General features: G+C 56.5%; 43 protein-coding genes and 4 pseudogenes. 26 read left to right on the top strand and 21 right to left on the bottom strand.

Features of this window, described 5'->3' with window-relative positions; genetic code table 11:
• A partial coding sequence (locus A3OI_RS0108910; RefSeq protein WP_018403942.1) for an IS66 family transposase occupies nt 1-226 on the top strand: 226 nt, incomplete at its 5' end.
• 40 nt (nt 227-266) lie between these two features.
• Here the strand turns inward: A3OI_RS0108910 and A3OI_RS0108905 are convergent.
• The 4 genes and pseudogenes from A3OI_RS0108905 to dauA all read right to left on the bottom strand — a co-directional run.
• A pseudogene (locus A3OI_RS0108905) lies at nt 267-425 on the bottom strand (hypothetical protein); the annotation flags it as partial.
• A 200-nt stretch (nt 426-625) separates the two neighbouring features.
• Nucleotides 626-2,218, bottom strand: coding sequence for an isocitrate lyase (locus A3OI_RS0108900; protein ID WP_018403940.1), 1,593 nt, complete (start codon nt 2,216-2,218; stop codon nt 626-628).
• Nucleotides 2,219-2,338: 120 nt separating this feature from the next.
• The gene (locus A3OI_RS23800; RefSeq protein ID WP_018403939.1) at nt 2,339-2,881 is read right to left on the bottom strand and encodes a hypothetical protein; all 543 of its coding nucleotides are present in this window, start codon (nt 2,879-2,881) and stop codon (nt 2,339-2,341) included.
• 587 nt (nt 2,882-3,468) lie between these two features.
• The gene (dauA, locus tag A3OI_RS0108890) at nt 3,469-5,190 is read right to left on the bottom strand and encodes a C4-dicarboxylic acid transporter DauA (protein ID WP_026224097.1); all 1,722 of its coding nucleotides are present in this window, start codon (nt 5,188-5,190) and stop codon (nt 3,469-3,471) included.
• A 111-nt stretch (nt 5,191-5,301) separates the two neighbouring features.
• Between dauA and A3OI_RS0108885 the strand changes: the two genes are divergently transcribed.
• Nucleotides 5,302-6,321 carry a ChaN family lipoprotein gene (locus tag A3OI_RS0108885; protein WP_018403937.1) on the top strand — a complete coding sequence of 340 codons (1,020 nt, stop codon included), beginning with the start codon at nt 5,302-5,304 and terminating at the stop codon, nt 6,319-6,321.
• Between the two features lie 8 nt (nt 6,322-6,329).
• On the opposite strand, the gene A3OI_RS0108880 is transcribed toward A3OI_RS0108885, so the two are convergent.
• Nucleotides 6,330-7,397: a beta-N-acetylglucosaminidase domain-containing protein gene (locus tag A3OI_RS0108880; RefSeq protein WP_018403936.1), complete on the bottom strand. Its 1,068-nt coding sequence runs from the start codon at nt 7,395-7,397 to the stop codon at nt 6,330-6,332.
• A gap of 153 nt (nt 7,398-7,550) precedes the next feature.
• On the opposite strand from A3OI_RS0108880, the gene A3OI_RS22695 reads away from it, so the two are divergent.
• The 4 genes from A3OI_RS22695 (at nt 7,551) to A3OI_RS0108860 (ending at nt 10,821) form a co-directional block, all read left to right on the top strand.
• Nucleotides 7,551-7,718, top strand: coding sequence for a hypothetical protein (locus A3OI_RS22695; protein ID WP_018403935.1), 168 nt, complete (start codon nt 7,551-7,553; stop codon nt 7,716-7,718).
• An 87-nt stretch (nt 7,719-7,805) separates the two neighbouring features.
• Nucleotides 7,806-8,882, top strand: coding sequence for a TRAP transporter substrate-binding protein (locus A3OI_RS0108870; RefSeq protein WP_018403934.1), 1,077 nt, complete (start codon nt 7,806-7,808; stop codon nt 8,880-8,882).
• Between the two features lie 101 nt (nt 8,883-8,983).
• Nucleotides 8,984-9,529 carry a TRAP transporter small permease subunit gene (locus A3OI_RS0108865; protein WP_018403933.1) on the top strand — a complete coding sequence of 182 codons (546 nt, stop codon included), beginning with the start codon at nt 8,984-8,986 and terminating at the stop codon, nt 9,527-9,529.
• Nucleotides 9,526-10,821, top strand: a complete 1,296-nt coding sequence (locus A3OI_RS0108860) for a TRAP transporter large permease (protein ID WP_018403932.1) — start codon at nt 9,526-9,528, stop codon at nt 10,819-10,821. The genes A3OI_RS0108865 and A3OI_RS0108860 overlap by 4 nt, the downstream gene beginning before the upstream one ends.
• A 52-nt stretch (nt 10,822-10,873) precedes the next feature.
• On the opposite strand, the pseudogene A3OI_RS19685 reads toward A3OI_RS0108860, so the two are convergent.
• Nucleotides 10,874-11,348, bottom strand: a pseudogene (locus tag A3OI_RS19685) (Dps family protein).
• 84 nt (nt 11,349-11,432) lie between these two features.
• Nucleotides 11,433-12,875 (bottom strand): dihydrolipoyl dehydrogenase, encoded by a 1,443-nt coding sequence (locus tag A3OI_RS0108850; RefSeq protein WP_018403930.1) that lies wholly within the window; start codon nt 12,873-12,875, stop codon nt 11,433-11,435.
• Between the two features lie 120 nt (nt 12,876-12,995).
• Here A3OI_RS0108850 and A3OI_RS0108845 point away from each other — a divergent pair, with 120 nt between their 5' ends.
• Nucleotides 12,996-13,667, top strand: a complete 672-nt coding sequence (locus A3OI_RS0108845) for a LysE family translocator (RefSeq protein ID WP_018403929.1) — start codon at nt 12,996-12,998, stop codon at nt 13,665-13,667.
• Here A3OI_RS0108845 and A3OI_RS0108840 read toward each other — a convergent pair.
• On the bottom strand, nt 13,612-14,694 hold the full coding sequence (locus A3OI_RS0108840; RefSeq protein ID WP_018403928.1) for a 3-deoxy-7-phosphoheptulonate synthase: 1,083 nt from the start codon (nt 14,692-14,694) through the stop codon (nt 13,612-13,614). The genes A3OI_RS0108845 and A3OI_RS0108840 overlap by 56 nt on opposite strands.
• A 370-nt stretch (nt 14,695-15,064) precedes the next feature.
• Between A3OI_RS0108840 and A3OI_RS0108835 the strand changes: the two genes are divergently transcribed.
• Nucleotides 15,065-15,556, top strand: coding sequence for a hypothetical protein (locus A3OI_RS0108835; RefSeq protein WP_026224096.1), 492 nt, complete (start codon nt 15,065-15,067; stop codon nt 15,554-15,556).
• A gap of 3 nt (nt 15,557-15,559) precedes the next feature.
• Here A3OI_RS0108835 and A3OI_RS0108830 read toward each other — a convergent pair whose 3' ends face one another.
• Nucleotides 15,560-16,099 carry a J domain-containing protein gene (locus tag A3OI_RS0108830; protein WP_018403926.1) on the bottom strand — a complete coding sequence of 180 codons (540 nt, stop codon included), beginning with the start codon at nt 16,097-16,099 and terminating at the stop codon, nt 15,560-15,562.
• A 255-nt stretch (nt 16,100-16,354) separates the two neighbouring features.
• Between A3OI_RS0108830 and A3OI_RS0108825 the strand changes: the two genes are divergently transcribed.
• The 4 genes from A3OI_RS0108825 (at nt 16,355) to A3OI_RS0108810 (ending at nt 21,848) form a co-directional block, all read left to right on the top strand.
• Nucleotides 16,355-17,482: an efflux RND transporter periplasmic adaptor subunit gene (locus A3OI_RS0108825; protein ID WP_018403925.1), complete on the top strand. Its 1,128-nt coding sequence runs from the start codon at nt 16,355-16,357 to the stop codon at nt 17,480-17,482.
• Complete coding sequence (locus A3OI_RS0108820) at nt 17,482-20,583, top strand: efflux RND transporter permease subunit (protein WP_018403924.1); 3,102 nt, start codon at nt 17,482-17,484, stop codon at nt 20,581-20,583. Before A3OI_RS0108825 ends, A3OI_RS0108820 begins: the two co-directional genes overlap by 1 nt.
• Nucleotides 20,584-20,589: 6 nt before the next feature.
• Nucleotides 20,590-20,901, top strand: coding sequence for a DUF3301 domain-containing protein (locus A3OI_RS0108815; protein WP_018403923.1), 312 nt, complete (start codon nt 20,590-20,592; stop codon nt 20,899-20,901).
• Between the two features lie 110 nt (nt 20,902-21,011).
• The gene (locus tag A3OI_RS0108810; RefSeq protein ID WP_018403922.1) at nt 21,012-21,848 is read left to right on the top strand and encodes an inositol monophosphatase family protein; all 837 of its coding nucleotides are present in this window, start codon (nt 21,012-21,014) and stop codon (nt 21,846-21,848) included.
• Nucleotides 21,849-21,851: 3 nt separating this feature from the next.
• Here A3OI_RS0108810 and thiS read toward each other — a convergent pair whose 3' ends face one another.
• Genes thiS through A3OI_RS0108775 form a run of 7 tightly spaced genes read right to left on the bottom strand, consistent with a single transcriptional unit; the run spans nt 21,852 to nt 28,994 of the window.
• On the bottom strand, nt 21,852-22,052 hold the full coding sequence (gene thiS, locus A3OI_RS0108805; protein ID WP_018403921.1) for a sulfur carrier protein ThiS: 201 nt from the start codon (nt 22,050-22,052) through the stop codon (nt 21,852-21,854).
• Nucleotides 22,053-22,062: 10 nt separating this feature from the next.
• Complete coding sequence (locus A3OI_RS0108800; protein ID WP_018403920.1) at nt 22,063-22,527, bottom strand: DUF423 domain-containing protein; 465 nt, start codon at nt 22,525-22,527, stop codon at nt 22,063-22,065.
• Entirely contained in the window at nt 22,517-23,317 is an 801-nt protein-coding gene (locus tag A3OI_RS0108795; RefSeq protein ID WP_018403919.1) for a symmetrical bis(5'-nucleosyl)-tetraphosphatase, read from the bottom strand. The genes A3OI_RS0108800 and A3OI_RS0108795 overlap by 11 nt, the downstream gene beginning before the upstream one ends.
• A gap of 20 nt (nt 23,318-23,337) precedes the next feature.
• Nucleotides 23,338-24,174, bottom strand: coding sequence for a 16S rRNA (adenine(1518)-N(6)/adenine(1519)-N(6))-dimethyltransferase RsmA (gene rsmA / locus A3OI_RS0108790; RefSeq protein ID WP_018403918.1), 837 nt, complete (start codon nt 24,172-24,174; stop codon nt 23,338-23,340).
• Nucleotides 24,171-25,184, bottom strand: coding sequence for a 4-hydroxythreonine-4-phosphate dehydrogenase PdxA (pdxA, locus tag A3OI_RS0108785; RefSeq protein ID WP_018403917.1), 1,014 nt, complete (start codon nt 25,182-25,184; stop codon nt 24,171-24,173). Before pdxA ends, rsmA begins: the two co-directional genes overlap by 4 nt.
• Nucleotides 25,181-26,539, bottom strand: a complete 1,359-nt coding sequence (locus A3OI_RS0108780) for a peptidylprolyl isomerase (RefSeq protein WP_040474989.1) — start codon at nt 26,537-26,539, stop codon at nt 25,181-25,183. The genes pdxA and A3OI_RS0108780 overlap by 4 nt, the downstream gene beginning before the upstream one ends.
• A gap of 52 nt (nt 26,540-26,591) precedes the next feature.
• The gene (locus A3OI_RS0108775) at nt 26,592-28,994 is read right to left on the bottom strand and encodes an LPS-assembly protein LptD (RefSeq protein ID WP_018403915.1); all 2,403 of its coding nucleotides are present in this window, start codon (nt 28,992-28,994) and stop codon (nt 26,592-26,594) included.
• 220 nt (nt 28,995-29,214) lie between these two features.
• Between A3OI_RS0108775 and A3OI_RS0108770 the strand changes: the two genes are divergently transcribed.
• The 10 genes from A3OI_RS0108770 (at nt 29,215) to A3OI_RS22690 (ending at nt 37,707) form a co-directional block, all read left to right on the top strand.
• Nucleotides 29,215-30,291 (top strand): aminoglycoside phosphotransferase family protein, encoded by a 1,077-nt coding sequence (locus tag A3OI_RS0108770; RefSeq protein WP_018403914.1) that lies wholly within the window; start codon nt 29,215-29,217, stop codon nt 30,289-30,291.
• Entirely contained in the window at nt 30,288-30,986 is a 699-nt protein-coding gene (gene murU, locus A3OI_RS0108765) for an N-acetylmuramate alpha-1-phosphate uridylyltransferase MurU (protein ID WP_018403913.1), read from the top strand. Before A3OI_RS0108770 ends, murU begins: the two co-directional genes overlap by 4 nt.
• A complete protein-coding gene (locus tag A3OI_RS0108760) occupies nt 30,980-31,729 on the top strand; it encodes a co-chaperone DjlA (RefSeq protein WP_018403912.1) in 750 nt (249 codons plus the stop codon). Before murU ends, A3OI_RS0108760 begins: the two co-directional genes overlap by 7 nt.
• A 194-nt stretch (nt 31,730-31,923) precedes the next feature.
• Nucleotides 31,924-32,610, top strand: a complete 687-nt coding sequence (rpe, locus tag A3OI_RS0108755) for a ribulose-phosphate 3-epimerase (protein WP_018403911.1) — start codon at nt 31,924-31,926, stop codon at nt 32,608-32,610.
• 12 nt (nt 32,611-32,622) lie between these two features.
• Nucleotides 32,623-33,312: a phosphoglycolate phosphatase gene (locus A3OI_RS0108750; RefSeq protein ID WP_018403910.1), complete on the top strand. Its 690-nt coding sequence runs from the start codon at nt 32,623-32,625 to the stop codon at nt 33,310-33,312.
• Between the two features lie 26 nt (nt 33,313-33,338).
• A complete protein-coding gene (gene trpE, locus A3OI_RS0108745) occupies nt 33,339-34,826 on the top strand; it encodes an anthranilate synthase component I (protein WP_018403909.1) in 1,488 nt (495 codons plus the stop codon).
• Nucleotides 34,827-34,841: 15 nt separating this feature from the next.
• A complete protein-coding gene (locus A3OI_RS0108740) occupies nt 34,842-35,432 on the top strand; it encodes an anthranilate synthase component II (RefSeq protein WP_018403908.1) in 591 nt (196 codons plus the stop codon).
• Nucleotides 35,433-35,436: 4 nt separating this feature from the next.
• Nucleotides 35,437-36,465, top strand: coding sequence for an anthranilate phosphoribosyltransferase (gene trpD, locus A3OI_RS0108735; RefSeq protein ID WP_018403907.1), 1,029 nt, complete (start codon nt 35,437-35,439; stop codon nt 36,463-36,465).
• A 43-nt stretch (nt 36,466-36,508) separates the two neighbouring features.
• Nucleotides 36,509-37,318 carry an indole-3-glycerol phosphate synthase TrpC gene (trpC, locus tag A3OI_RS0108730; protein WP_018403906.1) on the top strand — a complete coding sequence of 270 codons (810 nt, stop codon included), beginning with the start codon at nt 36,509-36,511 and terminating at the stop codon, nt 37,316-37,318.
• Between the two features lie 233 nt (nt 37,319-37,551).
• Nucleotides 37,552-37,707 (top strand): hypothetical protein, encoded by a 156-nt coding sequence (locus A3OI_RS22690; RefSeq protein ID WP_018403905.1) that lies wholly within the window; start codon nt 37,552-37,554, stop codon nt 37,705-37,707.
• A 55-nt stretch (nt 37,708-37,762) separates the two neighbouring features.
• On the opposite strand, the gene A3OI_RS0108720 is transcribed toward A3OI_RS22690, so the two are convergent.
• Nucleotides 37,763-38,383 carry a glutathione S-transferase family protein gene (locus A3OI_RS0108720; protein ID WP_018403904.1) on the bottom strand — a complete coding sequence of 207 codons (621 nt, stop codon included), beginning with the start codon at nt 38,381-38,383 and terminating at the stop codon, nt 37,763-37,765.
• Between the two features lie 49 nt (nt 38,384-38,432).
• Between A3OI_RS0108720 and modA the strand changes: the two genes are divergently transcribed.
• The 3 genes from modA to modC are packed head-to-tail and all read left to right on the top strand — an operon-like array spanning nt 38,433 to nt 41,191.
• Nucleotides 38,433-39,410 carry a molybdate ABC transporter substrate-binding protein gene (gene modA, locus A3OI_RS0108715; protein ID WP_018403903.1) on the top strand — a complete coding sequence of 326 codons (978 nt, stop codon included), beginning with the start codon at nt 38,433-38,435 and terminating at the stop codon, nt 39,408-39,410.
• 21 nt (nt 39,411-39,431) lie between these two features.
• Entirely contained in the window at nt 39,432-40,112 is a 681-nt protein-coding gene (gene modB / locus A3OI_RS0108710; protein WP_018403902.1) for a molybdate ABC transporter permease subunit, read from the top strand.
• Complete coding sequence (gene modC / locus A3OI_RS0108705; RefSeq protein WP_018403901.1) at nt 40,109-41,191, top strand: molybdenum ABC transporter ATP-binding protein; 1,083 nt, start codon at nt 40,109-40,111, stop codon at nt 41,189-41,191. The genes modB and modC overlap by 4 nt, the downstream gene beginning before the upstream one ends.
• Before the next feature lies 1 nt (nt 41,192).
• Here modC and A3OI_RS23795 read toward each other — a convergent pair.
• Nucleotides 41,193-41,279, bottom strand: a pseudogene (locus A3OI_RS23795) (transcriptional regulator Crp); the annotation flags it as partial.
• 300 nt (nt 41,280-41,579) lie between these two features.
• Between A3OI_RS23795 and A3OI_RS0108700 the strand changes: the two are divergent.
• Nucleotides 41,580-42,002, top strand: a complete 423-nt coding sequence (locus A3OI_RS0108700) for an OsmC family protein (protein ID WP_018403900.1) — start codon at nt 41,580-41,582, stop codon at nt 42,000-42,002.
• 20 nt (nt 42,003-42,022) lie between these two features.
• Here A3OI_RS0108700 and A3OI_RS0108695 read toward each other — a convergent pair whose 3' ends face one another.
• From A3OI_RS0108695 to A3OI_RS24655, 3 genes and pseudogenes are all read right to left on the bottom strand, one after another.
• Nucleotides 42,023-42,889 (bottom strand): phosphoribulokinase, encoded by an 867-nt coding sequence (locus A3OI_RS0108695; protein WP_018403899.1) that lies wholly within the window; start codon nt 42,887-42,889, stop codon nt 42,023-42,025.
• Nucleotides 42,890-43,028: 139 nt separating this feature from the next.
• A pseudogene (locus A3OI_RS21805) lies at nt 43,029-43,579 on the bottom strand (DUF1631 family protein); the annotation flags it as partial.
• Nucleotides 43,536-43,685 carry a hypothetical protein gene (locus A3OI_RS24655; RefSeq protein WP_407635519.1) on the bottom strand — a complete coding sequence of 50 codons (150 nt, stop codon included), beginning with the start codon at nt 43,683-43,685 and terminating at the stop codon, nt 43,536-43,538. The gene A3OI_RS24655 and the pseudogene A3OI_RS21805, both read right to left, overlap by 44 nt.
• Nucleotides 43,686-43,746 lie beyond the last annotated feature (61 nt).

Below are 43,746 nucleotides of genomic sequence, written 5' to 3'. Positions count from 1 at the left end.
CCGAAAAGCATGGCTTTTTGCAGATACCTCCCAGGGCGCCCGTGCCAGTGCCACGTGTTATTCCCTAGTCGAAACCGCTAAAGCGAACAAACTGGAACCGTCGGTTTATATCCAGCATGTTCTGGAGCGCATTGCCGACGCTGACACGTTGGAGAAGCTGGAAGCACTGCTGCCATGGAACGTCAAACTAGAGCGGGTCTCAAAAAAAGTGCCGCAGTTCGACTGAGGGCAAGTGGGTCGGTTTAAGGGCGCTTACAAATCACCACTTCCATCAACTGCAAGTCGCCTTCGGGACGATAGGAAGAAATGATAATGTTCGGCGGAGTGCCAATCAGGGTGACGGTACCCCCCAACAAGGAGCCAAACGCCAGCATCGACACCACATCAAACCGCAGTCGATTCCAGATAAACAGCGCCAGCGTCATACCCAATACCGCAAACACAATGCCTTGATCCAAATTCAATCGCCCTGCTCCTGCCTGAACACGCTGTTTCTATTAGCATAGACCAAGGCCTCAACCTTGAGCCGGCGCCACAAAAAAACCCGCACCTGGCGAACCAGCGTGCGGGCTTTTAAATCCCGAAAGAGGGCGTTGCGGCATCCGTGCCGCGTCAGGTCAGCCTGTTAGCCAAACTGATTCATGGTGTTGTCTTTACCACCGGCTTTCAGCGCGGCGTCGCCGGCGAAGAATTCCTTGTGGTCGTCACCAATGTTGGAGCCGGCCATGTCCTGGTGCTTAACAGTGGCGATACCTTGGCGCATTTCCTTGCGCTGTACGCCGGCCACGTAGGCCAGCATGCCTTCGGCACCAAAGTAGCCTTTGGCCAGGTTATCGGTAGACAAGGCCGCCGTGTGGTAAGTCGGCAGCGTGATCAGGTGGTGGAACACACCGGCTTCACGGGCGGCATCGCGCTGGAAGTCCGCCGTCCACTGATCAGCCAGCTTGCCCAGGTCGGTGCTGTCGTATTCTTCGCTCATCAGCGCAGCACGCTCGTAGGCCGATACGTCTTTGCCTTCTTCTTTCCAGGAATCGAACACCTGCTGGCGGAAGCTCAGGGTCCAGTTGAACGACGGGCTGTTGTTGTAAACCAGCTTGGCGTTAGGAACCGCTTCCTTGATGCGGTTAACCATGGCGGCGATCTGGCCAACGTGGGGCTTCTCGGTTTCGATCCACAACATGTCAGCGCCGTTCTGCAGGCTGGTGATGCAATCCAGAATAACCCGGTCTTCACCGCTACCGGCCTTGAACTGGAACAAACCAGACGCCAGACGCTTGGGCTTGACTAGCTGACCGTTCTGCTTGATCACCACGTCGCCGTTGTTGATGTCTTCGGCTTTGGCAATCACGTCACCGTCGATAAAGCTGTTGTACTGGTCGCCCAGATCACCCGGCTCTTCGGTTACGGCAATCTTCTGAGTCAGGCCAGCACCCAAAGAGTCAGTACGCGCAACAATCACGCCGTCATCCACACCCAGTTCCAGGAAGGCCAAACGCACAGCGTTTATCTTGGCCAGGAAGTCGGCGTGGGGAACGGTTACTTTGCCGTCCTGGTGGCCGCACTGCTTCTCGTCAGATACCTGGTTTTCAATCTGAATACAGCAGGCACCGGCTTCAATCATCTGCTTGGCCAGCAGGTAAGTGGCTTCTGCGTTACCAAAACCGGCGTCGATGTCGGCAATGATCGGCACAATGTGGGTCTGATGGTTATCAATCTGGCTTATCAGCTGCTCGGCCTTGGCGTTGTCGCCGGCGTTCTGAGCTTCTTCCAGATCACGGAACAGGTGGTTCAGTTCCCAGGAATCGGCTTGGCGCAGAAAGGTGTACAACTCGCCAATCAGGCCGGATACGGCGGTTTTCTCGTGCATGGACTGGTCTGGCAGCGGGCCGAACTCTGAACGCAGGGCGGCAACCATCCAACCGGACAGGTACAGGTAGCGGCGTGAGGTGTCGCCGAAGTGCTTCTTAATGGAAATCATCTTCTGCTGGCCGATAAAACCGTGCCAGCAACCCAGAGACTGGGTGTACTGAGAGGTGTCGTTATCGTAGTTCGCCATGTCTTCGCGCATAATCTTGGCGGTGTACTTGGCGATATCCAGACCGGTCTGGAATTTGTTCTGGGCGCGCATGCGGGCCGCGTGTTCAGGCTTGATGGCGTTCCAGGTAGGATTCTGTTTCAACAGGGTGGTTAGGGCGTCAACGTCTTTTGAGTAGGGCATGGCTCATTCCTTTGTACGTCAGTTTTTTCAAGGGCGTCGAATTTAAATCCAATTCTCCCTGGACATTGGCGACTACTTTAATGCCTCTCACCGCATAACTGAAATTTATATAATCTATATTTAGAATTTTTTTCGTGAATGGTTCAGGGCATCAAAACCGGATACCTGGCCTGTTAAACACAAAATCACAAACCGGTCCCCAGGCTTAACATCAAGATAATCCCGCCTCGGCGGGTTTAGCATCAGACGCCGACCCTTGGCGTCCGGCTGGTTTCGATAGATGCCAAGCGCTATTTCGCCCTCTTTGGCCAACGTTCGTTCCAGCAACTGAAAATCAACGCTGGCCGGAAGCGTGTAGTCGCCCGGGTCCCGAAACTGAACCTCTGCACCGCCAACTGTAAAGAGTTCATCCAACACCACTCGCAACTCTCGCCTCAGGGCCACCTGAGCCAGAACATGGCTGAGTATCATCGGGCTGATGAGCATTTCGCTGCTGTGGTTGTACAGCAAATGGCTGTTGTCCGGATCGCTCAGTTCCATGATCAACTGCGGACGCCGTGATTGATCCGCCAGTACATCTTCCAGTTGTAAATAACCCACCATGGTGCGGGCGTCGGCTTCTTCGCCGGATGCCAGGCGATCGCTGCTCAGCAGCGCCGACAACCGAAATCACATCCACCTGAAACGGCCGATAGTGGGCTCCATACGTAATTCGTGCACCTGCTCCGCACTGGCATGCTCTGAGAGCACGACCAGATTGAGCCGGCCGGCATCGTGTTTCTCCAGAAACCGGCGTCAGGCCCCGCTCCAACTCTTCCATTTTGGCAATCAGCCAGCGGGTGAGGATGGCCACCAGGGTGCCCATAAACACCACATAACCGCTGACGGTAAGCAGGGTAGATACAAAACGCTGCCAAGCACCTATGTCGTCACCCAGATAGCCAGGATCTGTCAGGCGCAAAAACGCCCACCAAACGGCCGCCCCCACACTGTCAAATTTTTGCCCGACCGCCAATACCGCCAGCCCGCCAGCAATCGAAATCAGCGCAATAAAGGCGGCAACCACCCATAGCTGGAAACCCGCACCTTTCACCAACTGGCGCTCAACAACGAACTTAACGCGATCCACAATTCGGAATGGCAGCATGCAAGACCCTTTTTACTGTTAGCTGGGGCACTTTATCAGAGCACGGTTTATCAGAGCTCCATTTGTTAGGGCTCGATTTTGTAGCAGGTGATGTTAACAGCGATCAGTGCTCGCCGGCTTGCACCAGAGCATCAGCCAGTGTGGGTGTAAATTGGCTAACACCGTTTAAAGGCGCCACCCCTGCACGAGCCAGAGCTCGCAGCGGCTGGTACTGCAAATCGGCAATAATGATACGGGTGCCCTCGCGCTTGCAGGCGGCCAGGAGCTTATTCAATGCAGACAGCCCACCCGCGTCCAGCAAGGTCACGCCGTCCATATACAGTATAAAACCACGGGCGTTTTTGGACAGTTCCGCCAGCTCGCCAAAGATGCGCTCGGCGGCGGCAAAGAACAGCGGCCCGTTGATCTTGAACACCTGCCAGCCGGCGGGCAAGTTAGCCTGCGTCACCCGCTGATTGCTGGATATGTCGGTCACCCGTGTCATCTGCGCCATTTCGCGCATGAACAGCACCGCTGCCAGCAGTACGCCAGTGGTAATGGCAATCACCATATCCAGCGCCACCGTCAGGCTGAAGCAAGTCAGGAACACCACAAGGTCACCGCGGGGCGCTGTTTTAAGCAAGTGCACGGCTTTTGGCGCTTCGCTCATATTCCACGCCACTATCAGTAGCAACGCCGCCATCGCCGGCATTGGCAAGTAAGACAGCACCCCTGCCAGCGCTACCAGCGCCAGAACCACCACCAGCGAGTGCACAATCGCAGACACCGGCGATTCGGCGCCAGCGCGATAGTTGGCGGCCGAGCGGGCAAGCGCCGCGGTGGCTGTAATACCACCAAAGAAGGGCGCAATTATGTTGGCCAGACCCTGCCCCAGCAATTCACTGTTGGCGCTGTGGCGCTTACCGGTCATGCCATCCAGCACCACCGCACACAGTAAGGATTCAATCGCGCCCAACATGGCAATGGCAAACGCTGCCGGAATCAGAGCCTGAATCAGGTTCCAGGACACCACCAGGGGGCTGCCATCGGCACCGGCCCGCTGCCAGGGCAAGATAAACTCGGGCAAAAATGGAGGAATGCCACTGCCACTGGTTCCATCGGGTAGTAAATAACTGAAACGCGAGCCGATGGTATCAATGGAGGCACCCTGGCTGTTCAGCCACAGCGCCAACAAACTACCCACAATGACGGCGGGTAAGTGCGGCGGCACCGCTGTTTTCAACCGCGGCCACAACAGCATGATCGCCAATGTGACCCCGGCCACCAGAGTACTCATGGCATCCAGCGAGGGCGCAGCTTGAACCAGCGCAGCCAGCTTTCCCCAGTAATGCTCGGGCATGGCCGCAACCGGCAAACCGAACAGGTCTTTCACCTGTAACGTGGCGATGACCACCGCAATACCCCCGGTAAATCCCAGGGTCACCGGCTCCGGTATGTACTCAATAAAGCGCCCAAGGCGCATGACCGCCATAACCAGCAGCAACATCCCGGACATCACCGTGGCTAGCAGCAAACCGCCCAACCCATATTCTTGGGCAATGGGGTATAGAACCACCACAAAAGCGGCGGTAGGGCCGGAAATGCTGTAACGGCTGCCGCCCGTGAGCGCAATCACCACGCCGGCAATAATGGCCGTATACAAACCGTATTGGGGAGCCACACCGCTGGCAATAGCCAGTGCCATGGCCAGCGGAATAGCAATAATTCCCACGGTAATACCGGCCATCACATCTTTTGCAAAACGCCGGGAACTGTAAGGCTCCTGCACGCAGGCTTCGCGGATCGCGTGGCCTGGGCGCAGGGAAAACAAATGGCTGCGGGACATAAACAACTTGCCTGTACGAAGGGCTTCGCCGGGCATTATACTCGCTATACAGCCAGATCGTATTCGGAAAATTTATTAGTCGTGTGCTTACCGCAACGGAACTTCGCGCTTATGCCCACAAGCCTTTACAACATTCGTTACCTGATTGGCGCTTTAGTGTTGGCAATAACAGCCGGCTGCGCGACCTCCCCGGCTTCATACAACACCCTGAAAGCACCGCAAAATCAGTACCAGGCGCACATAGTTGACCCGCAGTCTGACACCCTGAACACCTTAACCCCGGAGCAGCTGGCAAAGCGTTTAGCCAACGCCAATGTGGTGGTGATTGGCGAATATCACGGTCATCACGCCAGTCATCTGCTTCAAGCCCAGCTCCAGCTGGCGCTTTTTCAGCAGCAACCCCAACAGATACTGAGTATGGAGCAATTTGAAACCGATCAGCAGAATGCCCTGAACCAGTATCTGGCGGGCAGCAGCGGCGAAAGCGAAATGATTGAAGACACCGGCGCCTGGGACAATTACCGCGCGTCTTACCGGCCTATCGTCGAATTCGCCCTTAGCCATCAATTACCCGTGATCGCTGCCAATGCGCCGGGCGCTATCGTGCGTTGTGTGGGCCGCGAAGGACCGCACATTATTGACGATTTATCTCAGGCACAGCGCCAAACCATTGCCCAACAACCGTTTATGGACACCCCGGCCTACCGGCAACGCTTTGATGATGCCATTGGCGCGAGTCATGGCGGCGATGACGACGCGATGAAGCAGCGCCTGGACAACAGCTACAAAGCACAGTTATTGCGCGACAACACCATGGCCGAACGCATTTTGCAGGCCCGCCGGAATTACCCGGGCCATCAGATTCTGCACGTAAACGGCAATTTCCACAGCGAACAGCGTCAGGGCACGGTAGCACTGCTGCACAAGCGCGCGCCGGCGTTGAACATTGCGGTGATCAGCCCGGTTTTCTGGCCCGAAGATGAAGCCATGCCAGAGCTGTCCGAACATCGTACCAAAGGCGATTTCCTCTACTTTCTGCAGCCACTGCCAGACGCTTACAAAAGCGACGACCGTCGCAACCGCGCCATGCGCGAGCGTTTCAGCCAAGCCGGACAGCAACCCTGCAACTGACTAACAGATTATTGGGTGGCTACAACTTCGTTGGTAACGGCGTAGTCGCCGGCCAGCCAGCGCAGTATTTCGTCGGCTGCCGGGTGGTCAAAACCGCCATAGGTATGCACCAAAGCCTGCTTCCGTTCGGCGGACAGGCGCTCCAGACCGGCGTCTTGCAACACCAACAAGTCTGCTTGCAAGCAATCCGCTAACTCGGCCCCAAGAACTTCCTGCGCGGCGCGATAAAACGCCTTACCGTATTCGTAATCCGGCCCCAGCTGATAACTCTGCGCCAGGGTAATGGCCGGAATGCAGGTCAGCGTTGGCTGTAGCGCCGGATTAATGGCGTGGCCGGCGATGTAAGCAGCGTTAGCCGCCGGGCGGCCCGTAAATCCACGCAGGTGCAAGTGGCGAGACATACGATCGCCATCATTAACCGGGTAGTTGTCCCACAACAAAGGTTTGCGACCCAGTAGCTGCCCCACCCGCTTTAAATGGCCAGGTGAAATCTCCCGCGAACACACTTCCTCGCCGGTCCAGAATATCTGTATGGAGGGATCCAGCGCCTGTCCCAGAGTGTGTAGATAGTCCACCGGGCGCGGGCCAAAAACTCGATCCAACACCGGGTCATCCGAGTAGTAGGTCGGGCACACACTGATACGCCGAACCGCGGAGTGTTCGGCAACCCAGTGCACAATATCGGCCTGTGCCTGCGCCGTGTGCGGCCCGCTGCCGTGCATGTCGTCAAACAGGATCGCCAGTTCATCCAGCCCCAGCTGGTCAAAAAACGCCAGCTTGCGCGCCAGTGACTGCTGGCCGGCTTCATCAAAATTGTTAAACAGTTCAAACGGGCTCAGGCCCACACCAAAACGCACCCCGGCGGCTTTACAGAAGCTGGCGAAGGCAGCCATTTCCGCGGCAGCCTGGGGCGGAAATGGCTCCCGCCAGCGCCGCCTTAAAAACGCATCGGCCTTGGGCGCATAAAGATAAAAACTGTAACCGTGAGGCGCCAGCCTGTGCACCAATTGCCGGCGCTGCTCCCAACTCCACAGTGGGCCATAGAAGCCCTCAATAATCCCCAGCTCTGCTGCCATGACCAATCTCCCTGCGGCTGCCTGCGTTGAACCCGACGGTTTTACGGAATGATGAACACATCGTATAGCGCGGACAAGGTAACCGTATAGCTGGGCCGTATTGCCGAAACGCAAAGCAGGCTACTATAAGCCGAATCCGTGACGAGACCGCCCATGGCCAGCCCTTCTTCCAGTTCCTCTTCCGGTTCCAGATTAGGCAGCCTGGACGCCCTGCACGGCCTTGCGGCCCTGGGCGTGGCGCACGCGCGCGAACACTGCCCGGGCCGTTACAGCACCTACGACCTATATCTAATGCCTTATGTTTTTCGTTCCATCGATTAAAAATAACTGATAATGTAAGTCAGTTTTATCGCGTTTGTAACAGAACGCAGACTCAGCGCAAAACAATTATAAAAGGAAGCAAAAACAATGATGATTCGTTCCATTTTCTCCGCGGCGATACTCGCGGTGGCAGCGACCTTCGCCCCTACACACGCACTGGCTCAGGACACATTTACCCTCACGCTGGCAGAAACCTGGGGGCCTAACTTCCCGATTTTTGGTGACACTACGAAAAACATGGCTGCCATGGCCGAGAAAATGTCCGATGGCCGCCTGAAAATCCGGATTGATTCCGCTAACAAGCACAAGGCCCCGCTGGGCGTATTTGATATGGTAAGGGCCGGACAGTATGACATGGGTCATTCCGCCTCCTACTACTGGAAAGGCAAAGTACCCAACACCCTGTTTTTCACCAGCATGCCCTTCGGCATGACGGCTCTTGAGCAGTACGCCTGGTTCTACTACGGCGACGGTATGGAGCTGATGCAGGAAGTGTATGAGCCCTACGGACTGAAGTCCTTCCCGGGCGGCAATACCGGCGTCCAGATGGGCGGCTGGTTCCGAAAGGAAATCAAATCTGTTGAGGACCTGCAAGGTCTGAAGATGCGGATTCCCGGTTTCGCCGGTGAGGTATTTGCCGAGGTAGGCGTAAGCCCGACCAACATCGCTCCGGGCGAGCTTTACACTGCGCTAGAGCGGAACACCATCGATGCTGTTGAGTGGGTTGGTCCGGCGTTGGACCTGCGTCTGGGGTTCCAGCAGATTGCTGACTACTACTACACTGGCTGGCACGAGCCTGCGACCGAGCTACAGTTCCTGGTCAATGAGAAAGTCTGGGACAAGCTGCCGGCAGATCTTCAGGAAATCCTGCGGATCTCCATGCGCACCGCAGCCTATGACATGCTGATCCAGTCGCAGCATGAGAACGCCAAGGCCTGGGCAAGCATCAAGAACGAGTACCCGAACGTTCAGATCAAGAATTTCCCGGACGATGTGTTCCAAGCCATGTACAAGGCTAACAACAAGCTGCTGAAAGAGGCGGCGACCGGTGACGAGCTCGCGGCGAAGATTATTAAGTCCCAGGAAGACTATCTGAAGGATTCACGCGCTTACACAGACATTTCCGAGCGCGCATACCTAAACACCATGGGCACAGTCGAGTAAGATACAGGCTGTAATGGAGCCGGGATCGCTCTAAAGGCGACCCCGGTTTTTTTGTTTATAGCGATAGCAGGATCGCCAGCCCTTCTGGCGGAGGATTATGAATGCAGTGGATCATAAAGGTCGATGAGGGCCTGGCGCGCTTGTCCAATTTCTGCGGCTGGGTTGCCTGTGTCGCAATGCTGCTGATGGCCGGTAACGTTTTTTACGACGTTGTTGCACGTTACGCGTTCAACGAAGTGTCTATCGGGATGCAAGAGATGGAATGGCACCTCTACTCGGTGGTCTTCCTGTTTGGTATTCCCTATGCACTGCGCACTGACGGCCATGTGCGTGTTGACGTGCTTTATACACTCTGGAGCAACAAAACCAAGGCATGGGTGAACCTGACCGGCGCCCTGCTCTTTGTGGTGCCATTCGCCTATCTGATCGGCCTTTACGGCTACGATTTCGCGCTAGACTCCTACAGTCTGGGTGAGGGCAGCGGTGATCCGGGTGGTCTGCCCTATCGCTGGATTATCAAAGCCGTGATTCCAGTCTCAGCGTTTTTTATCGCCATCGCGGGCCTCAACATGGCCACCTTCGCCCTTCGCGTTATGTCTGGCGAAAAACAGTATGAAGGCGAGAACAGTGCGGGAGGACTCGCATGATTGGCATGATTATGTTCGCTGTCGCCCTCTTCATGCTGATGCTGGGCTTCCCTGTCGCTTTCACCTTTGGCGGTCTTGCTTTGTTCTTTGGTGTGTTTGCAGAAGGCATGGATCTGTTTGCCTTTATGCCTTATCGCATCATGAGCGTCATGCAGAATACGGTTCTGATGGCTGTGCCCCTGTTCATCTTCATGGGCGTCGTCCTGCAGCGTACACGCCTGGCCGAACAGTTGCTTACCTCCATGGGTCGTCTGTTTGGCGGCCTGCCCGGTGGCCTGGCTATCTCTACCATTCTAGTGGGCGCCCTGCTCGCAGCCTCCACCGGCGTTGTGGGCGCCAGTGTGGTGGCGATGGGCCTGATTTCCCTGCCGGTCATGCTGGCTCACAACTACGACAAGCGCCTGGCAGCCGGCACCATCTGTGCGGCGGGTACGCTGGGCCAGATCGTTCCACCGTCGATCATTCTGATTATTCTGGGCGATGTGCTCGGGCTGCCAGTCGGCGATCTGTTCAAGGCCGCCGTCGGACCGGGCATGGTTCTTATCGGGCTCTATATTGTCTATATCCTGATCATGACCCGCTTCAAGCCCGAAACGGCTCCGCCCATGCCTGAGGACAGCAGCATTTCCCGTAAAAAGGAAATCATGAACGCGCTGCTGGCGATCATTCCGCCGTTAGCACTGATTGTCATTGTGCTTGGCTCGATCTTTACCGGCATTGCGACACCCACAGAATCCTCAGCACTGGGTGGTGTTGGCGCTATTGTTCTCGCCATAATCTACCGGCAATTCTCATTCCAGATGGTTTGGGATGCTTCGAAAGACACGGTCAAAGTGACGGCCATGGTGTTCGCCATCCTGGTCGGTGCAACTGCCTTCTCTATGGTCTTCAGCTACACCGGCGGCGATTACCTGCTGGAAGAGTGGATGCTGGCGCTGCCGGGCGAGAAATGGGGCTTTATCATCCTTGCCATGCTGGTGATTATGGTGCTGGGCTTCTTCATCGATTTTGTCGAAATTTCCTTCATCATCGTGCCCATTCTGGCACCGGTGGCCGAAGCCTTGGGCATCAACATGCTCTGGTTTGCCATTCTTATCGCCATGAACCTGCAAACCAGCTTCCTGACCCCACCTTTCGGGTTCTCTCTGTTCTACCTGAGGGGGGTCGCACCACCGGAAGTGCGAACGATCGACATCTACAAGGGGGTGCTTCCATTCATCGTCCTGCAGGTGTTTGTGCTGGCGCTGATTGTGATTTTCCCCGAGTGGTTCGGCATGAGCTCCTCGTACTAGCAGTTAAAAAAATGGCGGCCATGTGGCCGCCATTTTTAGCACTAACCGGAGCTTACTGACCCAGATAGCTGCGGTACATCCACAAGGTTTTTTCCTGTTCGGCAATGTAATCACTCATCAGCGACGCGGTGCCTTCATCGTCAGCGTCGTTGGCCAAACTCAGCAGTTCGCGCTGCTTGCCAATCAATTTTACAAAGCTTTCTGCTATGTTCTGCACGGCGTCTTTGCCGTTAGACACGTCTTTACGCTCGGGGATGTCAGACCGCTCCATGTAGGTGCTGTAAGCGTGGGCGGGGTGGTGGCCCAGAGTCAAAACACGCTCGGCAATTTCATCAATCTTCAGCAGCAACGCGTCGTACTGTTCTTCAAATTTAACGTGCAACTCAAAGAAGTTATCGCCCTTGATGTTCCAGTGATAACCACGCACGTTCATGTAAAATATTTGATAGTTACGACAGCAAGTCATTCAGCGAATCCGCCAGCTTTTGAGTTTTCGCAGTATCCAAACCAAGAAAGTTCTTACTCATATTCGTCTCCTTGACGTTCAATGACATTAACACCAGTGTGGCGCCCAAGCTCCATAACAAACGTTAATCCAGACCGGCTAAATGTCATACGCCCGGACCGCAGTCCATGCAATTGCTGTCAGCAGCAGGGCCCATACTGAGTTTACGGCTCAGGTCCTGTAAGGCACTGCGCAGACCTTCTTCAATCACCGGGTGATAGAACGGCATGTCGAGCATTTCAGTCACCGTCATTCGGCGCTGAGCCGACCAGGCCAGCAAATGGGCAATGTGCTCGGCGGCAGGGCCAAACATCTCGGCGCCCATAAACAAACCGCTACCGTGTTCGCCGTACACCCGCAACAGCCCGCGATTTTTACCAATCACCCGGCTGCGGCCCTGATTTTCGAAACTGACTTCACCCACTACGTAATGGCCGCGGCAACGCTCGCCCACCTGCTGGATCGTCAGCCCCACCGAAGCAATCTGTGGGTCGGTAAACACCACCGCCAGCGGCACTTTGCGCAAACCTGCGCGAACATCCGGGTAGCGGCCGGCGTTGTTGCCGGCAATACGGCCTTCATCAGCGGCTTCGTGCAGCAAAGGCGCTTCGTTGTTAACATCGCCAGCAATGAATATGTGGCTGTCGCCACAGCGCAGAGTATAACCATCGAACACCGGTACGCCGTGTTCGTCCAGCTGCAGATCGGCGTTTTGTATGTCCAGCCCGTCAATATTCGGGCGCCGACCGGTTGCTGCCAGCAGGTAGTCGAATTCTTCGGTCACGATCTTACTGTCGGCGTTTTTAAAGCTTATCAAGACACCTTCGGCACTGCGCGCAACCGCCGTGACATCGGCGTCGGGGTCCAGCGGGAACTCGCGGTTAAAGGTTTTTAGCGCGTAGTCCCGCAACTGCGGATCTTGCAACGACCCCAGGCTTCCACCCACGCCAAACATGCGAATGCGCACGCCCAGCCGAGCCAGCGCCTGGCCCAGCTCCAGACCAATCACTCCGGGACCAAACACCGCCACCGAGGCCGGCAAATCATGCCAGTCGAACAGGTCGTCATTAACCACCAGGCGATCTCCGGCTTCTTTCAAAAACCCGGGAATATTGGGACGCGAGCCGGTCGCGATGACGATGCGCTCAGCCGTCACCTCGGTATGATCGCCCACCATTAAGCAGTGCGGCGATGCAAAACGCACATTGCCAAACAACCGACCTTGCTCAGGATAGCTTTCTGCTGACGTCACCACCGATGCAACAAACCGATCACGCTCCGATCGCACCCGAGCCATCACCGCCTTACCATCAACCGCAACTGTGGGGCAGGTTATTCCGAAAAGGCCTGTGCTGCGGGCTGCATGGGCCGCATCAGCGGCGGCGATCAACAGTTTGCTGGGCATACATCCTACCCGGGCGCAGGTTGTTCCGTATCGGTTACCTTCAATCAACAGCACACTATCGGTGTGTTTACGCGCCCGCTGGTAGGCAACCATGCCGGCGGTGCCGGCACCTATAATGGCGACCTTAACCTTTCGCTGTTTCATAACTGCCTCCTTGTGAACGTATCGTGAACAATCACTATAGCAGCCGTTTGTACTTGGCATATCAATGCGTTGTGTTTCACAATACTGACCCCTTACAGACCCACACAAGGAGCACGTGGCATGAACACGTTCTGGCCAGAATTTCTGATCGTCGTTCTAGTGCATTTTCTGGCGGTCGCCAGCCCTGGGCCCGACTTCGCGGTTATGTTGCGCCAGGCACTGTGCCAAACCCGCTCAAACTCGCTGTTAACGGCCGCAGGCATAGGCGCGGGAATTTTAGTGCATGTGGCTTATTCACTGTTGGGCATAGGGCTGCTTATTCAGCAATCGGTGCTGCTGTTCAGCATTTTGAAAGTAATTGGTGCTCTGTATCTGACATGGATTGCGGTGCAATGCCTGCGTGCCAAGGCCGGAGGGGTTTACGTGGAGGCTGCAAAAGCACCGCACCAAAGTCGCCTGGCGGCGCTGCGCCTGGGCTTTCTGACGAACGCGCTCAACCCCAAAGCCACGCTCTTTTTTGTCTCGCTGTTTTCGGTGATTATCAGCCCCGGCACACCGGTTCTTGTACAAGCCGGCTATGGCCTGTACATGGCTTTGGCCACTTTTTTGTGGTTCAGCCTGGTGACTGTGTTCTTTAGCCAGCCGAGGGTACGCAAAGGTTTTAACCGTTTCGGTCACTGGCTGGACCGGCTGATGGGCGGCGTGCTGCTGCTTTTGGCCGGTCAGTTATTGCTGTCTACAGTGAGCGGATCAGAGCCCCTGTCTGCTCCCATCCCAGGCACGGATCGGTAATCGAGCAGCCGTATTGAAGGTCAGCGCCGTCGTTTTGGCGGCCCGGCTGTAAAAAGCTTTCCAACATTAGCCCACAAATGTGGCGATTACCGGCGCGCCGTTGGGCGACAACATCGCGGGCTATCTCTTGCTGGCGCTCGTGTTGCTTGCAGGCGTTATCGTGGCTGCAGTCCACCATCACCGCCGGATTCAGGCCTGCCTGCTGCAGCGCATGGGTCGCGCGGGCAATGCTGTGGCTGTCGTAATTGGTGATACCGCGACCCCCACGCAAAACCAGATGGGTGTCAGCGTTGCCCTCTGTAGAAATCATGACCGGGGTGCCTCTGGCAGACAGCCCTGGATGATGGTGGCCGTGGGCCGCGGACTGCATGGCATTGGTGGCCACCGCGATGCCGCCGTCGGTGCCATTTTTAAAACCCACCGGCATTGGCAAGCCGCTGGCCATTTCGCGATGCAGCTGCGACTCCGTGGTGCGGGCACCAATAGCCGTCCAGCTCACCAGGTCTCCCAGATAATCCATAGCAAACGGGCTCAGCGCTTCAGTGGCTAGCGGCAGGCCGGTGGCCGCCAGATTCAGCAACAATTGCCGCGAGCGTACCAAGCCCTGATGCAAATCGCCCTGCCCGCTGCGCTCAGGATCGTATAACAGGCCTTTCCAGCCAACTGTGGTGCGGGGTTTCTCTAAGTAGGCGCGCATCACAATCAACATACGGTCACTTACATCCGCCGCAAGCTGTTTCAGCCTTTGCGCGTATTCCAGGGCGGCCACTTCGTCGTGAATGGAACATGGCCCGATCACGACCAGCAGGCGGTCGTCCGCTCCGTTGAGGATATTACGAATCGCCTGGCGCTGGTGTTCAACCTGCGCCTCAAGCTCCGCCACCAGCGGAAAATCCCCGCGCAACTGATCAGGCGTGGGCAAAGCTACCTCACGGCGACGGGCTGGGGCAATTTTTACCGCATGTTCTACGGCGCTTTTTACGGCATTCTCCATCGGATTCTCAACAGCACTTAATGGCATATTCATGGCGGTGTGTCCGTTTCCCTGTTCCAAAATCAAAAAACCCCGGCTGGGCTACCAGTCGGGGTTTTTGAGTCCGGTGGCAGCCTGGGTGGTCTGCCGGGCTGCCTTCCTCGTTGTTCGGTGATGAAGATCTAAGGGCGGCCCGGGGTCTGGCTAAAATAAAAGCCAAAGTCGCGCCACCAAAACGAAACAGCCAATGCGGCCGCTGACGGTTCAATACCGAAAGCTTGCTGAACATTTAATTGGCAAATTGCTGGCTGAGTCTTCATGCTTTTTACTATAACCGGCCTGTTTTCAACTTAGCAACCGCTTATGCAAAGTTTTTATCTGGCGGTGTCAATGGCAGGCACCTGCCCAAACCGCGGAGTACTCCATGACTTGTCCCAGTATTTCCCGACTCACAGCGCCAAACGTAATGGTGCTGTTTATTACGTTCCTCCTGTTTTTGGTTTCAGCCAATGCCTTTGCCGCCACCCAGAGCCGGGCTTACAACCTGAACCAACGCCCGGCTGCCGATGTGGCTGCGCAAATTCGTGATCTTTACGAAGAAGTGAATGTCACCGTTGTCGGGCAGAAAATTGTAGCCCGCGGCGAAACCCGCAGCGGCTTTGTGGTTACTCCACGGATGATTTCACCGCAGAATATAGAACTCAGTATTATGTCGTTTGAGCAAGACGCCCCCGCCCTGCCGGGTTATGACACGGAAGCGCTAATGACCATTCGCCAGGTTCAACCCGGGCAGTGGGTGTCTCTGGGTGGCGTTGACCGCAGCGAAAGCCGTGAAAATTCCGGCATTGTGTACCAAGTTAATGGCAGTGAAAATCGAAGCAGCGAGATTCGCGTGCGGGTGGACATTCTGCCCTGAGCCTCAGGTTTTGGCCCCATGCAGCAGGACACGCTTTGCATCGTTAACTTTCGCTGCCAGGTAGTCGTTGCCGCCGCGGTCGGGGTGGATTTTTTGCATCAGCCGGCGATGGGCCATCACGATGTCATCGCGGTTGCACCCAGGCGTAACGCCAAGAATCTCGCAGGCTTCGCGCTCGCTGACCTGCCCGGCCACATCAGCGCCCGTCCGCTGGCGCTCCTGACCGTCAGTGCTACCCTGATTACGGCTGGCTTGACCATTACTAGCTTGACCATTACTAGCTTGACCATTAAGAGTGCGCTGAATAAAGGGCAGGTATCGCAACAGCGCAGGCAGCTTTCTTAACAACGGCAACAAGGCGGCAACAGCGGCTGTCAAAACGTGAATGCGCCCAGTCAACACCATCAGCAGCAACAGACCGCCACCGCCGATAAGAATGGCTTTCCAGGTGGCCGCTTTTTTCTTTTCTGGCGACAAGGTCCCCCATTGCCGCAACACCACAAACAGCCCGGCGGCCAAGGCAATTCCCAAAATCCAGTGCATGCGCTGATCCCCATGGTAACTTCGACCGTAAGTCTGTCATCAAATGCCGGCATAAAGCCATATAAGACGCAGCTTTCAATCTGGTTGCGGAGATGCCGTGCAAGCATCACAAACTCCTAAGCCTATCCATAAAAGCAGATGAAAGTTTCAACGACTTTTATAGGATGCTATGCTTTCTGGCTTAACCTATTCCCCCGGTCATTAGTATGCCCTTGCGTATACGGGGCGTAATCTGAATCATCAGGGTCTGTCATCATGCGTACTGCTTTTCGCTTCGTAATTTTAATTGTATTTCTGGGTGTCGTTTTCGGCGGTATTTTTGGCTATAAATTTTGGCAGGCCGGCCAGATGCAGGAACAGATGTCGCAGCCACAGCCTCCAGCTGAGATCTCTGTAGTGCAGGCACAAAGCGAAAGCTGGACACCCTCTGTGAAAGCTGTAGGCAGTATTGTTGCGGTCAACGGCATTGAAGTGGCCAACGAAGTGCCCGGAGTTATTGAGCAGATCAACTTTGAATCTGGTGACCTTGTCAGCAAGGGCGACGTGCTGATTCGCCTGGACGCTGCCATTGATGAAGCGGCTCTTCGCACCCGCGGCGCCGAGGCCCAACTTACCCGTCAGGAATTCAAACGCATAGCCGATCTGTTGCCGAAGCGCGCGGTATCGCAGTCGCAGTATGACCAAGCCAAAGCCAACTACGATGCCGCCAACGCCCGGGTTAACGAGGCCGAAGCCCAGCTCAGTAAAAAAGTGATTCGTGCGCCTTTTGACGGCACCGTAGGTATCCGTCTGGTGGATCAGGGCCAGTATATTGCCACCGGCACGCCAATCGTTGAAATCAACATGCTGGATCCTATTTACGTTGATTACACCCTGTCGGAGAAGAATTTACCCGACGTAGCCGTGGGCTATTCTGTCGTGACGACCGTTGCTGCGGTGCCAAACACCGAATTCACCGGCACCGTCAGCGCTATTAATACCTCGGTGAGCGCCGACACACGCACCGTGCGCATTCGCGCTTCCTTTGCCAACCGCGACCAACTGCTGCGCCCGGGCATGTTTGCCACGGTGAACACACGTCAACCTGACAACATGACCGTAGTGACCGTGCCACGCACCGCGATTTCCTACAATACCTATGGCGATTTCGCCTTTGTAGTAGAAGACAATGACCAAGGCCAAAAAGTGGTCAATCGTCGCAGTGTTCGCTCGGGCGATGCCCGTGACGACAGGGTTGCGGTTCTTGAGGGCCTGGAAGCGGGCGAAACGGTCGTCTCCAAGGGCCTGCTGCGACTACGCTCGGGCCAGCCCGTGAAGATTCAGGACGACAGTGACAACGCTGAAAAGAACGCCAGCCAGGGTCAACAGGAGGCGTCTGAATAATGCGTTTCACCGACATATTTATCCAGCGCCCGGTGCTGGCAACCGTCGTAAGCCTGCTAATTTTGCTGCTGGGTGTTCGCGCGGCCATGGACCTGGAAATACGCCAGTATCCGCAATTAGAAAGCACCACCGTTACCGTCTCGACTGCTTATCCGGGCGCCAGCTCAGATCTGATTAAAGGCTTTATCACCACGCCACTTCAACAGGCCATCGCTGAATCCAGCGGTATCGACTATCTGATTTCAACCAGTGCCCAAGGCTCTTCAACCATTGAAGCCTACATGGAGCTGAACTACGACGCCAACGCGGCCCTTGCTGAAATCCAGTCGAAAGTGGCAAGCCAACGTAACGTGCTGCCGACTGAAGCCCAAGACCCGGTCATTAGCTCCAGCACCGGCGACTCCACGGCACTGATGTACATCGCGTTTTACAGTGAAGGCGCATTAAGCGTACCGCAAATTACCGACTACTTGACCCGGGTTGTGCAACCCCAATTGCAAGCGCTTAGCGGCGTCGGTAAGGCCCAGTTACTTGGGCGCACATTTGCTGTGCGGGTATGGCTTGACCCGGAACGCCTGGCTGCGGTGAACATGACCCCGGTAGAGGTTGTCGATCAGTTGCGCGCGAATAACTATCAGGCCGCGGTTGGCACCACCAGAGGTAAGTTTACCGAGATAGCGCTGACCAGCAACACCGACATTGCCGACCCTGAAGATTTCAAACAGCTCGTGGTAAAACAGAAAGACGGCACCCAGATCCGCTTGCAGGACATTGCGCGGGTTGAACTGGGCGCACAATCTTACGACCAGCTAGCCATGTACAAAGGCATTCCAGCCACCTTCACCGCCATTGAACTAGCTCCGGGCGCTAACCCGCTAACCGTGGCCAAGCTGGTAAAAGATGAACTGCCGGGTATTCGCAGCCAGATGCCCTCAGGCCTTGAGGTTCAGCTGGCCTACGATGGCTCACAGTTTATTGAGGAATCCATCAGCGAAGTGATTAAAACCCTGGCCGAAGCACTGGTGATTGTCTTGATCGTCGTGTTTTTATGCCTGGGCTCTGTGCGCGCCTCTGTAGTTCCCGCCATTGCGGTTCCACTATCGTTGGTGGGCGGTGCGTTTGTGATGCTGCTGTTCGGCTTTTCGCTGAACCTGCTGACCCTTCTTTCAATGGTACTGGCGATCGGCCTGGTGGTGGATGACGCCATCATCATGGTGGAAAACATTCATCGGCACATTGAGAACGGCGAATCACGATACGATGCCGCCATCCATGGCGCCCGTGAAATGGCCGTGCCCATTATTGCCATGACAACAACCCTGGTTGCGGTGTATGCGCCCATCGGGTTTATGGGGGGCCTTGTAGGCTCACTGTTCACCGAGTTCGCCTTTACTCTGGCTGGCACCGTGGTGATTTCCGGGATTGTAGCCTTGACCCTGTCGCCCATGCTGTCAGGCAAAGTTCTTAAACCCCACGGCGATCCCGGCAAATTCGAACGCATCGTAGAGCGCACCTTCCAGGGCATAGCCAATGGCTATTCCACGGCCCTTGTGTCGCTGATGAAAACCAAGTCGGTGGTGGTGTTTTTTGCCTTGGCGATATTGTGCTCAATCTACTTCATGGTCACCATGAGCCAGAATGAACTGGCGCCGACCGAAGATCAGGGCATTCTGTTCTACCAGGGTCTGGGGCCCCAAACCGCCACCCTCGACTATTTGCTCGAAAACGGTAAAGAAGTTCAAGAGCGACTATCAGAAGTCGACGGCTACTACGAAGACTTTATGGTTCTGGGCTTCACTGCGCCAAACGCAGTGTTTGGCGGATTAAAAATGAAGCCCTCGGCAGAGCGCGACATAACCCAGTTTGAAGTGCAGCCTAAGATGACCGCTGAACTGAGTAAAGTGACCGGTTTGCAAACGGCAGTATTTGCCCGTCCGTCCCTACCCGGTTCTGGCGGCGGCCTGCCGTTTCAGTTTGTAGTGACCACGGGCGGCAGTTACGAGCAATTGAGCAGCATTGCCGACGAACTGGTAGGTACGGCTATGCAAAGTGGCAACTTCATGTTTCTACGCAAGTCCATCAGCTTTGACAAGCCGGTTACCCGCATCGATGTGGATCGTGATCGGGCATCAGATCTGGGCCTGTCGATGAGAGACGTAGGCCAGCAGCTGAGCAGTATGCTCGGCGGCGGTTACGTTAACCGGTTCAGTATGGAAGGCCGCTCTTATAAGGTTATTCCCCAAGTGGATCAAAACTTCCGCACAGACGAACAAGCTCTGAAGGATTACTACATTCGGGCCGACAACGGCGCCCTGGTGCCCTTATCCAGCGTGGTGTCTTTCAGCCGCGATGTAGAACCGTCGAACCGTACCCAGTTCAACCAACAAAATTCGCTGACCCTTGAAGGCGTGGTTTCGCCCGGTGTGGCCGCTGGCACCGCCATGGATTTCATGGAGCAGACGTCGGCGGATATTTTCCCCCAAGGCTTTGGTTTTGACTACAAGGGCGAAACCCGTCAGCAAGCAAAACAGGGCAACGCTTTGATGGTGACCTTCTTCCTGTCGCTATTGGTGATTTACCTGGTGCTGGCGGCGCAGTTTGAAAGCTGGCGCGACCCGTTGATCATTTTGATCTCAGTGCCCATGTCGGTAGCCGGAGCCATGGCGTTTATTGTGCTGGGCTTTGCTACCATGAACATCTACACCCAGGTAGGTCTGATTACCCTGATAGGCGTGGTGTCCAAGAACGGAATATTGATTGTGGAGTTCGCCAACCAGCTGCAGAAAGGCAAAGGGCTGAACAAACTGGATGCAGTGGTGGAAGCCGCGTCTATTCGTTTGCGGCCTATTATCATGACGTCACTGGCGCTGATCTTCGCGATGGTACCGCTGCTGCTGGCATCCGGACCGGGTGCTCAAAGTCGCTTCGCGATCGGCCTCACTATTACGGCCGGGCTGGGCATTGGTACTCTGCTCACTGTGTTTGTACTGCCGGCGTTTTACGTGCTGCTGGCGCGGGACCACAACGCCGCCAGCAAAGACAAGCATGAGGATGACAATGGAGAAAATCGCGATCAGCCCAACCACGCTCCAGCCAGCTAATTCGCATTGACGCTGCTCAATCTGTTTTGGCTGTTTGTTCTTGGCTTCGCCACCTGGTACTGGTGGCGGGCCACGGCTATCAAAGATGGAGTGCTGATTGCGGCCAAGCGCTACTGCAAAACCATGGATGTGATGCTGCTGGACGAAGCTGTGTATCTGCGCGGCGTATGGGTAAAACGCGACAGCGGCGGACAGTTGCGGGTATGGCGACGTTTCATGTTTGACTTCACCAGCACCGGCGAAGAACGCTACAGCGGGCGCATCATTATGTTGGGCCGGCAAATAGTGCACACCGAACTTGATACCCACCGGCTTTGAGCACCGTTTTAGGGTCAGCCTTGGTGTACGCGACGGTACGCGGCGATCCGCTTGCCGCAGGCAACATGCTAAACCGATGCGTTCATCTGTTCCAACGGCCAGGAGGCGCCATGTCTGATTCTGTTTCCCTGCACGAGATCACCGATTTCGCCCAAGCCCTGGCCCTTGAAGCCGGAGAGCTGATTCGTCACGAGCGCGATCACAACACCCTGCGGACCGATTACAAACAGCAAACCGAGCTGGTGACTCACGCCGATGTAATGGCGGACGAGTTCATTACCGGTGCCATCCGCAGACGCTTTCCGGAACATCGCATTCTGTCGGAAGAAACCATGCCCAACCTGGCTCAGGCCGAGCACATCGATACGCCGCTGTGGGTGATTGACCCGATCGATGGCACCGTGAACTACGCCTACGGCCACCCACAAGTTGCGGTTTCCATCGCCTACGCCGAGCGCGGCCAAGTGCAGGCAGGCGTTGTGCACGCACCCTTCGCCGGCCAGAACGGCAAAGGTGAAACCTTCCGCGCTACCCGCGGTGCAGGGGCAACCCTAAACAGCCATGCGATCCGCCACAGCAACGCCAGCGAACTGCGCCAGGCATTGTTTGCCACCGGCTTCCCTTATACAAAAGACGCCTTGGAACCGCTGTTAGAGCGGTTGGATGCGATGATTCACCAATGCCGTGATTTACGCCGAATCGGCTCTGCGGCATTGGATATATGCTGGGTGGCCTGCGGCCGGCTGGATGTGTACTACGAAAATGTCAGCCCCTGGGATTTTGCCGCCGCAAGGCTGATAGCCATAGAGGCCGGCGCCCGCGCCGGACACTTCGGCGAGGTACCCGAAAATCAACCCGCGGACTTATGGGGCAAAGATATCCTGATCAGCGCACCCAAGCTGTGGCAGCCTGTGCGTGAGATTCTGCGCAAAGCGTCTGGTTATTAACGGTCAGCCGCCACCAATGGCGCGCACCACTTCTACCTGATCGCCCTCAGCCAGAGCCGTGTCTGCGTGCTGGCTGCGCGGCACTATGTCTTCGTTCAATTCAATGGCCAGACGCTTACCCACCAGACCCAGATGTTCGATTAAGGCACCAACGGTGGCGCCAGCTGGCAGCGCCATTGGCTCGCCGTTTACTGTCAATTTCATAGCCGTTACCTTATTCAATCCGTTTTGAATGCGCTTTACATGTGAGTGCCGCCACCACAAGCAGCAGCCAGCCGAGCATGAAACATACCCCGCCAATCGGCGTAATCAGGCCAATACCCTTGGTTTGGACCAGCACCAGCGCATACAGACTGCCGCTGAACAAAACCACACCGGCGAGCATGAAAGCCGCCGCCACCGTCAGCAGTTTGCGCGATAAGCCAAAACCGGCCAGTACGGCCACCAGAATCAGCCCCAGGGCGTGGTACATCTGGTAAGTCGCCGCCATCTCAAACACTTCCAGGCCGCGAGCATCAACCACATTGCGCAGGCCGTGGGCGCCAAAGGCACCCGCCATCACCGCGGTCAGTGCCAGCAGAGCACCGGTCACCAAGGCCCAAATCATCAACGCCGGACGAGCTATGGCCTGCCCGTCTGCGTGGCCAGCCAGTCCCGATTCAGAACGCTTAGCAGTCACAGCAGGTGATCTCCTCGCTATCCAGGTCCATCAAGGTCAGTGCTCCGCCCCAAACGCAGCCGGTATCCAGGCCGATAAAGCGTTTGTGCCCGGTGTGGCCTTCTAACGCGGCCCAATGGCCAAACACCACGCGGGTGCTGTCGTCGCGGGCATAGTCAAACCAGGGCGCAAAGCCCGCGGGTGCGGTGTCCACCGATTCTTTGGCCGTCAATTCCAAAGCGCCATCGGCGGAGATAAAGCGCATGCGGGTGAAGTAATTGGTGATCACCCGCCAGCGGTCCATGCCGCTCAGGCCAGGTTGCCAGCCTGCGGGCTGATTGCCATACATGCCGGCAAAATATTCGGCGGCTTGCGGGCCACGGATCACCTGTTCTACTTCGCGCGCGTGGGTGCAGGCCTGCTCCACCGTCCAGATATGAGGAAGCCCGGCGTGGGCCATAAACAGATCACGCTTGGGATCATAAACGCACAGTTTCTGCTGGCGCAGCCAATCCAGAAGCTGATCGCGATCGGGCGCCGTTAAAATGCTGTCGAGAGTGTCTTTACGCTTTGTCTTGTGGTCTGCCATAACCACCGCTAGCAGGTGCAAGTCGTGATTGCCTAAAACCACCTCGGCGCTGGTGCCCAGGTTGGCGATATAGCGCAGTGTTTTCAGCGACTGCGGACCGCGGTTGATTAAATCTCCCGCTACCCAAAGGCGGTCCCGCGACGGCGAGAATCCGACCTTGTCTAAAACCTGCTGCAAAGCGTCGTAGCACCCTTGAATGTCGCCAACGGCATACTCACTCATCGAAGGTCACTCCTTGAAGGTCACTCATCGCTGGCTCCGGGCGCATCGAGGTCAGCACCAGGTGCGCGTGTCACCAGATAGTCAGCGATGGCGACATACTCTGCCAGACCAAGATTTTCCGGGCGCAGGCCATCATTGATCCCTAACTGCTGGAGCTCGGCGGCGGTAACAAAACCGCCCAGGGCCTTGCGCAGGGTTTTACGGCGGGCGTTGAACGCACTGCGCACCACCGCCTGCAGCGTACCCAGGTCTTTAGCCGGGTGCGGTAAGGTGGCGTGCGGCACCAGCCGCACAATGAACGAATCCACTTTTGGCTGCGGGCGGAAAGCGCTTGGCCCAACTTCAAACAGCGGCTGCACTTTGCAGAAATACTGGGTCATGATGCCAAGACGGCCATAATTATTATCGCCCGGAACCGCCGCCATACGCTGCACCACTTCTTTTTGCAGCATGAAGTGCATGTCTTGAACCACACCGCTGTGGGCCAGCAAGTGAAAAATCAACGGTGTTGAAATGTTATAGGGCAGATTGCCAATAATTCGCAGCGGCTGTTCGCCCACCAGCTCGTTAAAATCGAACTTCAGCGCGTCGGCCTGGTGAATGCGGAATTCCGGATAGTTAAAAAACTTGGTGCGCAATATCGGAATCAAGTCACGATCCAACTCCAACACCTGCAGGCGCGGATTCACCGCCAGAATTTCTTCGGTGATGGCGCCCAGGCCAGGGCCGATTTCAACAATGGACTGATCGGGCTTGGGGGCAATAGAGCGGACAATACGCTCGATAACGCCAGGATCGTGCAGGAAGTTCTGGCCAAAGCGTTTGCGGGCCTGATGGCCGGGTGGTTGTCTGCTCACGGCATTTCTCTCTTCATCTGATTGGCGCGCAAACCACGGGCCATTTGTTCACCCACGCGAATGGCTGTTAACAGGCTGCCGCCGTCGGCTTTTCCGGTGCCAGCCAAATCCAGCGCGGTACCATGGTCCACCGAGGTGCGCACAATGGGTAAGCCAAGGGTGATATTCACCGCGCGACCAAAACCCTGAAATTTCAACACTGGCAGGCCTTGATCGTGAAACATCGCCAGTGCGACGTCGGCGTTATCAAGCCAGTGCGGCGTAAATAGAGTGTCTGCTGGTAGCGGACCCGTCAGACCTATACCCTCGGCGCGCAACCGCGCCAGCGTGGGTTCAATCACTTCGATTTCTTCACGCCCCAAGTGCCCGCCTTCACCCGCGTGGGGGTTCAGTCCGGCCACCAGAATGCGCGGCCGGGCAATATTGAAAAAAGTTTTCAGGTCAGCGTCCAGAATCCTCACCACCTGGCTCAGGCGCTCGGGCGTTATAGCAGCAGACACGTCTTTAAGGGGCAAGTGGGTGGTTACCAACGCCACCCGCAATTCTTCGGTGGCCAACATCATGACCACCCGCTCAACACCACACAATTCCTGCAGGAACTCGGTGTGGCCACTAAAGGCGATGCCTGCGTCGTTAATCACCCCCTTATGCACCGGTGCGGTCACCATGCCGTCAAAACTGCCGTTCAGGCAGCCTTCGGCAGCGCAAGTCAGGGTATCCAGCACATATTGGCTGTTGCCGGTATCCAGCTGGCCAGCCTGATGACTATTACAGCCGTTAACGTGCATGACCGACAGCTCGCCGGCGGCAGTGCTGGCGGCCATGCCTGGCTGCCAGGCTATCATTTGAACGCTTAACCCCAGCAAGCGGGCACGGGCTTCCAACAACGGCTGGCTGGCCACCACGACAATGCCTACCTGCCGTTCCTGACCCGCCAGTTGCAGGCACAATTCAGGCCCAATGCCGGCGGGCTCGCCAGCGGTCAGGGCCAGGGTAATCCGCTCACTCATGATGCGTTTTCATCTATGTCGGCGGCGGCCTCAGTGTCACTGCTTTCGGCATAGCCCGGCTTGAACTCGACAAATGCCTCATCACGAATTTCCCGCAGCCAGTTCTGCAGTTCATTTTCAAACTTTCGCTGGTAAAGGGTCTGGCGGGTTTCAGATTCGCGGAATTCGTCGCTCATGTCTTTCTGCCGACGCTCTTGCACCTGCAAAAGATGCCAACCGAACTGGGAACGCACCGGGCCTTCAATCTGCCCCACGGTGGCGTTTTGCATGGCCTGTTCAAATTCTGGCACCATCTGCCCGGGATTTACCCAACCCAGATTACCGCCGTCAGAACCCGACACTGTGTCGTCAGACTCGGCCTTGGCCAGTTCGGCAAAATCAGCGCCGTTTTGCAATTTTTCAAAAAGGTCGCGGACTTTCTCCTCGGCTTCGGCTTCAGTGATCGCGTCAGACGGCTGCACCAGAATATGCCTTACCCGGTTTTGCTGAACCAGTTTCTGCTGTTCGCCACCGCGCTGTTCCATCACCATCACTAAGTGAAAGCCGCTGCTATTCTGTAATACTTCAGACGGCTGGCCCACCACCAGGTCTGGCACCACCGGAGCCACCAACGACGGCAGCTGGCTTTCGGCGCGCCAGCCCATGTCACCGCCCTCAAGGGCGTTGCTGGCATCCGATTCTGCTACCGCAACCGCGCGAAAATCCCGGCCTTCCACAATCTGCTGGCGCAGTGTCTCGGCTTTGCTGCGAGCGGTTTCTACCGACGTATCGCTGCCAGGGTCCTCGGTTTCGATAAAGATGTAAGCCAGGCGATACTCGGCGGTATTGCCACCGCCGGCTTGCTGCGCCTGTTGGTAGTTTTCCACTTCGCGGTCTGTTACCCGAATACGGCTGCCTACCTGGCGCTGCTGAACCCGGCTGGTAAGCAGTTCATTGCGGATCTGCTCGCGGGCGTCACGGTAACTGACGCCTTCGCTAACCAACTGCTGTTCGAACTGCTCAAGGCTCATGCCATTGCGACCGGCAATACTGATCATGGTTTCGTTGAGTTCGTTATCGCTGATGCGCATGCCCATTTTGCCCGCCATCTGCAGCTGCACCGATTTTGTAATCAGCTGCTCAAGCACCCGCTCCTGAAGCAAGCTGCGCGGCGGCAACGTTGTTTCCTGGGCTTGTAGCCTGGTAACAATGGTGTTGATGCGGGCGTCCAGCTCGGTGGCCAGAATTACGTCGTCATCGACAATCGCAACCACCTGGTCCAGCAGCTTGCGCTCGGCCTGAGCCGCCAGCGGCAGCGGCAGCAATGCCAACACCAGCATCAGGGTTGTTACACAGTGGCGAAAGGTCGCCTTCATAGTCACCTCATTGTTAAACAGTGGCATAGCGTTTAAAAGCTCCAAAATTGTGTTACGGCGCACTAAAGCGGCGGCTCTCGCGCTCATCAAAACCATAAATGGCGTCGGCAATGCTGGTAGAGGCGCCGCCGGTGCCCCCCAGGCCTTTAAGCTGGATCTGGAACAGTATACGGCTGTCCAGTTCTTGATCGTCGGTAAAGTAATTCTGGTGTACCAACTGCAGACTCCAGCAACAATTATTGTATTCCACTCCCGCCAGCGAACCCACGGTACGGTCCAGATCGGTGTCGTGCACCCAACGCCCAATCAGGCTCAGGCGGTTGCTGACCGGGAACACCACGCCCACATCGGCCTGTTCCAGCTGGGTCGCCGCGGTAGTGCCTTTGCTGTAGGTGTGGCCCACGCTGGCCAGATAGCGGTAATCGCGAGAATGGAAGGTTAACTGACTGCGGCCTTCCTCGGTTTGGTTAGCGTCTGGGTCCCACAGCAGGGAACTGCGAATTTCCAGAGTATCCAGCGGGTTCAGCACCACTTCAGCCGCTATCGGCGACCGGCTGCGGTCTTCCGCACCCACGCCAAACAAACTGACGTCACGACCTTCAAAATACTGGATCTGGCCCACACTGAAACGGGCACGTTCGGCACCGGTTAGCAGATCGTTAAAACGGCTGGTCAATGCCACCGTTAACTGATTGGTATCGCCTACCCGGTCGCCACCGGTAAAGCGGTTACGCTGAAACAGCTGGTCAAAGCGGAACGACTTCAAATCCGTGTCAAAATCAGGAATGCGGTTCTGGTCAGCATCTGCGTCGGCCCAGGCGTAATACAACCGCGGCTCCAGAGTCTGGTTAAACGGTACGTTGAACAGGCTGCTTTGACGATCAAAATACAAGCCGTTATCCCACTCAGCCACAGGAACCGTGCGGTCAAGGTTACCGCTACCCAGGGTGTAATCTTCTAACCGATAGCGAGTATAGTCTACGCTAACGGAGGGTCGGCTATAGCCCCAAAGCGCGCGCATCGGAAGAGCCAGCTCTGGTATCAGGCGAAAGCGCTGACCATTGGCTCGATCCAGGCCGCTCAGGTTGTCATTGTCGCGCTGGAAATCGGTGTACTGACTTTCGACACCCAACTCCAGGGCGCCGGCATCCGTCAGGCCCGAATACAAAACCTCTGGTAACTGGGCGTAAGGCCGGTTCACGTCAGCGATGCGTTTCGCCACCGTCTGGTAATCGTTCAGATACGCATCGAAGTACTGACTGGCATCCTGATAGCGAACACCGCCGCGGCGCTGAAGGTGAGTGGCCTGGCTGATATCCAGGCTGCGGTTCAGGTCACTCAAGTAATCGTCATCACTGACCGCTGCAAAATCGCCGTATCCCGTCCAGCCTTGGCCCAAGGCCGCTTCGGTGGTGGCACCCAGCGCCCAGCGCTGGCCATTTTCGCCCGGATTTTCATCGCGGAAAAAAGTATCGTTATCAATATAGCCCAGCTGCAATGAGGTTTCGCCATAGCCACTCAGATAGCGGCCTTCCACTTCGGTAAACAGACCGCGGCCGCCAATAAACTGGGGGGTAATGGTGGCGTCGTAGTTGGGCGCCAGATTCAGGTAATAAGGCAGCGCCACAAAGCCACCGTTGCCGGCGTTGGAGGTACCAAATCCCGGGTACAAAAAACCACTCTTGCGACGGTCATCAATGGGAAAACTAACCCAGGGCCAATAAAACACCGGCACGTCTAATACTTCCAGTCGCAAATGTTTGGCGGTGCCAAAACCTTTTGCCTGATCCAAACGGATCTCTTGCGCTACAAGGGCCCAGTCGTTCTGCTGCGGGCCGCAGGTGGTTAACAGCCCTTGGCTGATAACCACTTCGCTATCGCCGATTCGGGCCAGGCTCTCTGCCTGGCCACGCATCTCCGGCCCGTGCAGCAAAAAGGTTGCGGTGTTGATGTCTAAGCGACCGCTTTCGACGTTGTAATTGGCGGAATCACCGGTCAGCAAAAACCCTTGGCCGCGGCTCGTCAAAGGACCGGTGATGGCCACCCGGCCCTCTGCCTGGCGATATCGGGCCTCGGTGCCAGACACCTGGAAGCTTCCCTGACGCAGCCGCACGTCGCCCTGCAAGTACAATTCATTGTCGATTTCATAGCGCGCCGTCAGGCCGCTGGCTTGCAGCGGCTGCCCGGCACCGCTTTGCTGCGACACCATCCCATCGCTGCCTTCAACAGCGCTCCCGCCCGATAAATAACCACCCTCGCAAAAAGACGGCAGGCGCGCCTGGGCGCTGGCAGGCAGTTGCTCGCGCAGCCGCCAGTCTATTTCAGCCGCCGATGGCGCGGGTTGTGCTGCCGCAGCCAAACCGCCACAACCCAAAAGTCCGCCGCTCAGCAGACAGACCAACGAGCGCGGCAAGCGGCCAAGCGAATGCTTCCGTGGGTGATTACGCAATAACACGGTGGCCGTTATCCTGTGGTCAATGGATGAGAGATTCAACAGTTTACACGGCGCCCCCCGGCTTGTTAACGGAAACCCCCGCCGGGCGAGCTTAACTTTCTTTCAGTTGCCGTTGCAGCAGGCTTTACTCCAACCGCGGATCTTCGTAGTTTAGTGCTCCAGAAGCCCGCATCCAAGCTGCGGGTACCGGTTTTGTATCCTTTAAGGAAATCCGCGCGCCATGGATCACCGCCTGCAACTGCTGACCCGCTGGGTCAGTCAATTCCCCGGCTTTGCAAACACCGCCGTGGCGCCTGTAGCCGGCGATGCCAGTTTCCGGCGTTATTTTCGGGTATGGCGCAGCGCTGATTGGCAAGAGGCGCGGGGGGTGGAAAGAGCATCAGGAGCGCAAGCCGATCAGGCGTTTATTGTGATGGACGCACCACCCGAGCACGAAGACTGTCAGCCTTTTGTTATCTTAGCTCAACATTGGCGCAGTCACGGCGTTAAAGTGCCCGCCATTGTGCAGCAAGATCTGGCCCGGGGCCTTCTTCTTATGGAAGATTTTGGTGATCGCCTGCTGCTGGGGCAGCTCAACACGGTTAACGCCGACCAACTTTACCGCAACGCACTGGCGGAATTGCTGCGCATTCAGCAACTATCCGATAACCCTGACTACCCGCTGGCGGCTTATAGCAACGATTTACTGGATAGGGAAATGGCACTGTTCCGCGACTGGCTGCTACAGCGCCAGCTAGGGTTAGAGCTGAACAACAGCGATCTTGCCATGCTAAGCAACACATTTACCCTGTTACGGGAAAGTGCCAGTGCACAGCCAAAGGTGCCAGTGCACCGTGACTACCACTCCCGCAATCTGCTGGTAACGGACGGCGACGAGCGCCCCGGCGTCATCGATTTTCAGGATGCGGTCATGGGGCCTGTCACCTATGACCTGGTGTCGCTGCTGAAGGACTGCTACGTGCAGTGGCCTCACGAGCGTGTTCAGAACTGGCTGGAAAGCTATCGCCAGAGCAGCCTGAACGCCAGCCTGCACAGCGCTGATGCGGCCACCTTCCGCCAATGGTTCGAACTGATGGGCATGCAACGCCACCTGAAAGCCGCGGGTATTTTTGCCCGCCTGGCACTGCGCGATGGCAAGCAGGATTACCTCAATGACATTCCCCGCACCCTTGGATACTTGTGCAGTGCGAGCGCCCGCCAACCGGCTTTACGCTCCTTCCATGACTGGCTGTTGAGCACTGTGGTACCGGCAGTGGAAGCCACCTTGGGCCCCGTGCCCGGCGCGCACCAGCCGTGAAGGCTATGATTCTGGCCGCGGGCAAAGGCGAGCGCATGCGACCGCTGACCCTGCACACACCAAAACCGCTGCTGCAAGCCGGTGGGCAACCGCTGATTCACTACCACCTGCAGCGCCTTGCACACAGCGGCTTTAACGACATTATTATCAACTTGGCCTGGCTTGGCGAGCAGATTGTAAAGGCGCTGGGCAAGGGCGACGCCTTTGGCGTGAAGCTGAGTTATTCCCGCGAAGGCGAACCGCTGGAAACCGCCGGCGGCATTGTGCGCGCGCTGCCCATGCTGACCGACGCCGGCGATGACTGGTTCGTGGTGATTAACGGCGATATCTGGTGCGATTTCGATTTGCGCGAGCTGAAACCACCCGGCAATGCCGACGCGTTGCTGGTACTCACAGACAACCCCGCACACAACCCGCAAGGGGACTTTGCGCTAGAACCCGATGGCCGTATCAGCTGTGATGAAGCTTTGCCCAGGCTGACGTTTACCGGCGTTAGCCTGCTTAACCGCCGGCTGTTTGCAGGATTAACAGACCAGTCCGGAAAACTCGGGCCATTGTTACAGCAAGCCGCCGGGGCAAATCGGGTAAAAGGCGTCTATCATGGCGGTCAATGGCTGGATGTAGGTACACCGGAACGCCTCAGCTGGCTTGACCGGCAGCTGCGCACGCCCAATTCCCGAGATTCCCGATGGTAAAAAGACGCCCGGCATCACGGCGGTTCGATAACGCCCTGCGCTATCTCCTTCCGCGACTGACACACTGCCAGAATCAGGCTGAAGAACTGCTTGAGCAACAGCGGCTGCCGCTTTTCAGTCAACGCTATCTGTTCTTTTTCCTCGGCCATATTGCCAAGGCAGAAGGCACAGTTGGTAAGGCTGACATTCACTACGCCGAAGCGCTGATGGCCGCACTAAGCCTGAATCGGCGCCAGCGTAAACGCGCCGCTCACTGGTTCACCCAAGGCAAAACCACCGGTCAACTTGGGCCGTTGAAGGCTTGGTGGCTAAAAATGGTGACGCCCCTATTGGCAAGGCGAGCTGTCATGTTGGCCATTTGCCTGTGCCACAGCGCACAACTGCATGGCCGACCATCACAGGCGCGACGTTACCGCTGTGAAGACGCCATAGTGCAAAGTGGCTTGCCGGTAGGCGTAAGCGATGACATATTCGACCATTACGCCGCCCAGGTGTGGCCGCAAGCGGCGACACTACCGCCGACACCGAAAAGCTACCAGGACGCCTGCGAGATTCTGGGCATTACCCGCCACGATTCTCTACAAGAGGCCAAACGTATTTGGCGCCGCAAAGTGTCTTCAATACATCCGGACAAACTCGCCCAGCAACAACTGACCCGCGCCGAACTGGAGGCCGCAAAAGAACGCCTGCTGCGCTATCAGCAAGCCTGGGAGTTCATTAAACAACGCCATAAGCCAGTGTAATGGTGATGACGAAGCTCGTTCGGCAGGCTCCTCTTGCGCCTGAATCAAAGGCGAAGCCAACATAACCAGCAACCCATTGCCCTATCCCGCTGCGAAAAACTCTTGTGAGCTGATAGACTAGCAGCCGCAGCCGTGCGCAGCATCAACCATACCGAAATGCCGGAACCTTTCCGGCCGACAGCCAGAGGCGAACCATGAATCCGTACCTGATCGCACCCTCCATCCTTTCTGCCGATTTTGCCCGCCTGGGCGAGGAAGTCGACAACGTATTGGCCGCCGGAGCCGACGTGGTGCATTTTGATGTTATGGACAACCATTACGTGCCCAACCTGACCATCGGCCCCATGGTCTGCGAGGCACTGCGCAAACACGGCGTTACCGCGCCCATTGACGTACACCTGATGGTGTCTCCGGTGGACGACCTGATCCGCAAGTTCATGGACGCCGGCGCCAGCTATATCACCTTCCACCCGGAAGCATCCCAGCACGTAGACCGTTCTTTGCAACTGATCCGCGATGGCGGCTGCAAGGCCGGACTGGTGTTTAACCCTGCCACGTCGCTCCAGTACATGGACTATGTAATGGACAAGCTCGACATGGTTCTTCTGATGTCGGTAAACCCGGGCTTTGGCGGCCAGAGGTTCATCCCCGGCACCCTGGATAAACTGCGCGAAGCGCGCAAGCGTATAGACGCCAGCAATTACAATATCCGCCTGGAAATAGATGGCGGAGTAAAAACCGACAATATTCGCGAAATTGCCGAAGCGGGTGTCGATACCTTTGTTGCTGGTTCAGCCATTTTCAATACCGATGATTACAGGGCCACCATCGACGCCATGCGCGCCGAACTTGAACACGCCAGTAAAACTCTGGGCTTTTGAACGGAACCTGCCATGACTCTGAAAGGTCTTTTTAACACCCGCTGGCCAGCCGCCGCCCTGTTTGATCTGGATGGCACCCTGGTTGATAGCGCGCTGGACTTGGCCGCTGCCGTTGACCAAACCCTGGAACGGCTGGATCGCCCCCCTGCCGGCATTGATCAGGTGCGCCAGTGGGTAGGCCACGGCGCCGCAATATTGATTCGGCGCGCTCTGGCGGGCAAAGCCGACTGGCAACCGCCCAGTGCAGCAGATGAAGCCCTATTTGAAGACGCTATGGCGCTGTTCTTCCAGCACTATGAAACAGCCAACGGCCAGCATGCCAAGGTGTATCCAGGCGTAATCGAATGCCTGAATCGATTACAGCACATGAACTGCCCGATGGCGATCGTCACCAACAAGCCCGAGCAGTTTGTGGCGCCCTTGTTGAAACAGCTGAAACTCGACGGTTATTTTCACCTGATTGTAGGAGGCGACACTCTGGCCAACAAAAAGCCCGACCCGGAACCCCTGCTGTACGCCATGGAAAAACTGAACGGCCAGCCAGCCACTACGGTAATGGTCGGCGACTCGGCCGCCGATGTGCAGGCCGCCAAAGCCGCGGGAATTCCGTGCGTGGCCGTCACCTACGGCTACAATTTTGGCAACCCCGTGCAGGCACTGGGAGCCAATGCCGTGGTTGATTCCCTGAGCGAGCTTTTGTAATCTCGCAGAAACTAGGAACCACAATCATGACCCCCGAACATTTCAGCGAGCTGGCACAAGCCGGCTACAACCGTATTCCCGTGTACCGTGAAGTACTGGCGGATATGGACACCCCGTTAAGCACCTATCTGAAATTGGCCAGCGGGCCCTATTCCTACCTGTTCGAATCGGTTCAGGGTGGAGAAAAATGGGGCCGTTATTCCATCATTGGCCTGCCCAGCCAAGAAGTACTGAAAGTCTTCGATCACCGTATTGAAATCCGCCGCCATGGTGAACTGGTAGAGAGCAGAGAGGTGAAAGACCCACTGGCTTTCATCGCCAGCTACCAGGAACGCTTCCACGCCCCTGATCTGGCTGAGCTGCCGCGCTTCAACGGTGGTTTGGTGGGCTACTTCGGCTACGACACCGTACGCTACATTGAAAAGCGTCTGGCCAACAGCTGCCCGCCAGACCGCATTGGCACCCCGGACATCCTGCTAATGGTGTCTGACGAACTGGTGGTGTTTGACAACCTGCGCGGCAAACTGCACCTGATTGTGCACGTAAACCCGGCAGACGACGGCGCCTTTGAACAGGCCCGGGAGCGCCTGGACCAACTGGAACAGCAGTTACGCCAAAACACCGCCCAAGCACCAAAAACCCCGGCTCATCTGCGCGGCAAAACCGTAGACGAAAGTGAATTTGTGTCCGGCTTCAGCCAGGAAAAATTCGAAGCAGCCGTCGGCATCATCAAAAACTACGTGCTGGATGGCGACGTGATGCAAACCGTCATTTCCCAACGCATGTCCATTCCGTTTGAGGCGCCGCCGCTGAATCTGTACCGCTCGCTGCGAATAATGAATCCCTCGCCGTACATGTACTTTCTGGATCTGAACGACTTCCACATTGTGGGTTCATCACCGGAAATTCTGGCGCGCATGGAAGACCGCGAAGTGACCGTGCGCCCCATCGCTGGCACCCGCAAACGCGGCGCCACCGAAGCGGAAGACCGCGCCCTGGAAGCCGAACTGCTGGCCGACCCGAAAGAAATCGCTGAACACCTGATGCTGATTGATCTGGGCCGCAACGACGCCGGCCGGGTATCAGAAACAGGCACCGTACGGCTAACTGAGAAAATGGCGGTTGAGCGCTACTCCCACGTAATGCACATAGTTTCCAACGTTACCGGTCAGGTAAAGGATGGCATCAGCTGCCTTGATGTATTGAGGGCCACCCTGCCTGCCGGCACCTTAAGCGGCGCGCCAAAAACCCGCGCCATGGAAATTATCGACGAGCTGGAGCCGGTCAAGCGGGGCGTTTATGGCGGCGCCGTGGGCTATTTGTCGTTCAACGGCAATATGGACACCGCCATCGCCATCCGCACCGCGGTGATCAAAGACAACACCCTGCACATACAGGCCGGCGCCGGTATAGTCGCTGATTCGGTGCCGCGCCTGGAATGGAAAGAAACCATGAACAAAGGCCGCGCCATTTTCCGCGCCGTCGCCATGACCTACAACGACTTTGACCACTAAGGCGAGGGACAGATTATGCTTTTAATGATCGACAACTATGACTCCTTCACCTACAACGTAGTGCAGTACCTGGCCGAGCTGGGTGCCGATGTGCAGGTACATCGCAACGACGAAATCACCGTGGAGCAGATTGAAGCGCTAAACCCGGAACGGCTGGTGATTTCCCCCGGCCCCTGTACCCCCAGCGAAGCCGGCATCTCTATGGACGTTATCCGCCATTTCGCCGGCAAAATTCCCATACTGGGCGTCTGCCTTGGCCACCAGGCCATCGGCCAGGTGTTCGGCGGCCAGGTGATTCGGGCCGGCCGAGTCATGCACGGCAAAGTGTCCCCGGTTTACCATCACAGCAAAGGCGTATTCCGCGGCCTGAACAACCCGCTGCAAGCCACCCGCTATCACAGCCTGGTGGTTGAACAGGCCACTCTGCCGGATTGTTTGGAGGTAACCGCCTGGACCCGCAACAGCGACGGCACCGTGGAAGAAATTATGGGTGTGCGCCACAAAACCCTCGCCGTGGAAGGCGTGCAGTTTCATCCTGAGTCCATCATGAGTGAACAGGGCCACGAACTGCTGCGTAACTTCCTGCGAACCGAACAAAAAGGCTGACCTAATGGATATGAAAGACGCACTGAACCGGGTCGCGGAAAACCTCGACATGTCCCGTGACGAAATGAAACAGGTTATGCGCATCGTCATGAACGGCGAAGCCACCAACGCCCAGATTGGCGCCCTGCTGATGGGCCTGCGCATAAAGAGCGAAACCGTGGATGAAATTACCGGCGCGGTAGAAGTCATGCGCGAACTGGTGTCCGGTGTAAACGTCAGCGCCGAACCGTTGGTCGACATCGTCGGCACCGGCGGCGACGGCGCCAACCTGTTCAACGTCTCTTCTGCGGCCGCCTTTGTTGTGGCGGCAGCCGGCGGCTTCGTCGCCAAACACGGCAACCGCGCGGTGTCCTCAAAAAGTGGCAGCGCCGATCTGATCGAACAGGCCGGTATTAATTTGAGCCTGACGCCGGAACAGGTCGCCCGCTGCGTTGAACAGGTCGGCGTTGGCTTTATGTTCGCCCCGGCCCACCACGGCGCCATGAAACACGCCATAGGCCCACGCAAAGAACTCGGCTGCCGCACCCTGTTCAACATCCTCGGCCCGATGACCAACCCCGCCGGCGTAAAACGCCAGTTGGTGGGTGTTTTCAGCAAAGCCCTGTGCCGCCCCATGGCCGAAGTGCTGCAAAAACTCGGCTCTGAACACATCATGGTGGTAGCCTCGAAAGACGGCTTGGACGAAATCAGCCTGGCCAGCACCACCTACGTGGCCGAGCTTAAAAACGGCGAAATCATTGAATATGAAATCACTCCGGAAGACCTGGGCATAAAAAGCCAAACCCTGTCTGGTTTGACCGTCAACACCGCCGAAGAATCTCTGGCCCTGATCAAAGCCGCCTTTGGCCGCGACCGCAACGAAAGCGCTGAAAAAGCCCGCGACATGATCGCCCTGAACGCCGGCGCAGCCATTTATATTGCCGGCTTGGCCGCAACGGCCAAAGAAGGCGTACAACTAGCCCTGGATGCTATTGGCTCTGGCCGAGCCAACGGTAAACTGACCGAGCTGGCGACGTTCTCCCAGTGCTTTTGAGCAAGATGAATAGTAGATCAGCGCAAACACGGAACCCAAAAAAATGAACGCACAGAACGACAAAACGCCCACCATCCTGCGCAAAATCGTCGACAGAAAATGGCAGGAAATTGAACAGCGCCAGCGCACCGCCAGCCTGGCTGACCTAAAAGCACGAGCCGGCGACCAACCCGGCACCCGCGGTTTTGCCCAGGCTCTGCGCCAGCGCATCGAAGCCTCAAAACCTGCGGTTATCGCCGAAATCAAAAAAGCCTCGCCCAGCAAAGGCATACTGCGCGACCCATTCGAGCCGGCGCAGATTGCTGAAAGCTATGAAAAAGGCGGCGCGGCTTGCCTGTCTGTACTCACCGACCACGACTTCTTCCAGGGCCACGAAGATTACATGGTGGCCGCCCGCAACGCCTGCAGCCTGCCCGTTATCCGCAAAGATTTTATGGTGTCGCCCTACCAGGTGTATGAATCCCGTAGCATCGGCGCCGATTGCATACTGCTTATTGCGGCCTGCCTGACCAAAGGCCAGATGCAGGAACTCGAAGGCATTGCCCACGAAATAGGGCTGGACGTACTGGTAGAAGTTCATAACAGCGAAGAGATGGACGATGCGCTGACACTGAACACCCCACTGGTGGGCATCAACAACCGCGACCTGCACACATTTGAGGTTTCACTGGAAACCACCTTTGACCTGCACCGGCGCATTGGCCCCGAGCGACTCGTCATCACCGAAAGCGGGATTATGACCCGCGCCGACGTAGAAACCATGACCGGCCGCGGCATTTATGGCTTTCTAATCGGCGAGTCATTCATGCGCGCCCCTGACCCGGGAGCCAAGCTACAGGAACTGTTTGCATAGACCTTTTCGCAATGTTCGCTAACGCGGTGTATTCAACGGACGCAGTTCGACCAAAAATTAAGGTAGACCCAGGCTTACTACTGCGTGTTATAGCGCTATCGGTAATGGGCCTGTCACTCACTGTTTGTGGTGCACGCACTTTACAGCCCTGACACTCTGTACCAGATGTCTAATGTCTTAATGATCGGTTTTTTTGGTGTGTCCATTCTCTCGGTGCGCGGTCTGGAGCAGTGGTGGACGTTTTTTGTTATACCGTTGGTATTGTTCTTTGCTGCCCTGGCCATTATGTGGGTCTGGAATTCAAACAGCTCATACCGTTTCTGTTCGATCCGCTGGTGATGATTTTTCTGGGCATGGTGATCAGCGGGGCGGTCGCAACCGCGTGGTGAGTGTCGAACCCGGCGCTGGCGCCCCGGATTCAATACCGGCTGCTTTATAGCGAGCCTAAACCTTCGCCGAAGGCCGTGACTTGATGCGGTCAAACCAGGCCTGCAGGTTCTGGTGTTCTGCCGCGATACGGATATTCACCACCCGCGCAAAGGCAACGGTGGCAAACGCGTTGATATCCGCAGCCGTAAGACGATCGCAGCAAATGTAGTCTTTGCCTGCCAAGTGCTCATCCAGAAAAGCCATGAACGACACCACCGCCTTGCCACAGTCCTCGCCCCATTCTTTAATCGGATTCATGCGATCACTGAAATACCCGCTGGTGTGCTGAAAACACATGCCCGTGGGCATAAAAAAGTAAAAATCGACCCAGCGCAGCCACTGTTCAATCACAGTTTTCTCCAACGCCGTGTCACCCAATAATGTGGGCGAATCAGGGTAGCTTTCCTCGAAATAACGGCAAATAGCCATGGTTTCGGCCACCGCAGTGCCATCGTCCAATTCCATCACCGGCACTTTTTTGAACGGATTGCGGGCGGCAAATTCGGGCGTCAGGTTTTCGCCTTTTTGCAGATCAATTTCTACAAATTCAGCGACGTCCAACAGGCCCTTTTCCGCCATGAACATACGCACACGCCGTGGGTTGGGTGCGGTTTTTGTTTCGAAGATTTTTATCATTTTGAATACCTCTGACCAATGAATATATCAGACCGAAAGCCCGGGAAGATTGACCGGCTATCGCGGTTTCGTCAAGCACTCTTCCAGCACGACTAATTATTTCTATGCGCTGGACATTACCGCCTACATACACGAACATCGGCAAAGTCAGAATCGCATACTGGAACTGTCATACTCAAACAACGGCGACGCCGGAACCCGCTTAAGCCAAACTCGATGCGCAGCTTGTTTTATCCACCAGAACATAGAGACTCACTGCATGTTTACCTTCAGCCGCCTGATTTCACGCTCACTTACTGCTGCGCTACTGTTCTTTGCTGCCAACCTTGCCGACGCCGAACCTTTACGCATTGCGGTCGCCGCTAACTTTACCGACACCACCCGTGACCTTATTGCCTTGTTTGAAGAAACCACCGGTCACTCAGTTGCCGCCAGTTATGGCTCCACCGGTAAGCTCTTCGCCCAAATAGAAAACGGCGCGCCCTTTGACGTGTTTCAGGCCGCAGACAGTGCGCACCCGGAAATGCTGGAAAACAGCGGCGGCGCCGTTAACGGTAGCCGTTTTACCTACGCCCGCGGCAAACTGGCGCTATGGAGCCCGGAGGCCAACGTGTTCAGCGACCCCGAAAGCTGGCTGGCCAGCGCTGACTTCAAACGACTGGCCATCGCCAATCCGAAAACCGCGCCTTATGGCCTGGCTGCGCAGCAGGTGTTAAAAAACCTCAGCCTGTGGGATGCCCTGCAACCGCGTCTGGTGCGCGGTAACTCAATCGCACAGGCCTTTCAGTTTGTGGCCACCAGCAATGCCCAGGCAGGCTTTGTGGCGCTGTCTCAGGTGAATGCCTGGCAAAACAGTAATGGCACACTGTGGGTGGTACCGCAGCAGATGTACGCACCCATCGACCAGCAAGCGGTTTTGCTTAATCATGGCAAAGACAACCCTGTTGCCCGCCAATGGCTGGAATTTTTACGCAGCCCGCAGGCGCTGAACGTTATAAAAGACGACGGTTACGACATTGCCGACTGACGCAAACACAGGCCCGTAACGATGATGGCAACTTACTGGGAACCGGTGTGGCTGACCCTGAAACTGGCGACCATGACCACCTTGATACTGGCCGTGGTGGGCACGCCCATTGCCTGGTGGCTGGCCCGCAGCCAACACTGGCTACGCCAGCCTATTGCCGCTGTGGTGGCGCTACCGCTGGTACTGCCGCCTACGGTACTGGGGTTCTATTTATTGCTGCTGTTGGGGCCAAAAGGCGTTGTCGGGCAACTTACCGAACAGCTGGGCCTTGGGCTACTGCCATTCACCTTTGAGGGTTTGGTGGTAGCGTCTGTGATTTACTCACTGCCGTTTACCGTGCAACCCCTGCAAAACGCCTTTATCGGCATCAACAATCAGCTTCTGGAAGTGGCTGCTACGTTACGAGCCTCACCCATGGACCGATTCTTCACCGTGGTGATGCCACTGGCCCGCCCGGGATTTTTGACCGCCGCCGTACTCACCTTTGCCCACACTATTGGCGAATTTGGCGTGATACTGATGATTGGCGGCAATATCCCGGGGGAAACCAAAGTGTTATCAGTGGCCATCTACGACCACGTTGAAGCCATTGAATACACCCAGGCCCACTGGCTCGCCGGCGGTATGGTGGTGTTCTCGTTTGTGGCGTTAGTGACGCTGTATTCGCTGAATGGCCGCGTGCACTCGGGAATGATGAAATGAGCACAAGTGAACATATTCTGGTGCGCTTTCACTGCTGCATTGGTGATTTTACACTGAATGTGGATCTGAATTTACCGGGCAGCGGATTAACCGCGCTGTTCGGGCACTCCGGCTGCGGCAAAACCACCCTGTTACGCTGCATCGCCGGGCTGCAACCGGCCAGTGGCGAACTGGTGGTGAACGGTGACACCTGGCACAACGCCCATGAAAGTCGCCCCGTGCATCAGCGTCCGCTGGCTTACGTGTTCCAGGAGACCTCGTTATTTCCGCATTTATCGGTAGAACGCAACCTGGACTACGGTTACCGCCGGGTGCCCGTTAGCCAGCGCCGGATTCAGTTTGACCAGGCGGTGGAATGGCTGGGGCTGGCGCACCTGCTGGAGCGTATGCCGCAAAAGCTGTCGGGCGGTGAGCGCCAACGGGTGGCTATCGCCCGCGCCCTGCTGACCAGCCCCCGGTTGCTGCTGATGGACGAGCCATTGTCGGCACTGGACCAGGCCAGCAAGCGGGAAATCCTGCCCTACCTGGAACGCCTGCGTGACACCCTCGCCATTCCAATTTTGTACGTCTCCCACTCGGTGGCGGAAGTCGCCAGGCTGGCCGATCACGTTGTTATGCTGAACCAGGGGCAGGTAACGGCCAGTGGGTCTCTACAACAGACCCTGGCGCGCACCGATCAGCCCTTTGGTTTGGAAGAAGGCGCTGCCATTATTCTGCCGGCCCGCATTACCACTCAAGATACCCGGTGGCATCTGAGCCTGGCGGAATTTGACGGCGGCCAACTGTGGCTTCCCAGCGAGCCGCGCATCCCGGTAGGCAGCGATGTGCGGGTTCAGGTACTGGCAAGGGATGTCAGCCTGGCGCTCAGCGCCAACCATGGCCAGAGCATCCAGAATCTGATCCACGGCCGAATCGATGAAATTGCAGAAGAAATAAGCCCGGGCACGTCACTGGTGCGGGTGCTGGCCGGCAATACGCCATTTCTGGCGCGTTTGACCACCCGCTCCGTACACACTCTGGAACTAACCCCGGGCAAGCCCATATGGCTGCAGATAAAAGCGGCGGCACTGGCCGACTGATCCGCCCGTTTTCATCCTCAATAATAACCGTTACCGAGCCTTTCACGATGAAAAACAGCGAGTCGCTCTTGTCACCCGCGTAAATGATGGTGCTTTTTGCCGGGAAACGACGGCGATGGCTTGCCCGGCACCTCCGTAAAAATTAATACTGAAATATCCTGACCTGATCATGGCGCTTTTCTAACAGATTTTTTCAGCCTTAACGCACGTTAGCACCCTCCGGATAGCAACAACCGGTAGCCCGGTCAAGTTCAGCCTGCAGCTTAGCCTTTTGTCAATTATCGCCGATGCTGTCGATTCACCCGCTCTGTGCTAGCATCTTGCGCATTCGTTTCCATTGCCGTCCATGGCGGAATTAACACTCAATAACACCTGCGGAGAGCCTGTGATGAAAGCAACCATCGACTGGACCGGCGAAGTCAGCTTCAAAGCGACCAGCGCCAGCGGCCACAGCGTTCAGCTGGACGGACCGGCAGACCTCGGGGGCCAGAATCGCGGCCCGCGACCCATGGAAATGGTACTGATGGGGCTGGGCGGATGTTCGTCGTTTGATGTCATGAGCATTCTGAAAAAAAGCCGTCAGGACGTTACTGCCTGCCACACCGAACTGAGCGCGGAACGAGCCGAAGCGGTGCCGGCGGTGTTCACAAAAATTCACCTGCATTTCGTGGTGACCGGCAACAATCTTAAAGCCAGCCAGGTAGCACGGGCGGTGGCCCTGTCTGCCGAAAAATACTGTTCAGCGTCCATCATGCTGGCCAGCGGCGGGGTAGAAATCACCCACAGCCATGAGGTGCATCAGGCCAACTAGCTTATTCACTTTGAACAGCGTCAGGCGAAGGCTTTCTGTGCGATCAGCCGCTGCACCATAGGCCGCACAATCAGCTCCATGGCCAGGCTCATTTTTGTACCGGGAATTGCCAGGGTATCGTGGCGCGACAACACGCTGTTGGGAATTACCTGTAACAGATAGGGAAAATCCACCTCGCGCGCGTCGCGGAAGTGAATCACCAGCATGCTTTCGTCTTCGGTGGGTACATCACGCACCACAAACGGGTTGGATGTATCCACCAGGGGCACCCGCTGGAAGTTGATGTGGGTATGGGAAAACTGCGGCACTATGTCATGAACGTAGTCGTCCATGCGGTTAAGAATGGTTTCAACCACCGCTTCCTGACTGTAGCCACGTTTGTGAGTGTCGCGGTGAATTTTCTGGATCCATTCCAGATTTACAATCGGCACTACGCCAATCAACAGGTCAACGTATTGGGCGATGTTAAAGGCATCGCTGACCACGCCACCGTGTAAGCCTTCATAAAACAGCAGGCTGGTATTGGGCGGCAGATCCTGCCATGGAGTGAAGCTCCCGGGTTTATTGCCCTCTGCCACCAGCGCAAAGTCCTCATCGTGCACGTACTGGCGGTAGCGCCCGTTCCCGGTCAGGCTGTAATCGTAAAACAGAGACTCCAGGTGGTCGATGTGATTGGCACCCAGGGCAAAGTGATTGCGGGCACCGAACTGTCCTTTGGCCGCCAGCCGCGCCATCTGCTCACGAGTATAACGGTGAAAACTGTCGCCACCCACCATGGCGGCGCTCAGTCCCTCGCTGTCGAACATGCGGCGAAAAATCCGGCCGGTGGTGCTGGTGCCGGCACCGGATGACCCGGTAACGGCAATAATAGGATGGCGTTTCGACATAAACTTCTGGCTTCCGCGGTTATACCAGGCTGTCAAGCATGCCGGGCTTTTCAATGGCTGTACCCTGAGCGTAATCCACACCTAGCTGGACTAGCAATGCCAGCAGCTCGCGGGACTCTACCTGGGTTACAATCACCTCGCGCTCCAGAAACTGGCGCAGTTCGTCACGAATCTGAGCAGACGGCAAGTGACTGCTTGAAATAGAGGACAAGCCATCCTGAATGGTGCGCAGCAACTCCGGCAGGTTAATCTCGCTATCCGGGTCTTTAGTAAACAGCACCAGAGAATCCACTGCACCCAGATAATCGTGCCATAACTTGCTATCTGGCCCATGGCGGATCCAGGTTAGCGACAACAAATCACGCCAACCGCCGGCCAGAAGGCTATTAAGCGCTTTCGGCACGGTTTTACCCGCTCAACGTTGCGCTGATACACCCGTTTCTGACGCTCAATCAGCTCTTCCAGCTCTTCCGCTGCGCGCTCAAATACGCCCAGGTCGTGCTCGAAGCCAATCACAATAGACTGAATTAATTCTTCCACCCGGCGTTGAATAACCGGATTGACCTTGCTGCCGCGGCTACCAAGCTGGGCCAAACGGTTAAGCACGCCGCGAACCGGGCTTTGCTGGTCTTCAAAAAAGTCCGGGTCACGCATCACCACTTTCAGCACCGGAACTTCCAGTTGACGCAGGCCCCCGTTCGCAGTAACCCACCAAGGTGGGCCATTGGTTCAACGTATAATCCATGGCGGTGCGTGTCAGGGTGCCTTTTGCGACTTTGCCCGCGTTAGCCTCCAGCCAGGTCTTCAGTGTTTTCAGTCTGGGTACACTCAGTTCCTGACGAATGCGGTAACGCTCG

The sequence above is a fragment of the Marinobacter gelidimuriae genome, assembly GCF_000372805.1.
Classification (GTDB): domain Bacteria; phylum Pseudomonadota; class Gammaproteobacteria; order Pseudomonadales; family Oleiphilaceae; genus Marinobacter; species Marinobacter gelidimuriae.
This window is presented reverse-complemented; position numbering and strand designations above follow the sequence as displayed.

Coding starts and splice junctions, on each gene's coding strand:
- A3OI_RS0108900 (WP_018403940.1), bottom strand. CDS start 2,218: ATGCCCTACTCAAAAGACGTTGACGCCCTAACCACCCTGTTGAAACAG.
- dauA (WP_026224097.1), bottom strand. CDS start 5,190: ATGTCCCGCAGCCATTTGTTTTCCCTGCGCCCAGGCCACGCGATCCGC.
- A3OI_RS0108885 (WP_018403937.1), top strand. CDS start 5,302: ATGCCCACAAGCCTTTACAACATTCGTTACCTGATTGGCGCTTTAGTG.
- A3OI_RS0108880 (WP_018403936.1), bottom strand. CDS start 7,397: ATGGCAGCAGAGCTGGGGATTATTGAGGGCTTCTATGGCCCACTGTGG.
- A3OI_RS22695 (WP_018403935.1), top strand. CDS start 7,551: ATGGCCAGCCCTTCTTCCAGTTCCTCTTCCGGTTCCAGATTAGGCAGC.
- A3OI_RS0108870 (WP_018403934.1), top strand. CDS start 7,806: ATGATGATTCGTTCCATTTTCTCCGCGGCGATACTCGCGGTGGCAGCG.
- A3OI_RS0108865 (WP_018403933.1), top strand. CDS start 8,984: ATGCAGTGGATCATAAAGGTCGATGAGGGCCTGGCGCGCTTGTCCAAT.
- A3OI_RS0108860 (WP_018403932.1), top strand. CDS start 9,526: ATGATTGGCATGATTATGTTCGCTGTCGCCCTCTTCATGCTGATGCTG.
- A3OI_RS0108850 (WP_018403930.1), bottom strand. CDS start 12,875: ATGAAACAGCGAAAGGTTAAGGTCGCCATTATAGGTGCCGGCACCGCC.
- A3OI_RS0108845 (WP_018403929.1), top strand. CDS start 12,996: ATGAACACGTTCTGGCCAGAATTTCTGATCGTCGTTCTAGTGCATTTT.
- A3OI_RS0108840 (WP_018403928.1), bottom strand. CDS start 14,694: ATGAATATGCCATTAAGTGCTGTTGAGAATCCGATGGAGAATGCCGTA.
- A3OI_RS0108835 (WP_026224096.1), top strand. CDS start 15,065: ATGACTTGTCCCAGTATTTCCCGACTCACAGCGCCAAACGTAATGGTG.
- A3OI_RS0108830 (WP_018403926.1), bottom strand. CDS start 16,099: ATGCACTGGATTTTGGGAATTGCCTTGGCCGCCGGGCTGTTTGTGGTG.
- A3OI_RS0108825 (WP_018403925.1), top strand. CDS start 16,355: ATGCGTACTGCTTTTCGCTTCGTAATTTTAATTGTATTTCTGGGTGTC.
- A3OI_RS0108820 (WP_018403924.1), top strand. CDS start 17,482: ATGCGTTTCACCGACATATTTATCCAGCGCCCGGTGCTGGCAACCGTC.
- A3OI_RS0108810 (WP_018403922.1), top strand. CDS start 21,012: ATGTCTGATTCTGTTTCCCTGCACGAGATCACCGATTTCGCCCAAGCC.
- thiS (WP_018403921.1), bottom strand. CDS start 22,052: ATGAAATTGACAGTAAACGGCGAGCCAATGGCGCTGCCAGCTGGCGCC.
- A3OI_RS0108795 (WP_018403919.1), bottom strand. CDS start 23,317: ATGAGTGAGTATGCCGTTGGCGACATTCAAGGGTGCTACGACGCTTTG.
- pdxA (WP_018403917.1), bottom strand. CDS start 25,184: ATGAGTGAGCGGATTACCCTGGCCCTGACCGCTGGCGAGCCCGCCGGC.
- A3OI_RS0108780 (WP_040474989.1), bottom strand. CDS start 26,539: ATGAAGGCGACCTTTCGCCACTGTGTAACAACCCTGATGCTGGTGTTG.
- A3OI_RS0108770 (WP_018403914.1), top strand. CDS start 29,215: ATGGATCACCGCCTGCAACTGCTGACCCGCTGGGTCAGTCAATTCCCC.
- A3OI_RS0108760 (WP_018403912.1), top strand. CDS start 30,980: ATGGTAAAAAGACGCCCGGCATCACGGCGGTTCGATAACGCCCTGCGC.
- rpe (WP_018403911.1), top strand. CDS start 31,924: ATGAATCCGTACCTGATCGCACCCTCCATCCTTTCTGCCGATTTTGCC.
- A3OI_RS0108750 (WP_018403910.1), top strand. CDS start 32,623: ATGACTCTGAAAGGTCTTTTTAACACCCGCTGGCCAGCCGCCGCCCTG.
- trpE (WP_018403909.1), top strand. CDS start 33,339: ATGACCCCCGAACATTTCAGCGAGCTGGCACAAGCCGGCTACAACCGT.
- A3OI_RS0108740 (WP_018403908.1), top strand. CDS start 34,842: ATGCTTTTAATGATCGACAACTATGACTCCTTCACCTACAACGTAGTG.
- trpD (WP_018403907.1), top strand. CDS start 35,437: ATGGATATGAAAGACGCACTGAACCGGGTCGCGGAAAACCTCGACATG.
- trpC (WP_018403906.1), top strand. CDS start 36,509: ATGAACGCACAGAACGACAAAACGCCCACCATCCTGCGCAAAATCGTC.
- A3OI_RS0108720 (WP_018403904.1), bottom strand. CDS start 38,383: ATGATAAAAATCTTCGAAACAAAAACCGCACCCAACCCACGGCGTGTG.
- modB (WP_018403902.1), top strand. CDS start 39,432: ATGATGGCAACTTACTGGGAACCGGTGTGGCTGACCCTGAAACTGGCG.
- modC (WP_018403901.1), top strand. CDS start 40,109: ATGAGCACAAGTGAACATATTCTGGTGCGCTTTCACTGCTGCATTGGT.
- A3OI_RS0108700 (WP_018403900.1), top strand. CDS start 41,580: ATGAAAGCAACCATCGACTGGACCGGCGAAGTCAGCTTCAAAGCGACC.
- A3OI_RS0108695 (WP_018403899.1), bottom strand. CDS start 42,889: ATGTCGAAACGCCATCCTATTATTGCCGTTACCGGGTCATCCGGTGCC.